Source organism: Actinopolymorpha alba DSM 45243 (genome assembly GCF_000373925.1).
GTDB classification, from domain to species: domain Bacteria; phylum Actinomycetota; class Actinomycetes; order Propionibacteriales; family Actinopolymorphaceae; genus Actinopolymorpha; species Actinopolymorpha alba.
Genome location: NZ_KB892745.1, coordinates 57,066 through 114,736, shown reverse-complemented (window position 1 = coordinate 114,736; position 57,671 = coordinate 57,066). Strand labels below are relative to the sequence as shown.

The 57,671-nt window shown below is 68.8% G+C and carries 50 protein-coding genes (2 of these 50 cut by a window edge); 16 read left to right on the top strand and 34 right to left on the bottom strand.

All coding sequences use genetic code 11. The features are described from left to right. Positions 1-6,061: the 5' portion of a golvesin C-terminal-like domain-containing protein gene (locus B141_RS40100; protein ID WP_157180947.1), read on the bottom strand. 2,648 nt of this gene lie to the left of the window's left edge; only the first 6,061 of its 8,709 coding nucleotides appear in the window; its start codon is at positions 6,059-6,061; the stop codon falls past the left edge of the window. On the opposite strand from B141_RS40100, the gene B141_RS49190 reads away from it, so the two are divergent. Beyond that, positions 6,039-6,545: a hypothetical protein gene (locus B141_RS49190; RefSeq protein ID WP_157180946.1), complete on the top strand. Its 507-nt coding sequence runs from the start codon at positions 6,039-6,041 to the stop codon at positions 6,543-6,545. The genes B141_RS40100 and B141_RS49190 overlap by 23 nt on opposite strands. 476 nt (positions 6,546-7,021) lie before the next feature. On the opposite strand, the gene B141_RS0111385 is transcribed toward B141_RS49190, so the two are convergent. Next, on the bottom strand, positions 7,022-7,426 hold the full coding sequence (locus B141_RS0111385; RefSeq protein ID WP_020575292.1) for a type II toxin-antitoxin system VapC family toxin: 405 nt from the start codon (positions 7,424-7,426) through the stop codon (positions 7,022-7,024). After that, positions 7,423-7,704 carry a type II toxin-antitoxin system Phd/YefM family antitoxin gene (locus B141_RS47325; RefSeq protein ID WP_026257126.1) on the bottom strand — a complete coding sequence of 94 codons (282 nt, stop codon included), beginning with the start codon at positions 7,702-7,704 and terminating at the stop codon, positions 7,423-7,425. The genes B141_RS0111385 and B141_RS47325 overlap by 4 nt, the downstream gene beginning before the upstream one ends. 81 nt (positions 7,705-7,785) lie before the next feature. Here B141_RS47325 and B141_RS40090 point away from each other — a divergent pair, with 81 nt between their 5' ends. Then, positions 7,786-8,718 carry an NUDIX hydrolase gene (locus B141_RS40090; protein ID WP_020575290.1) on the top strand — a complete coding sequence of 311 codons (933 nt, stop codon included), beginning with the start codon at positions 7,786-7,788 and terminating at the stop codon, positions 8,716-8,718. A 16-nt stretch (positions 8,719-8,734) separates the two neighbouring features. On the opposite strand, the gene B141_RS0111370 is transcribed toward B141_RS40090, so the two are convergent. The 6 genes from B141_RS0111370 to B141_RS0111345 all read right to left on the bottom strand — a co-directional run bounded on the left by B141_RS0111370 (position 8,735) and on the right by B141_RS0111345 (position 16,413). After that, positions 8,735-9,802 carry a DUF8094 domain-containing protein gene (locus B141_RS0111370; protein WP_157180945.1) on the bottom strand — a complete coding sequence of 356 codons (1,068 nt, stop codon included), beginning with the start codon at positions 9,800-9,802 and terminating at the stop codon, positions 8,735-8,737. Positions 9,803-9,860: 58 nt separating this feature from the next. Beyond that, complete coding sequence (locus B141_RS48615; RefSeq protein ID WP_157180944.1) at positions 9,861-11,498, bottom strand: hypothetical protein; 1,638 nt, start codon at positions 11,496-11,498, stop codon at positions 9,861-9,863. Between the two features lie 148 nt (positions 11,499-11,646). Continuing rightward, positions 11,647-12,567, bottom strand: coding sequence for a tetratricopeptide repeat protein (locus tag B141_RS0111360; protein ID WP_020575287.1), 921 nt, complete (start codon positions 12,565-12,567; stop codon positions 11,647-11,649). A gap of 53 nt (positions 12,568-12,620) precedes the next feature. Beyond that, positions 12,621-14,264: an NAD-binding protein gene (locus tag B141_RS40085; protein ID WP_020575286.1), complete on the bottom strand. Its 1,644-nt coding sequence runs from the start codon at positions 14,262-14,264 to the stop codon at positions 12,621-12,623. Between the two features lie 6 nt (positions 14,265-14,270). Beyond that, complete coding sequence (locus tag B141_RS0111350; RefSeq protein WP_020575285.1) at positions 14,271-14,792, bottom strand: DnaJ family domain-containing protein; 522 nt, start codon at positions 14,790-14,792, stop codon at positions 14,271-14,273. Positions 14,793-14,859: 67 nt separating this feature from the next. Next, complete coding sequence (locus B141_RS0111345; RefSeq protein ID WP_026257124.1) at positions 14,860-16,413, bottom strand: xylulokinase; 1,554 nt, start codon at positions 16,411-16,413, stop codon at positions 14,860-14,862. Between the two features lie 178 nt (positions 16,414-16,591). Here B141_RS0111345 and B141_RS0111340 point away from each other — a divergent pair, with 178 nt between their 5' ends. The 5 genes from B141_RS0111340 (at position 16,592) to B141_RS51390 (ending at position 20,100) form a co-directional block, all read left to right on the top strand. After that, on the top strand, positions 16,592-17,191 hold the full coding sequence (locus tag B141_RS0111340) for a PadR family transcriptional regulator (protein WP_020575283.1): 600 nt from the start codon (positions 16,592-16,594) through the stop codon (positions 17,189-17,191). Beyond that, positions 17,188-17,628 (top strand): nitroreductase/quinone reductase family protein, encoded by a 441-nt coding sequence (locus tag B141_RS0111335; RefSeq protein WP_020575282.1) that lies wholly within the window; start codon positions 17,188-17,190, stop codon positions 17,626-17,628. The genes B141_RS0111340 and B141_RS0111335 overlap by 4 nt, the downstream gene beginning before the upstream one ends. 225 nt (positions 17,629-17,853) lie before the next feature. Beyond that, positions 17,854-18,810, top strand: coding sequence for a hypothetical protein (locus B141_RS0111330; RefSeq protein WP_020575281.1), 957 nt, complete (start codon positions 17,854-17,856; stop codon positions 18,808-18,810). Positions 18,811-19,009: 199 nt separating this feature from the next. Next, entirely contained in the window at positions 19,010-19,489 is a 480-nt protein-coding gene (locus B141_RS52235; RefSeq protein ID WP_020575280.1) for a DUF222 domain-containing protein, read from the top strand. A 23-nt stretch (positions 19,490-19,512) separates the two neighbouring features. After that, positions 19,513-20,100 (top strand): DUF222 domain-containing protein, encoded by a 588-nt coding sequence (locus B141_RS51390; RefSeq protein ID WP_026257123.1) that lies wholly within the window; start codon positions 19,513-19,515, stop codon positions 20,098-20,100. Between the two features lie 352 nt (positions 20,101-20,452). Here the strand turns inward: B141_RS51390 and B141_RS0111315 are convergent, their stop codons facing one another. The 12 genes from B141_RS0111315 to B141_RS0111260 all read right to left on the bottom strand — a co-directional run bounded on the left by B141_RS0111315 (position 20,453) and on the right by B141_RS0111260 (position 33,544). After that, positions 20,453-22,159, bottom strand: a complete 1,707-nt coding sequence (locus B141_RS0111315; protein WP_020575279.1) for a glycerol-3-phosphate dehydrogenase/oxidase — start codon at positions 22,157-22,159, stop codon at positions 20,453-20,455. Beyond that, a complete protein-coding gene (locus B141_RS40080) occupies positions 22,156-22,827 on the bottom strand; it encodes a class II aldolase/adducin family protein (protein ID WP_020575278.1) in 672 nt (223 codons plus the stop codon). Before B141_RS40080 ends, B141_RS0111315 begins: the two co-directional genes overlap by 4 nt. Beyond that, positions 22,824-24,278 carry an FGGY-family carbohydrate kinase gene (locus tag B141_RS0111305; RefSeq protein ID WP_020575277.1) on the bottom strand — a complete coding sequence of 485 codons (1,455 nt, stop codon included), beginning with the start codon at positions 24,276-24,278 and terminating at the stop codon, positions 22,824-22,826. The genes B141_RS40080 and B141_RS0111305 overlap by 4 nt, the downstream gene beginning before the upstream one ends. A gap of 11 nt (positions 24,279-24,289) precedes the next feature. Then, the gene (locus tag B141_RS0111300) at positions 24,290-25,333 is read right to left on the bottom strand and encodes a 2-hydroxyacid dehydrogenase (RefSeq protein WP_020575276.1); all 1,044 of its coding nucleotides are present in this window, start codon (positions 25,331-25,333) and stop codon (positions 24,290-24,292) included. Beyond that, positions 25,330-26,430 carry an ABC transporter ATP-binding protein gene (locus B141_RS0111295; RefSeq protein WP_020575275.1) on the bottom strand — a complete coding sequence of 367 codons (1,101 nt, stop codon included), beginning with the start codon at positions 26,428-26,430 and terminating at the stop codon, positions 25,330-25,332. The genes B141_RS0111300 and B141_RS0111295 overlap by 4 nt, the downstream gene beginning before the upstream one ends. Further along, a complete protein-coding gene (locus B141_RS0111290; protein WP_020575274.1) occupies positions 26,427-27,200 on the bottom strand; it encodes a DeoR/GlpR family DNA-binding transcription regulator in 774 nt (257 codons plus the stop codon). The genes B141_RS0111295 and B141_RS0111290 overlap by 4 nt, the downstream gene beginning before the upstream one ends. After that, entirely contained in the window at positions 27,200-28,312 is a 1,113-nt protein-coding gene (locus B141_RS0111285) for an ABC transporter ATP-binding protein (RefSeq protein ID WP_020575273.1), read from the bottom strand. The genes B141_RS0111290 and B141_RS0111285 overlap by 1 nt, the downstream gene beginning before the upstream one ends. Beyond that, entirely contained in the window at positions 28,312-29,151 is an 840-nt protein-coding gene (locus tag B141_RS0111280; RefSeq protein ID WP_020575272.1) for a carbohydrate ABC transporter permease, read from the bottom strand. The genes B141_RS0111285 and B141_RS0111280 overlap by 1 nt, the downstream gene beginning before the upstream one ends. A 76-nt stretch (positions 29,152-29,227) precedes the next feature. After that, on the bottom strand, positions 29,228-30,118 hold the full coding sequence (locus B141_RS0111275) for a carbohydrate ABC transporter permease (protein WP_020575271.1): 891 nt from the start codon (positions 30,116-30,118) through the stop codon (positions 29,228-29,230). A 211-nt stretch (positions 30,119-30,329) separates the two neighbouring features. Beyond that, complete coding sequence (locus B141_RS0111270) at positions 30,330-30,980, bottom strand: histidine phosphatase family protein (RefSeq protein WP_026257122.1); 651 nt, start codon at positions 30,978-30,980, stop codon at positions 30,330-30,332. Between the two features lie 23 nt (positions 30,981-31,003). Further along, a complete protein-coding gene (locus tag B141_RS0111265) occupies positions 31,004-31,966 on the bottom strand; it encodes a type IV toxin-antitoxin system AbiEi family antitoxin domain-containing protein (protein ID WP_026257121.1) in 963 nt (320 codons plus the stop codon). A gap of 108 nt (positions 31,967-32,074) precedes the next feature. Further along, positions 32,075-33,544, bottom strand: a complete 1,470-nt coding sequence (locus B141_RS0111260) for an FGGY-family carbohydrate kinase (protein ID WP_040420989.1) — start codon at positions 33,542-33,544, stop codon at positions 32,075-32,077. A 38-nt stretch (positions 33,545-33,582) separates the two neighbouring features. Between B141_RS0111260 and B141_RS0111255 the strand changes: the two genes are divergently transcribed. After that, positions 33,583-34,542 (top strand): zinc-binding dehydrogenase, encoded by a 960-nt coding sequence (locus B141_RS0111255; protein WP_202805738.1) that lies wholly within the window; start codon positions 33,583-33,585, stop codon positions 34,540-34,542. Between the two features lie 4 nt (positions 34,543-34,546). Here the strand turns inward: B141_RS0111255 and B141_RS0111250 are convergent, their stop codons facing one another. The 7 genes from B141_RS0111250 to B141_RS0111220 form a co-directional block, all read right to left on the bottom strand. Then, a complete protein-coding gene (locus tag B141_RS0111250; protein ID WP_026257120.1) occupies positions 34,547-36,286 on the bottom strand; it encodes a coenzyme B12-dependent isobutyryl-CoA mutase large subunit in 1,740 nt (579 codons plus the stop codon). Positions 36,287-36,377: 91 nt separating this feature from the next. Then, positions 36,378-36,893 carry a MarR family winged helix-turn-helix transcriptional regulator gene (locus tag B141_RS0111245; protein ID WP_026257119.1) on the bottom strand — a complete coding sequence of 172 codons (516 nt, stop codon included), beginning with the start codon at positions 36,891-36,893 and terminating at the stop codon, positions 36,378-36,380. A gap of 62 nt (positions 36,894-36,955) precedes the next feature. After that, positions 36,956-37,921 (bottom strand): phosphatase PAP2 family protein, encoded by a 966-nt coding sequence (locus tag B141_RS45485; RefSeq protein WP_020575264.1) that lies wholly within the window; start codon positions 37,919-37,921, stop codon positions 36,956-36,958. Positions 37,922-38,317: 396 nt separating this feature from the next. Then, positions 38,318-38,980 (bottom strand): PH domain-containing protein, encoded by a 663-nt coding sequence (locus tag B141_RS40070; protein WP_020575263.1) that lies wholly within the window; start codon positions 38,978-38,980, stop codon positions 38,318-38,320. After that, on the bottom strand, positions 38,977-39,144 hold the full coding sequence (locus B141_RS50265) for a hypothetical protein (protein ID WP_169512920.1): 168 nt from the start codon (positions 39,142-39,144) through the stop codon (positions 38,977-38,979). The genes B141_RS40070 and B141_RS50265 overlap by 4 nt, the downstream gene beginning before the upstream one ends. A 147-nt stretch (positions 39,145-39,291) precedes the next feature. Then, the gene (gene meaB / locus B141_RS0111225; RefSeq protein ID WP_020575261.1) at positions 39,292-40,287 is read right to left on the bottom strand and encodes a methylmalonyl Co-A mutase-associated GTPase MeaB; all 996 of its coding nucleotides are present in this window, start codon (positions 40,285-40,287) and stop codon (positions 39,292-39,294) included. A gap of 149 nt (positions 40,288-40,436) precedes the next feature. Continuing rightward, on the bottom strand, positions 40,437-41,651 hold the full coding sequence (locus B141_RS0111220) for an acetyl-CoA C-acetyltransferase (RefSeq protein ID WP_020575260.1): 1,215 nt from the start codon (positions 41,649-41,651) through the stop codon (positions 40,437-40,439). An 80-nt stretch (positions 41,652-41,731) separates the two neighbouring features. Here B141_RS0111220 and mce point away from each other — a divergent pair, with 80 nt between their 5' ends. The 3 genes from mce to B141_RS0111205 all read left to right on the top strand — a co-directional run bounded on the left by mce (position 41,732) and on the right by B141_RS0111205 (position 44,987). Beyond that, positions 41,732-42,184 (top strand): methylmalonyl-CoA epimerase, encoded by a 453-nt coding sequence (mce, locus tag B141_RS0111215; RefSeq protein ID WP_040421012.1) that lies wholly within the window; start codon positions 41,732-41,734, stop codon positions 42,182-42,184. 218 nt (positions 42,185-42,402) lie between these two features. After that, a complete protein-coding gene (locus tag B141_RS0111210) occupies positions 42,403-43,620 on the top strand; it encodes a coiled-coil domain-containing protein (protein WP_020575258.1) in 1,218 nt (405 codons plus the stop codon). Positions 43,621-43,754: 134 nt separating this feature from the next. Continuing rightward, positions 43,755-44,987, top strand: coding sequence for an AI-2E family transporter (locus tag B141_RS0111205; protein ID WP_020575257.1), 1,233 nt, complete (start codon positions 43,755-43,757; stop codon positions 44,985-44,987). A 63-nt stretch (positions 44,988-45,050) separates the two neighbouring features. On the opposite strand, the gene B141_RS0111200 is transcribed toward B141_RS0111205, so the two are convergent. The 4 genes from B141_RS0111200 to B141_RS0111185 all read right to left on the bottom strand — a co-directional run bounded on the left by B141_RS0111200 (position 45,051) and on the right by B141_RS0111185 (position 48,299). Next, entirely contained in the window at positions 45,051-45,836 is a 786-nt protein-coding gene (locus tag B141_RS0111200) for a ThuA domain-containing protein (RefSeq protein WP_020575256.1), read from the bottom strand. A 41-nt stretch (positions 45,837-45,877) separates the two neighbouring features. Continuing rightward, on the bottom strand, positions 45,878-47,011 hold the full coding sequence (locus B141_RS0111195; RefSeq protein ID WP_020575255.1) for a Gfo/Idh/MocA family protein: 1,134 nt from the start codon (positions 47,009-47,011) through the stop codon (positions 45,878-45,880). Between the two features lie 115 nt (positions 47,012-47,126). After that, entirely contained in the window at positions 47,127-47,948 is an 822-nt protein-coding gene (locus B141_RS0111190; RefSeq protein WP_020575254.1) for an alpha/beta hydrolase, read from the bottom strand. A gap of 60 nt (positions 47,949-48,008) precedes the next feature. Continuing rightward, complete coding sequence (locus B141_RS0111185; RefSeq protein ID WP_040420986.1) at positions 48,009-48,299, bottom strand: hypothetical protein; 291 nt, start codon at positions 48,297-48,299, stop codon at positions 48,009-48,011. Between the two features lie 101 nt (positions 48,300-48,400). On the opposite strand from B141_RS0111185, the gene B141_RS0111180 reads away from it, so the two are divergent. Continuing rightward, the gene (locus B141_RS0111180) at positions 48,401-48,622 is read left to right on the top strand and encodes an FmdB family zinc ribbon protein (RefSeq protein WP_026257115.1); all 222 of its coding nucleotides are present in this window, start codon (positions 48,401-48,403) and stop codon (positions 48,620-48,622) included. Between the two features lie 4 nt (positions 48,623-48,626). Here B141_RS0111180 and B141_RS0111175 read toward each other — a convergent pair whose 3' ends face one another. Then, complete coding sequence (locus B141_RS0111175) at positions 48,627-52,022, bottom strand: S8 family peptidase (protein WP_157180942.1); 3,396 nt, start codon at positions 52,020-52,022, stop codon at positions 48,627-48,629. A gap of 123 nt (positions 52,023-52,145) precedes the next feature. After that, the gene (locus B141_RS45480) at positions 52,146-52,952 is read right to left on the bottom strand and encodes a DeoR/GlpR family DNA-binding transcription regulator (protein ID WP_020575250.1); all 807 of its coding nucleotides are present in this window, start codon (positions 52,950-52,952) and stop codon (positions 52,146-52,148) included. A gap of 123 nt (positions 52,953-53,075) precedes the next feature. Between B141_RS45480 and B141_RS0111165 the strand changes: the two genes are divergently transcribed. The 4 genes from B141_RS0111165 to B141_RS0111150 form a co-directional block, all read left to right on the top strand. Continuing rightward, positions 53,076-54,440 carry an ABC transporter substrate-binding protein gene (locus tag B141_RS0111165; protein WP_020575249.1) on the top strand — a complete coding sequence of 455 codons (1,365 nt, stop codon included), beginning with the start codon at positions 53,076-53,078 and terminating at the stop codon, positions 54,438-54,440. Then, a complete protein-coding gene (locus B141_RS0111160) occupies positions 54,440-55,399 on the top strand; it encodes a carbohydrate ABC transporter permease (RefSeq protein WP_020575248.1) in 960 nt (319 codons plus the stop codon). Before B141_RS0111165 ends, B141_RS0111160 begins: the two co-directional genes overlap by 1 nt. 3 nt (positions 55,400-55,402) lie before the next feature. Further along, the gene (locus B141_RS0111155) at positions 55,403-56,311 is read left to right on the top strand and encodes a carbohydrate ABC transporter permease (protein ID WP_020575247.1); all 909 of its coding nucleotides are present in this window, start codon (positions 55,403-55,405) and stop codon (positions 56,309-56,311) included. A 78-nt stretch (positions 56,312-56,389) separates the two neighbouring features. After that, a protein-coding gene (locus B141_RS0111150; protein WP_020575246.1) for an FGGY-family carbohydrate kinase crosses the window boundary here: on the top strand, positions 56,390-57,671 show its 5' portion. Its footprint extends 188 nt past the window's final position; only the first 1,282 of its 1,470 coding nucleotides appear in the window; its start codon is at positions 56,390-56,392; its stop codon lies off the right edge, out of view.

The window sequence follows — 57,671 nt, the reverse complement described above, 5'->3', positions numbered from 1 at the left end:
GTTTCCCGTCCGGGTAGTAGGTCCACGACATCGCCCGGTCCGCGGCGTCCGCGGCGGTGATACCGGCCCCGGTCAGGCTGCGGGACTTCTGCTGGCCCAGGTTGGTGTAGTCGTAGACGGTGGTGATGTCCCACGGATCCGTCGTCGTTTCCGTCCACCCGTTGTCGAAGTAGGAGAACCTGGTGGCGTTAGAGTCTTCTGGTTCGTCCACCGACGGCGGCGCTGTCACCTTGGCAAGCCGGCCCACATCGTCGTAGTCGTAGGTCGTCTTACTCGCACGCCGGTACGCCTCGTCACCGTTCGGGTCGTACGGCGTCCGCTGCTCCTTGACCCGGTTCAGCTCGTCGTAGACCGTCTCGGTCATGAAGTCGTCGACGACACTCGTCCCGACACCGCGGGGGCTGGTCACCTTGGTGGTGTTGCCGACCTGGTCGTACTCGTACTTGGTGATGTTGTGGACGATGGTGCCGGCATCGTTCTTGTGCGGCACCTTCACCTCGGACGGTTTACCGCGTTTGTCCAGCGTGATGAGTGTCTGGTTGTCCTCCTGGTCCTTCGTCGAGGAGACCAGACCGTCGCGGTCATAGCCGGTCTTGGTGGTCTTACCGGCCGCGTCAGTTGTCGACGCCACCTGATGGTTCAGGTTGTAGGTGTACTTCGTGGTGAAGTCGGTGGTGTCCGGGGTGGCGTTCTTCCGCGGATCAATGACCGTCTTCAGGTTGCCGACGTTGTCGTAGCTGTAGGTGATCTTGCCGTCGTCGGCGTTCGTTACCGTTGTCAGCTGGTAGATCTCGTCGTAGTCGTATCGGGTCACAAAGTCGTTCGCGTCATCGGCGGAGAGGGTGCCCTTCGGCTCCGTCTGCGACTTCAGGTTGCCGACCTTGTCGTAGGTGAAGACCGACTTGCGCTCCGGACCGGTCGGCGTGTCCTTCGGCTCCGTCGACTCGACCAGCTGGTCCGCCGCGTCATACTCCGCCGTGTAGACCGCATCGGTCGGCGTGGTCGCCTTGGTCACGTTGTCGTTCGCGTCGTACTCCGGCGCCGGCGTGACGATCAGCTCACCGGCGTCCTGGTCCTTCGGCTCGGTGTGCTTACCGGGACGGCCGAACAGGTCGTACTCCTGCAGCACGTCCTTCTGGTACGCGTCGGTGACCTTATAGACCTGGCCTCGCCTGCTGTAGTAGAACGTGGTCTCCTTGTTCTTCGCGTCGGTGATCTTCTTCGGGTACCCGGTCACGTCGTAGGCGCCGTACTTGGTGGCGTTACCGTTCGCATCTGTTGCGACTGTCAGCTGACCGGCATCGTCATAGCTGTAGCGGGTGGTGAAATCCCCTGCTGTGGGCGTGGCCGTGCCAGCCGGATCGGTGACCGTCGCCAGGGCCCCGGTGGGGGTGTAGGTGAACTCCCACTTCCGGCCCTGCGGCGACGTCTTGAACTGCAGGTCCCTTACGTACCCGTTCAGGGAGGGCGGGTCGTAGTACTCAAACTTTGTGCCGGCTGTGTTGTTCTTGTTCGCCTCGGCGTCCTTGATCTCCAGCGGGTACCCGGTCTTCGGGTCATAGCTCCAGGTGGTGACCGCGCCGCCCGCCTCTTCCAGCCGGGTCACGTTGTTGTCCGCGTCCCACCCGACCTTCGTCATTTCCTGCTTGGCATTCGTCGTCTCAATTGGGAGACCGAAGTTGTCCGTCAGGTAGGTCGACTTGTGCGACTCCGCGTCGCTCACCTCGGTCTTGATCTGCGAACCCTCCTGGCCATCCGGATCCGTGTAGGTGAACGTCGTCTCGCCGCCTAGCCGGTCGGTGATGGTCTTGGCCCGCCACTGGAACTTCGAATCATCCTCAGGCGGGCTGTAGTAGCCCAGCTTGGTGTCCTTACCGCGTGGGTCGGTGACCGTGACCAGCTTGATGTTCTTGTTGCCCTGCTTCGCGTCGTAGGCGAACTTGAACGTCTTCGCCTTCGCATCCCCCGCACCGTCAACCAGGCGGGCGAGCAGGCCCTTGTCGGTATAGGTGAAGGTGATCTTGCGACCCGAGATGTCGGTGAGCTGCTTCACATGGTCGATGATCTTGGGGTTGGTCAGGTTCGTGCCCTGCTTCTCCGCACCGGTGTCGTCGATCCAGGTGTAGGTCGCATCACCCTTGTTGTAGTAGTCGAGGATCAGGGTCGGCCGCCCGGTCGGGTCGTTGATCCGGCGCAGCAGCTTGACCGGCTCATTGTTGGACTTGCGTTCCTCGTAGGTGAACGCGGCCATTTGGCCGTTGTTGTCGACGATCGAGGTCAGATACCCGTCACAGTCGTAGAAGAACTGCGTGCGGTCCGGGCGGGTCATCAGCCACGCCCGGTCCTCCTTCACCTGTGGCCCGCAGTCGGTCTGCTGCTGCAGGTAGAAGTGCACACCCCGAGGGCTCTTCCATTCGTTGGCCGCGGAATCCCAGGAGAAGGTGTGCTGGGTGCCGTCCCCGTCGGTCAAGGTGACCTTGGTCGGGTTCGGGTTGGGGTGGAAGTCAAGCGGCGTTCCCAGCCGCTGCAGCGACGACGCCTGCAGCGACCACCCATACCCCGCGCCAGAGTCCACAGTGTCCTGGGAGTTGTACGCCAGCCGCGCGAACGTGCTCAACCCACGCGACGGGTTGGAGAAGATGTTGTAGGACCACACCGCATTCCCGGCGTGCGTGTTCGTCATCACCGACGAACCAGCACCGGTGTTCTTACCGACGTAGGAGTAGAACTTCTCCAACCCCAACTGGGTCGAGGTCGGGTCCTCCACCGCTACCGACTGGTCGAAGGACGGAATCTGCGTCGGAGGATCCGACAACCACTTACCGGTGGTCTTGTTGAACAGCTCCCACCGCAGCACGTATCCGGCGCGTTTGTTACCCGAATCGGACTGGATCGGCGGCTTCACCTTCGCCTTCACCGTCACGGTGTCCCCGGACGCCAGATTCTTCGGCAACACCGTCTGCTCCGGGCTCCCAGCGTTCGCCGGATCGGAGCCGTCCGGCAACGCCCACCGATACGACACCACCCAGTCCGCGGCCAGCCACGGCGACAGGGTGGTGTTCGACACGGTCACATCAACCGAGTAGGTGTCACCCGGCACCATCCGCGCCGGCGTGTAGGGCGCGTAATAGGTCGACTCGGTGGTCTTCTCCAGATAGGTGACCGCGAGCTTGGGGCGAAGTTCGGTCGACGCACCCGAAGCTTCGGTCGACATGAAGCGGGTGCCCTCCACCGGAGCGGTCTCGTCCGCGAGCTTGAGCACCACCCCCAGGTTCGACGCTGAATCAGCCTGCCAGGCACGCGCCGCGTCCGTGACCTTCCAGTTCCGCCAGGTCGGCGGAGCGACCGCCACCCCCGTCGTCGACCCGTCCGCCGCAGCGGCGAAGTCCCCACCCGGAGTCGTCCACGAGGTGGTGGCGTTCGCCTTGTTCCACGTCGCGGTGGACTGGGTGAACCCGCGGGTCAGCCGGTGCACCTCATACACCGCACCCCTCGACGTCGAGGCACCCACCGTCCACAGGCTCAGCTGCGCATCCGTGATCACCGCGGACGAGGGGATGCTCGAGGTGTCGAACTTCAGCAGCGCCCTGGACGCGCCGTACGTCGCCGACTCGTTACCCGCCATCAGCTGGGTCTGCGCGTCCAGCGTGTCATGCGCGGTGTCGGGCTGGTTCGCCGTGAGTGTGGTGTCGGTAACCGTGTCCGGCCCCTGCAACACCTTGATCAACCGGCCAGCCTTCGGCAACCCCACCTGGATCGCCGGGGACGGTGTGAGCTGGTCGTCAACGGTCTTCACCACGACCCGGTAGTAGTACGTCGCCCCGGTCGGGTTCGGGTCGTCCGCCGCGGTCGGCGTCGCCGTCGTATCGGTGAAATTCGTGGTGTTCTTGCCCACCGGCGCCACCAGCGTCGCCGGCGTCGGCGTGAAATCCTTGGTCGTGGCGCGGTGCACCTGATACTCGACGAGATCGTCGAAGGTCTCCGGACTGGCATCGGTGTACGCCGACCACGACAACTCCGCCCCGGTCGCATGGATCAACGTCGGCGTGTTCAGGGTCACCGGGGGAAGCTTGCTCGCCTGGTAGTAGCCCTGAACATCCACCGTCAACCCAGCCGCCGACGACGAGTAGATATTGATGAACCCGCCCGCACCGACCGGCAGAATCGCGGTCCCGGTCACATCCGTGTCCGCGACGTTATAGCTGACCAGCGTCGCCCCGGGCCTTTCCTCGCCAGCCGGCCAACCCACCAGGATCCCCTTGTTCACCGGGTGGGTTGCGGTCACCGACACCGCCACTGCCGTAGCGCCGGTCGCCGGCACCGCCACGTTCCCGCCGCTGTCCTTCGCGCCCGTGATCTTGATCGATCGGGTCTCAGCGCTGGCGAAGTCCGTGGCCGAGGTATAGATCCGTCGTGGGTTCACCGGCACGTAGAGATCCCGGCCAGTCTGGGTGTTGTCCAGGTAGTAGCCCTGCACATCCACCGTCAACCGCATCTGCCCGGTGCCCGTGGCAGCGACCGCGAGCTTGCCGCCCGTCCCCAGCTTCACCTGCGCGAACGCTGAGGTGTTCGCGCCCGCCGTGGCGTTCAACGTCGTCACCGCAGGCTTCGTCGTCCCCGACGGGAACGCCGTCAACTCCCCAGCAGCCGTCGGCTCCACCACCGTCAGGTTCACCGCGACCGCCGACACCCCAGACGCCGGGATACCGCCCACACCCGTGACCTGGATGTCCCTGGTCTCCCCACCCTGCAACGGGGTCTGGCCGGAGGAGTTGGTGTCATAGAGACGTTTCGGAGTCAGGGCGACGAACGTGCCCCCACCCGCCGACACGGTGGTATCGGTGAAGTAGCCCTGCACATCGGCTATCACGTTGACCGCGCCAGCGGCGTTGAACACCTCGATCTGGCCGCCCGCGCCGACCTTCGCGATCACCGTGTTCGACACCGTGATCCCCGCCGTCACCGACAACTGCGACACCGCCGGGCGTGACTCACCCGTCCCGAACACCGTCAACGCCGTATCCGACCCCTGCGCGGGCACGGTGACGCTCAACACCACCGCCGACACACCAGACGCCGGGACGCCGCCGACCCCGGTCACCTTGAACGACTTCGACCCACCAGCCCCGATCGTGCCGGTGTAACCACCCACACCCGAGCGGGTGTCCACAATCCGTGCCGGCTGCAGACCGCGGTACTCCCCGCCCTCGCTCAACTTCACCGCACCCGAACCGGTAAACCAGCCCTGGATATCAATCACCACATGCAGCGGATTCGGGCCGCGGTTCCCGATCGACACCTTCCCATCAGCCGACAACTTCGTCGCGATCAGAACCGAATGATTAACCCCACCGGGAAAGATCACATTATTGATTCCCGGCTCGGGCTCATCCGGATTCCACACATGAATACCGCCCGGGCTCGGCGGAGTCACCACGATCACATTCGCGAACACCGCGCCCGCGCCGCTGCTCGGCATACCAGCCACACCAGCGACCTGAACAGTGCGGACACTCCCCGCCGGAATCTGAGACTCCCCAGCAGAACGCGAGTCATACACCCTGGTCACCAGCGGATTGAACGCCGCCCCCGCCTGCGGATCCCCCACGAACCAGCCCTGCGCGTCCACCAACACATCAATGGCGACCGTGGACGAGAAATTGTGGATCGTCGCTAACCCGTTAGCATCCGGTGCCACATTGATGGTCTGCGCCGTCGTCGGACCTGAGAAGAACACCGGCCCCGCACCCGTCGGAGCCACACCCTTCTTGAAAATCCCCACCGCACCCGAACCGCCCGGCGTCACCACCGAAAGGTTCACAAACACCGACGTCGCATCCGTCGGGATTCCCTTCGTGCCAGCGATCTGGACGTCGACCTCACCGCCGGCCGGGATCTTCACACTCGTCCTGGTATCCAACAACCGGACCGGGCTCGACGCCACAAACCCGCCCGGACTCGAACCGCCGTCATCAACGAAATAGCCCTGCACATTCAAACCGAGGGTGGCGGTTCCCGAGTTGTTGAACACCTGCACCGTGCCAGTGCTCGACAACTTCACGACCGCGGAGTTCTGCTCCGTCGTCGCCGCCGGCACGTTCAAGTTCGTCGACGTCGGCCGGGACCCCTCAGTCCACACCGTCACATGCGTGTCCGCCGAACCATTCGACACCGTCACATCAAACAACACCGCACGCGCGTTAGCCGGAACACTCGCCCGCCCCGACACCGCAACAGTGCTCGTCTGCCCCGCCGTAAGAGTTAATGCCTCCAAGACCGTCAACCGACTCAACGGCACAAACTTCAACGGCGTATCAGCAGCCTCCGCCCGACTACCAGACGGGCCAGCCGCCACAACAGAACCCACCCCGCTGACAAGCGAAGCCACCAACAGCACCGAAAGGGCAACACAAACCGCCCTCAGCACAGATCGTGAACGAGTTTCCGTTACCGGCCACATAGCCCAGCGCCGCGAAGACACAACGAACCACCCCACCCAGAGAAAAGGAAGCCCCGCCCTAGCCGACCAAGATCATCGCGCCTAAAGGACCGTACTTGAGGCCAAACCACCCGTCCAGGCATGCAGCAATCAAGCCAGGGGCAATATGTCCGGAATTGCTACGGAAGATGCGCCGCCACACCGACCCTCAGGGCTGACCAAATCATGCCAACCAGCCCTCAAACAAACTGCCCCTTTATAGCTCGACATGACCGTTTTTGACAGCCCGCAAATGACGCTGGTGTTAACAGGGAGACATCTGGGCGACCTTGGAAAGGAAACGTCCACAGAGACGACATGAATTGACGGTTAACCAATACGGTCACCCTGCGACGCAGTCCTGTGGCGTCGAACATCTCAGCGGCACGGCACAAAGACCCGGCACGATCAGCCGCCGTCGACGGCAGTTACGGTCAGGGAGTTTTGCCCAGAAGCCCGAATGGGCAGAGAAGACTGGTCTTCAGGTTCCCTATGACGATCGAGGTCGACGCTGCACGGCATACGCGGTGCTGTCGTACCTAGCTAGGATGGCGCGCCGACAGGGAAGCCGAGCTCGCTGGACGCCGCCGCGAGCTCTTGGTCGTACGTAACAAACTCCGTCAACTCCACCCGAAATGGATCCGCACTGGCTAGGTGGATGGCATCGAGAGAGCCCAGTCTGGGAGTGCGATAGGCCATGGCGCGGGCCAGGACAGTGCTGCTGAGGTCCACTAGATAGATCCCCTTCAGCGCCTGTCCCGCGAAGTACGGGACTCGCTGGTGGTCGATGCCCGCGCGCAGCAGCGTCCGGGTGATCTCCAGTTGTGCGAGCTCACTCGTAATCAGCTCCGTGCCCGCGGGTAATGCCTGCCGCCACGCACGGAGGGCTTCGGTTTCTTTCTCCTGTTTGATGAACTTCAGGAGCACGCAGGAGTCAACGTAGATCAACGGTGGCGCTCCTTGTCCCGATCGGCGACAAGGAGATCAGACAGGCTATCGAGTTCGGGCGCGAGGTCCGGGATGAGATCCGGCAACCCCTGTTCCGCAGGTGGCCTGACCTCTCCGGCGGAGATCATTCGCTGAAGCGTGCTCGGATGCTCCACCTCGGGAACCATCCGGAGGACTGGTTTGCCCCGATCCGTGACGACAAGCGACGCTCCAGCCCGCACGCGCGCCACTGCCTTGGACGGGTTCTGGTTGAGCTCTCGCAATCCGATAGTTTCCACTCGACTAAGGTACCTATCTAATGTAGTTACATCAAGCGATGTGGCTACGCCGGGTCTGCGCGTAGGCGATAGCCTGCGGGCGTGGCCGAACCAGCCGAACCAACCTCCCCGCCCGCGATCATCTCCGACGGCGACGTCAGCCTGTGCGCCTCGACCCAGGACGAGGATCCGCTTCGGTTCACTGTCACCGCACAGGGGGCGGCGGTCGGGCTGGTCGAGGTGCGCGACGCGGGCGACGGCGTCGGGGAGCTCACCTGGCAGACGGAGGTGTCGTTCCGGCAGCAGGGGTTCGCGACCCGGGCAGTCCGCCTCGCGGTGACCTACGCGTTCACCGAGCTGGGCCACGCCCGGGTTCAGGCCCAAGTCGACGCCGGCAACCACGCCGCGCTGCGGATCGCGGCCCGGGCAGGGCTCCGCCGGGAGGGCATCCTCCGCGGCCGCCGGACGATTGACGGGGAACGCCAGGATCTGATCGTCCTGGCCCGGCTGGCCGGCGACCCCGAACCCCAAACCCCGGCCGGCTTCATCGGGCTGGTCAACGCCTCCTTGCCGCGGACCCGGCTGATCGCCCACATCGTCATCCGCGACCGCGCGGGCCGGGTGCTCCTCTGCGAGACGACGTACAAAACCGACTGGGAGCTGCCCGGCGGCGTGGTCGAGCCCGCCGAGTCGCCACGCGACGGCGCGACCCGCGAGGCGTGGGAGGAGCTTGGCGCTCACCTTCCGCTCGGCCGGCTGCTCTCCGTCGACTGGCTGCCGCCCTGGCGCGGGTGGGATGACGCCGTCGAGCTTCTCTTCGACGGAGGTGTGTACGACACCGAGGACCTCGCGCGCTTCACGCTCCGGGCCGCGGAAATCCGGCAGGTGGAGTTCTGCACGCTCGAGCAGGTGCGGGAACGCTGCCTGCCGGGGACCTACCGCCGGCTGGCCGCGGTCCTCGACGCTCCAGACGGGCAGGTCCTCTACCTCGAACGCGGCGCCCCACCCGGCAGCGACCTCACCGACCTCACCTGACTGGACGCCCGTCCGGTCACTTCATGTTGGCCTCGGCAAGGGACCGCGTGACGCCCAGAAGGCGGACCTTGCCGTCGCCCTGGCCAGTCGCGGGAACGACCGCCGCCACCTGCCAAACCCAGGTCGTCCGCAGGAACGCCGTTCCCTTGTCGAGCCCGGTGTAGGCGGCCACGGCGTCCTCCTTACGGAACTGCAGCGTGGCCGCGTCCCGCATCGCCAGCCGCTCGGTCTCCGCCATCGTGAACAGCACCAGCGCCCCACCGTCCTTCGTGGCGAGCGCGCGCATCGAGGTGACGTCGAAGGACTGGCTGTAGCTGAACGCCTTCGACCGCGCGTTCTGCTGCGCCGCCTGGTGGGCACGCTGGGTGTCTGGGGATGGCAGGAAAACCTTGGCCTGCGGGGCGGTCGGGCCGTCCTGGAGTAGTACGGCGTACGCGATCGCCACCTTGGCCGGCGGCCGGACGAGCGTGTCCCCGGGATTGGCCGACACATCGATCGCGGCTCCGTCACGCATGGCAAGCGCCGGCAGCTGTGCATCCTCGTCGAGTTCGACCGACTGTGCCTTCTTCCATGGCGAACCTGCACTTGAGCGCGCCACCAGGTCGACAGCCGTCCGGCCCTCCTGCGCGACCTGGGAGACCGCGACGAACCAGACCGGGTAGTTGTCGAACTTCGGCAGGTAGACCTGGGGGTCGTCATGGGTGAGCGGCTTCGCGGGCTTTTTGTTCTTGGGGTCGAGCCGTCGTGCGATGAGGAACGCCGCGCTGCTGGCACGCAACAGCGGCCCCGACTCCACGGCCCTGGCCAGATCCGGGTTGCGGGTGAGACGCGCCTTGTTGCTGATCTCGTCGTGGCGCTTGAGGAACGCCTTGGTCGCATCCTCGCTGGCCGGGCTCCAGGCCGGAGCGGCCTTTCCGGTCCTGGCTTCGGGCATGGACACGCATCCCGCAGTGGCCAGGGCGAGGCCCATCGCGCCGACGAGCACGCCTCTCGCCAGGAGTCGGGGAACGACGACCGAGCCTCTCAGCCGTCCTGACCTGGCCGTTCGTTCGTACCGCATCCCCGCCCCCGCCCGGTTGGTCATTGCGTCGCCGCTTCTCAGCTCGCTCGGTCGTGCCCTGCCGGCTCGTCCGTCACCCTCGCTAGGCACGGCGGTCCTCCCCGTCCTTCCCCTCCGTCGTCGCGGGGAGTACGGGTCCGACCGGCCCGGGAAGCCACGGCGGGGGCTCGGCGTACTCAGCCCCCAACGCCACACCCTGGCCGTTCCCGTTCACCTCGGTGGTCCAGGAGGCACCGTCGCCGACAGAGGTTTCGGCAGGTGCGGCGCGGTGCTCGCCGGTTGGCGTCGCTCCCGGCCGCGCCTCCGCCCCGGGGGAGAACTCCTCGAACGCCAGGTGATCAGCCGGACGGGCGATCCTGCGCCCACCCGATCCGGAGCCCTCGACCGCGGGTGGCTGCGCGGGTGGTTGTACGGGCGGCAGGGCGAGATCAGGGAGATCTGCCGGAAAGTCGAACGCGGGCAGCTCGCCTTCCTGGGGCCCCGGCTCGGATGGGTACCTGCCCGGATCGTGCGGCGGTCTGGGGCCGTCAGGTCGGGGAGCGTGGCTGGGTCGGCCGCCCGCCGGCCGCCATGGGAGTGCGCCCGGGGGGTCGAAGGATCGGGGCGCGTCGAAACGGGGTTGGTCGCCGCGCGGGGGCAGCTGCCCATTGCCGGCGGGCGGGTTGGCCCGGTCAACGGATGGAAGGCCCGGCGGCGGCTGTGGCGGCTGGTATGCGCCCACGCCGGCATGCGGGTGGGACGGATAGCCGGGCGGCGGAGCGTTGCCGGCCGGCGGACCCCACGGCGAAACCTGTGGTTGGCCAGCTCCAGGGACAAGCTGACCAGGCGCAGGTACAGGTTGACCCGGCGCGGGTCCCGGCTGACCAGGCCCGGGTCCCGGTGGCTGCCCCGGGCCGGGACCGGGCTGCGGAGCCGGGAAACCTCCCGGTGGGGGTCCCCACGCGCCAGGCTGCGGCCCACCCGCGTGCGGACCTGCCACTCCGGCGCCGTCGCCCGGCACGCGATGGGGAGCGGGAGCCCGATCCGGCTGCCCCGACTGGGACCAGAACTCGTTCTGATCCCAGAGGTCGCGGCCTTCCCACAGGACCTCGGCGTCGTTCCGGGAGGCACGCCGCCGCCCACGGATCAGCAGGATGCCACCCACGAGGAGGAGCGCACCGCCGGCGAAGACCAGCAGGGCGGTGCGGAACGCGCCCTTCAGCTCCAGACCGAAGGTGGCGGTGACATCCACGCCCGCACGCCCGTCCGCCGACATGATCACCAGGTCGTAAGGACCGTCGGCGAGCTGCCACGACAGCGTGTGCGCGCCACTCCCCGACGCCTTCGCGACCCACCAGTCGATGTCCGTGGGCCGGAGGACACGCGTCAGCTTCCCGTCGACCTCGCGGGTGGTGAGCGCCAGGGGGTAGGTGACCTTGGTGATCTCGGTGTGCGGAGCGTTGGTGAAGTAGCTCTTCACGTCGATGTCGTGCCCGACCCCGACGAAGACGTCCCGGCCCTTCTCGGCGGACTCGACCGTCACCACCAGCCGGTTGCCGTAGTAGTCGAGCAGGTCGGGCGGCGTCGTGACCGCGACGCCCTTGCTCTCGAGCTTTCGCGGGCTCGCGCTGACGACGTCGTCCGGCCCGACGATCCAGAACGCCGTCACGCCGCCGGCGACGAGTGCCACCAGGCCGACGAGCGCGACCAAGGCCCCGGCAACCACACGAAGGACGCGCATGCTCACAAGATGACCCCAGTCGGTAGTGCCTGCTGGTCCGCTAGCGTAGCCAAGCACGGACGAATGCGGCTTACACCACCGACCGACCAGTGGACAACCGCGTCAGAACCCCTCGAGGCTCACCATCAGAACGCCGCGGAGCCCGCCATCAGAACAACGCGGTGCTCAGCAGTCGTCGCGCCTTCATGACCCGCTCGTCCTCCGCGCCTACCGCGTCAAACAGCTCGAGCAGATGCATGCGGATGGCGTTGCGCTCGTCGCCGGCGGTGCGGCGTACGGCGTCGATCAGTCGGGCGAAGCCGTCCTCGAGGTGGCCACCGACGACCTCGAGGTCGGCCGCCGCGCACTGGGCCTGGGCGTCGTCGGGCTTGGCGGCCGCCTCGGCCTGGACCTGGGCGGGCTGGAAGTCGCGGACCCGGCTCAGCAGCCGCACCTGCGCCAGACCACGCTTGGCCTCGGCGTCGCCCGGCGCCTGCTGCAGAAGCTTCTCGAACGCACTGATCGCTCCGTCGATGTCACCGCGTTCCATCGCCGCGTCCGCGTCGGCGTAGCGCGGGTCACGGACGAGTTCGGCGTCCTCGGCCACGGATCCAGCGGGCTCGGCGGTGCCGGTCACCCCCTGGCTCACCGCGAGGCGGAGCAACTCGTCGATGAACTGCCGCACCTGCGCCTCGGGCAGCGCGCCCTGGAAGAGCGGCACCAGCTGGCCACGGACCACGGCCACGACGAGCGGGATGCTCTGGACACCGGCCGACTGGGCGATGCGGGGGTTCTGGTCGACGTCGATCTTGGCCAGCACGAACCGCCCGGCGTACTCCGCCGACAGCCGCTCCAGGATCGGGCTGAGCTGCTTGCAGGGCTCGCACCATTCGGCCCAGAAGTCGACCACGACCGGCACCGTGATGGACCGCTCGACGACTTCCTGCTGGAAGTTGGCTTCGGTGACGTCGACGACGTAGCTGCCTTGGGCGGCCCCGCGACTCTGGCCGCCAGCCGCTGGAGCGGCGGAAGTCCTGCCAAGGCCGGACAGGTCGAGGGCACCGGGACGCGTGAAGCTCTCCGAGGTCATAAGCCCGATTCTCTCTGAACGACCGTGGGGTTCCCAAACAGGGTTCCGGGGTGTCAGACCGGAGCCACCGGCCTGGTCGCGAGGAGGGCGCTCGCGAGGCCCGCCCGGGTCGTCACCAACGCGACCCGGTCACCACTGTGGAGCGGGGTGGTCAGGCTCGCGTCCCAGTCCCAACGCCCACCGAACGGGCGGTACGCGAGGACCCGGACCTCGCCCGGCTCGACGAGATCACCCAGCAGACCGCCGTCGGCGCCCGAACCGGCACCGACCGGGAGTTCCGTGACGAGGAGTACCCGCCGGCCGGCCGGGACCGTCGCCCCGACCCGGCGTTCGAGCATCTCCGCGGCGAACGCCGGGGCCGCCAGGATGGAGACGCTGCGGGTGGTGCCGAGTCCGAGCCGCTGCTGGACCCGGCCCGCGAGGTCGTGATCGAAGACCCGCAGGACGACCCGCGCGTCGGGATTGCGTTCGCGCGCGTAAAGCCCGGCCTGGAGGTTGGCCACGTCGTCGTTCGTCACCGCGACGAGAGCCCGGGCGCGATGGATCATCGCGTCGTACAGCACGGCGTCGTTGCTGACGTCCCCGACGATCACCGGAATCCGCAGCCGGCGCGCCAGCTGGATGCCGGCCCGGTCGGGATCGCGTTCGATCGCGACGACGTTGAAGCCACGCTGGTGGAGGCGTTCGGCGACCTGCGCGCCCACCGTGCCGAGCCCGCACACCACGATGTGCCCACGAGGCCGGCCGCGGACTCCTCCGAAGGACCTGGCGAGGGAGCTACCGACGAACGTGTCGACGATCGCCGCCGTGAGCAGCGACACCATGACCAGACCGAGGAGCTGGACGCCGACACCGACGAGCCGGACCCACGCGGCCGCGTCGGTGGTCCGCGGGTCGTCGAAACCGGTCAGGGTCACCGTCGACACCGCGATATAGAGAGCGTCCAGCCAGCTGAGTCCGTCGCCCGGGCGGTGCGGCCACTTCCAGAGGATGAGGGTCCCGACACTGATGAACACCAGCAGGCCAAGCCCCACGAACCGCAACCTGCGGTCGAACACCCGGCCGAGGTCGGTGAGAAGGTCGCTGAACCGCGGGTGGACCCGCCGCGACTTCTGGCGGATGGCGGCGCCCAGCACGAGGTCGGCGTCGTGGGTCGGGAGGAGTTTCGTCTGGCCGTTCCGTCCGACCCGGGCGAGCCCGGCGATCGGCGGGCAAGTGACGAGGTTCGCGGGGCCGGCCACCACCTCCCGCCCACCAACGCTGATCCACTGGACGCTCGACTCGTCGAGGGCGGCCGCGACGAACTGCGGCGCGGCCATCGCCGCGGCGGACAGCACCGTGCAGTTGGTGGCCAGGCGTTCGAGGTGATCGCCGAGGCGTGGGTTGACGATGTGGACCACGAGGCGGACCTGCGGGTTGAGCTCTTCCACGGTGAGGGCGGCGTGCACGTTGCCGACGTCGTCCGTCCTCACCAGGGCGACCGCACGGGCGGTGGCGACGCCGGCCTCCCGGAGCGCCGCCTCATGGGGGCGCGGGGCCACGACGAGGGTGGCGCCGAGGCGCTCCATGTCCTGGGCGTAGTCGCTGTCAGGATCGGGAACGACGACCGTCACGGCTTCGCGGACGGCGCGTAACTCCTCCACAAGTCGGACCGTCGTCGTGTCATCGCCACAGACGACGTAGTGACCGCTTTCCACCGCGGCTCAGACGGCTTCGCGGCGTCGGCGGAAGATCCGGCGCCACCACTGGGACCGCCGCTCCGACGCAGCCTGTCGCAGCTGCGCGGCGTCGGACTCGCGGGCCGCAGCCGCGGCCTGCTGGGCCGCCGCCCGGTCGGCGCGCCACTGGTCCACGATCCTGTCCGCGTCGACCGGAGCCAGCCGCACCGGCGGCCCGACGGGGATCCGTAGCCAGTCGTTGATCCGCTGGTTGAGCTCGTCGACGGCGGCCCGCACGGCCTGCTCCGAACGCAGGCGCCGCACGGTCTCAGGAAGCCGCTCGACTTCCTTGCGCAGCTTCAACGGCGTGGGCAGGATCTCCTCGCCGGACAGGCCCTCGCGGCGCAGGTGGTTCGTCACCCACACCTCGTCGTAGGGCTTGTCGAGGTCGGCGATGGGCTTGCCGGCACCGGGGAGGTTCTCGAACCCTCCCCGCTCGGTCGCTTCCCGGATCTGCTTGTCGACCCAGGTCTCGAAGCTGACGCCGGGTGGCTTGCGCTCCGTCATAGGGCGATTCTCCCGCAGGTACGGCGGTTTCGGCCACGACATCCCGCCTCATGGCTCCCCAGCGGCCTCATGGTGCCAGTTCCGCGCGGAGGGTTGCGAGTGCGTCGTATGTCCGGCGCAGCGCGGGATAGAGCTCCCGGTAGACGCTGTAGTAACGCTGGTACGCCGCATGCCGGTCGGCGTCGGGTAACACTCGGCGTACGACGCCCTGCCGCGTCCGCACGGTGGCCGCCAGGTCGTCGATGAGTCCCACACCGGCCGCCGCGACCAGCGCCGCTCCGACAGGTGCGCCGCGGGCGTCCTCGGGAGTCTCGACCGGCAGGCCGGTGACGTCCGCCTTGATCTGGTTCCACGTACGCCCCCTCGCTCCACCGCCGACCGATCGCAGGACACGTGGCGCGAGCCCGAGCCGGCCCAGCTCCTCGAGGTTGTGCGCGAGGCCGTACGCCGTACCCTCCAGAATCGCGCGTACGACGTCAGCCCGGCGGCTGGCCATCGACAGGCCGACCAGCGCGCCCCGGGCGGCCGGATCCCAGACCGGCGAGCGCTCGCCGAGGAAGTACGGCAGCAGGACGAGCCCGCGGCTCCCGAGCGGGGCGGTGCCGGCGAGCTCGTCCAGTGCGGCGAAGACGTCCCCGTCCAAGCCTGCGAGCTGGCGTTCCCGGTCGCCGAACTCGTCACGGAACCACCGCAGGATCCCGCCGGTCGAGACCATCGAGCCGTACACGAGATGGTGGCCCGGGACGGGGTACGGCAGCACGCTCATGGTCCCGAGCTCGTCGCGGCGCAACCGGCTCGCCTCGAACGCCGCATTGACGACCGTGGACTGCCCGGTCATCTCACAGACGTCGCCGTGCTGGACGAGGCCGGCTTCGAGACTGGCGGCGGCACCGTCGACCAAACCGGCGACGACCGGCGTACCCGAGAGCAGACCGGTGGCTCGGGCCGCCTCCGCCGTGACCCGCCCCACCACGGTCGTGGGCTGCTCGACCTGAGGAAGCCATCCGCGCGGGATACCCCACAGATCGACCAGCTGCTCTGACCAGGCGCCGGTGTCGAGGTCGGCCAGCAGCGTGAGCCCGGCATGCCCGGTGTCGCAGGAGCGGACGCCGGTCAGCCTGCTGACGACGTAGCCGTTGGCCATGAGAACGCCGGCACCGGTCTGCCCTACCGCGGGTTCGGCCGCGAGTAGCCAGGCCAGCTTGGGCGCGGCGAAGTAGGCGTCGAGCCGGTTGCCGGTCGTGGCGAGTACCCGCCCGGTGACGTCGGCTCTGTCCTCGCACGCGCGCCGGCCGCGGCGGTCCAGCCAGAGCAGCGCCGGGCGCACGGGGCTGCCGGCCCGGTCGACCACGACCACACTCGGCGCCTGGCTGCTGATGCCGACACCACACACGTCCGCGGGCCGTACCCGCGCTCGGGCGAGGACGGCGTTGACGCACCGCGCGGTGGCCGCCCACCAGTCCTCGGGGTCCTGCTCGGCGCCGTCTGGTTCGACGTACCGCGCCGGGTACTCCTCCGCGGCGTCGGCCACCACCCGACCGGCCTCGTCGAGCAACACCGCCTTGACGCCGGTCGTGCCGACGTCGACCCCGACGGCGGTCGTACCGGCAGGAGTGATCATGGGCGCCAGCATGCCCCGAACCTGGCCGCGGGAGCTCCGATGTGCCCGCCACTGGCCGGCCCGTTGTCGCGACCGGATTAGTTGTGGCGCCCGGATTGACAGAACCGCCCGCCAACCTTGATAGTCGAACTCGGTTACCCGAGTTCGACTATCCGAGTTCGACTTCAGGCTGGTGAGAATGCGCGCCCTCCGTACCCCGCTCACGATGGCGGTCCTGAGCCTCCTCCGCGAGCAGCCGCGACATCCGTACGAGATGCAGGCACTCGTCCGCGAGCGCCACATCGGCGAGGTGGTGAAGCTGCGCGGTGGTTCGCTGTACGACGCCATCCGCCGCCTCGAGCGCGCTGGACTCGTCCAGCCGGTGGAGACGACCCGCGCCGGCACCCGGCCGGAGCGGACGGTCTACGCGATCACCGACAGCGGGCGCGAGACCCTGCGATCCCTCGTGCGGGAGTACGTCGGCACCCCCGCCGAGGAGTACCCCACCTTCACGGCGGGCCTCGCCCACCTTCTCAACCTGGACCGCGACGAGGTCGCGCTGCTTCTCCAGAGCCGGATCGACGCGCTCCAGGCCGAACTCGACGACACCGACCGCCACCTCACTCCGCTCCAGCGGGCCGGCGTACCCCGCATCGTGCTCCTCGAAGTGGAGTACACCCAGACCCTTCGCCGGACCGAGATCGAGTGGCTTCGTCAGGTCGTGCGGGCCATCGAGGCCGGCGCGCTGCCGTGGCCGACGGAAGAGGCAGATTCCACCGCGACGAGGAGAGTCCCATGACAAAGCAGTTCCCGCCCCGCTACCTGAAGGTCGCCAACAAGGTCATCATCGCCCTGCAGCGAGCCGGGCTCGTGCTCGGCACGATGCGGGTCCTCACCGTGCCCGGACGTAAGACGGGCGAGCCCAGGAGCACCCCGGTTTCGCCTTACACCGTTGGGGGTGTGCGGTACGTGGTCGGCGGTGACGGCAGTGGCGACTGGGTGAAGAACGCCGAGGCCGCGGGCCAGGGAATCCTGTCGCGGGGCCGCCTGAGCGAACGCGTACGCCTCATCGCCCTGCCCGAGGAGGAGCGCGGCGCCATCCTCCGGGAGTTTCCAGCGAAGGTTCCGCACGGCGTGCCTATGTTCCTCAAATCCGGCACCGTGGCGGCGGCGACACCTGAGGCGTTCGAGGCGGCCGCTCCCCGGTGCGCGGTCTTCCGCATCGAGACGCTGTAAGCCGCGCCGGGCAGGCCGTGGTCGGTCGGCCGCTCCCGCCGACCGACCCCCGCCTGCCAGATGACCGAATCCGGTACCCGGACCCGCGAAAGTCGCGGGCGAGTCTCCCTTCAGGTCTTGACGGATCGTAATCAGTCACCCAAAGTAATGGACCTAGCGGGAGTTTCTCGCAATTCCGACGTACAGCGCCAATCGGTGCTGAACGCTCATGTCCGGGAGCCGCCCATGCGTCGTCGTTCTCGTGTCGCCAGCCTCGTCGCGGCCGCCAGCGCGACCCTGTCCGTGCTGCTCGCACCCGTCCCCGCCACGGCCGCCACCGGCGGGGCCTCGACCACGAAGCTGCTGGTCACGCGGCTTCCGGCCGAGGATTCCCCGCTGCTGACCGTGCTTCGGCTGCCGCCGCGCACCCTCTCCGCCGGCCAGACGATGTCGGTGTACGGCCGGATCGCCGCGACCACGAACGTCACCCGCGGGCCCATGATGGGCGCCCGGATCATCTGCCTCGGAGGCGGCGGCGGGTCGCCGTACACGGTACGTAATCACAGCGGCAAGGCCTATGGCGTACAGACGGTAGTCGTACGTTGGCTGTTCGTCGCACCGAAGGATGGGACGTTCACCTGCGAGCTCCGCGGCCAGGCCGCGACCATGCTCGACCCACCGGCGACCCGCCTTGATCTGGTGGCTGACAGCACCCTCCTGCGGATGGTGCCCGCCAGTTCGGGCTCCCAGCAGTGGCTCGACCGGGGCGACTCGTGCGTGGGCAGAGTCGGGATCCCGGACATCCAGCAGTGCGCGCGTCCGAAGGCCGCCACCACCGTGATGCACCGGGTCATCCCGACAGCGCGCGCGAAGAACGTCACCGCCGTCGCCGACGTCCAACTCAGTCGGGAGTACGGCGGCTACCCCGGCGGACCGAGCACCGTCAAGGTCACGCTCGAAGCGATGCCGGCCAACGCCGACAACATCTCCTGCGCACCCACCAAGAAGACCTCCGCGACGTACACCATCAGCGGCAACCTGCACCACTACAAGGCGAACCTCAGCCTCCCGCAGATCCCGGTGAACCAGAGCAGCGCCTGCGGCACGCGGGTACGCATCAGGACCAGGGTCGACCACCTCGACGGTAATCCCGTCACGGTCCACAACTACCGCTACTCCAACACCTACGCGCTGCTCTACTGACCTGGTAGGCAAGGGCCGCAGGATCGGCAAGGTTGTCTTGACGGTGGGATATCCCGCGAAGGATTCCGGGGTTGCTCAGCGCCTGATGACAGCTGTTCCTACGCCGCACCAGGACGGCAGCCTTCCACCCCCACTCTCCTTGTAAACAAGGACTTCCCGGCATCGGCGAAGTGATCATTTTCATGATAGAGTCGTATACATGTTCGATCGCGGGGATGTTGATGTGTCGGCGTTGGCTGAGGCCGCGCCCGGTCCTGAGCTTGCCGCCACGCTGGCGGCGATCGATTTGAACGCGGTTAACGGCTATGCGCGGGTCGTGGTGATGCGGGCCTGGCAGCGTCAGGTGTCGTGGGCATCGTGCCGCATGTATGAGGCGATGTCCTACGTGGCGCGGTCACCGGTGGGTGGCGAGGACGCGCCGCCGGAGTTGATGGATATCTGCAGGGAGTTCGCGTCGGTGGAGGTCGGGGCGGCGTTGACGTTGGCGCCGGGTTCGGCTGATCGTGAACTGGACTTAGCGCTTGACCTGACCGCCCGCCTCCCTGGTACCCGCGCGGCACTCGAGGCGGGCCGAATCGATGTGAACAAGGCGCGGGAGATCGCCTCCGAAACCAGCTGCCTGTCCGATGAGCTTGCCCGCCAGGCCGACGAGTGGATCCTGTCGAAAGCGCCGGGTTAACTCGTCAACAGATTGAGCGCCGGTTGAAAGCCAAGGTGATCAAACTCGATCCGGTAGGTGCCGAAGAACGCCGGAAGGCAGCCAAACGCGAACGCCGCATCAAGTTCAGCGCCGGCGTCAAAGGGGTCGCGAGCATCTTCGGCTACGACCTACCACTGGAGAGAGTCGCCCAAGCGAAGGCGTTCATCAAGCAGATGAGCGAGCACCTCAAGGCCGGTGGGGATGACCGCTGGCTCGACGAAATCGAAGTCGACGTCTTCCTCGACCTCCTCTGCGGCCGGCATCTGGACACGGGCGGTATGGCAGTCAAGGTCGAGCTTGTCGCTCCGCTCGACACCTGGCTGAGAGCCGCCGCTGGCAAGACAAGTGATGAAGCTGGCGAGGCCGGGTACGAGCCCGGTGACCTGAAGGACTTCGGACCCGTCTCACCCGAGGTGATCGCCGACATCATCAAAGCCGCCGAAGCAGGCTTCGAGTACTGCTGGACCGTCACCGAAGACGGTGTCGTCGTCTACCACAACCGCAGCGCCTACCGGCCAACCAAGAAACAGCGCGAATTCGTCCAGGCGAGAGACTCCGCACCTGCCGCCACCCCGGCTGCGAGCGCGTAGCCGAGAAATGCGAAGCAGACCACACCTTCGAACACCGCAACGGCGGAACCACCTGCCCCTGCAACCTCACCATGCTCTGCAAACGCCACCACCGCGCCAAACACCAAGGCGGCTGGTGGTGGACCCGCCAAGACCAGGAACCATGCGAGCACAAAGCCCACTCGGACACACCTACGACGTGGACCCCGACCCCCTGCCAGGCGGCACGATCCCACAACAAGCAAACCCCAACCAACAGGGACCCGGACGCCGCAGCGTCGCCGACCACCCCACCAACCGGACGGGCCAATGGAACGCAGGCCTCACGAGAGAAGAAGCCGGCACGCCCTTCTGACTGCTACGCGGGGCTCGCTCAGGACGCTCCCCTGGCGGCGAGCTGCCACGCCTCGGCGGCCTTCTCGTCGGTCGCCATCGCGGCGGCCTTCCGCTCGGCGTCGACCAGCCGGCGGTAGGCCGCGATCTCCTCGCTGCGCTGGGCGTCGCTCCAGCCCAGGATCTCCCCCATCAGGCGGGCCGTGTCAGGCGCGGCGTGGGTGCCACGGTCGGCGGTCTCCATGAAGATGCGGGTACGCCGGACCAGGACGTCGACCAGGTGCAGGGCGCCTTCGGACCGGGCGGCGTACACGATCTCGGCGGCAAGGTAGTGGGGCGCTCCGAGGATCGGCCGGGCGTACGACGGGTTGTCCGCGATCAGGTCGAGCAGCTCCGTGATGAGGGTGCCGTATCTTCCGAGCAGGTGGTCGATCCAGTCACCCGAGAGGCCCGACTCTCGCGCCAGGCGGTCCCGCTGATGCCGTATCGCCTCGAACCCCACCGCCCCGAGCAGCGGCAGCCGGTCGGTGGCCGACGGCGGGAGCGTACGCCGCAGCGGTCGCGTCGCCGCATCCACAGCGTCGCGGGCCATCAGGCGATAGGTGGTGTACTTGCCGCCCACCACCGTGATCATGCCGAGCGGGCCCTCGAGCACGGCGTGATCACGACGGAGCGCGGCCGTGGAGTCGGCGGCGCCGCCCGTGCTGGCGAGCAATGGCCGCAACCCCGCGTAGATGCCCACGACGTCATCGGGCTCGAGCCGGTGGCGCAACCACTGGTTGGCGTGGCCGAGCAGGTAGTCGATGTCCTGCTTCGACGCGAGGGGATGCTCGCGGTCGTACTCCCACGCGGTGTCGGTCGTGCCCAGCAACCAGAAGTCGAACCACCGCCGGATGATGAAAACGCTGTCCCGTGTCTTGGTGATGAGGCCGGTACGCGAGTTGATCCGGTCGCCGGGGACCACCAGGTGGACCCCCTTGGCCGGCTTGACCGCGATGCTCTGCTGGCCGCCGAGCGACTGCACCTCGTCAGCCCAGACACCCGCGGCGTTGACCACGACGCGGGCGGAGATGTCGACGTGCCCACCGGTTTCGAGGTCGTGGACGCGGACGCCGCGCACCCGGCCGGCCTCACGCAGGACGCCGACGACCCGGGCCCGGGTGATGATCGTGGCGCCGAGACTCGCGGCGGTCCGCGCCAGCGTCATGGTGTGGCGGGCGTCGTCGACGCGTACGTCGTAGTACTGCACCGCACCGGTGACCCGTTCGGGCGCAAGGTCAGGCATCTCGGCCAGGGTGGCGCGCCGGCTCAGGTGCCGGTGCCCCCGCACGCTGCGCGGGCCGGACATCCTGAACAGGTCGTACAACGCGACGCCGGTGCCGACGTACGGTCGCTGCCACCGCCGGGTGAACGGAAACAGGAACGGCTCCGGCTCCACGAGGTGCGGGCAGAGCCGCTCGACCATCAGGTCGCGTTCGAGGAGCGCCTCACGGACGAGGCCGAAGTTCAGCTGCTCGAGGTACCGCAGGCCGCCGTGGAAGATCTTCCCCGATCGGGACGACGTGCCGCTGGCCAGATCGTCGGCCTCGACGAGCACGACGGTGAGTCCACGCGACACCGCGTCGAGGGCCACGCCGGCGCCGGTGACGCCGCCACCGACCACCACCATGTCGAAGTCACGGGCACCCAGCGCGCGTATCTGCTCCTCGCGGCGCTGGCCGGAAAGGCTTGACCGGTCCACGCTCACCCACTGACCGGTCGAGCGGGCGCGACCTGGCCGTACGTCTCGAACTTCGCGATGACGCGCTGGAGCTCCTTGGCCGGGAGCTCACGCGGCAAGCGACCGACCGCCCCGGCCGCGGTGGAGGCGCGGAGCCAGACCTCGCAGAGCCATTCGAGGTAGAGGTTGAGTTGGTACGCCTGCGCCAGCGAGGACCCCACCGTCACCGTGCCGTGGTTGGACATCAGGCAGCCGGTGCGGCCCTCCAGGGCACCGGTCACCGAGGCGGCGAGTTCGGGCGTGCCGTACGTCGCGTAAGGGGCGACCCGCACCGGCCCACCGAACAACGCGACCAGGTAGTGGATCACGGGAAGCTCCGCGACCAGGGTCGAGACCGCCGTCGCCGCCGTCGCGTGCGTGTGGACGACAGCGGTGTGGTCGGTGGTGTTGTAGACGGACAGGTGCAGTGGCATCTCGGACGTGGGCTCGAGTCTGCCCTCGAGCAGCCTGCCGGAGAGGTCGGTGACACACACGAGGTCGGGAGTGAGCGTGTCATAGTCGAGCCCGCTCGGGGTCGCGAGGACGAGGTTGCCGACCCGCATGCTCAGGTTGCCGGAGGTGCCGACAACGAGGCCGTCAGGTCGTAGACGCTGTGCGAACCGAACGATCTCAGCCCGTTCCTGGGCCAACCTCATGCTTGACGCTCCTTCCACTCCATCCGGGCCCGGTCGACGGCGGCGCGGTAGTGCTCGTACCTCTCTGCGTACTCACTCATCAGGTCCGATCCCGGTTGCACACTAATGTCTGGTTCTGTCCAGGATCTGGCGCCAGCATCAGCGCTCACCGCGCCGATCCCCGCGAGCACCGCGCCATAGGCACCGACCTCCGGTCTGGTGGCGACCCGGACCTGCCGGCCCAGGACGTCGGCGAACATCCGCAGCCACTGCCTGCTGCGGACACCGCCACCGCAGCAGGCGATGTCGCCGCGTACTCCCGCCGCCTCCAGACAGTGCCGGGCCGCGAACGCGATCCCCTCGCAGACCGCCCGCACCAGATCCGCGCCGCTGGTCTGGACGGTGAGGCCGTCGAAGCGTGCCCGCGCTCCCGACTCGACGAACGGCGCCCGCTCTCCGGCAGGCGAGAAGTACGGCAGGCAGGTGACGCCGCCCGCACCGGGCTTCGTCCCCGCCAGTATTCCATCCACCTGATCATGCCGGAGGCCCACGAGGGTGAGCACCCAGTCGAGCGCCGCGGTCCCGACCATCGCCGGCATCGCACGAAGCCAGCGTTTCCGCGCGCCGTACGCGATCGTCAGGCCGGCCGGCTCACCCGCGAGGTCCAGCTTGTCAATGACGACTTGACAGGCAAGCGTGGTGCCGACGATCAGGTGGCCGTCGCCCGGCTCCTCGACCCCGCAGCCCAGTGCGCAGGCAGGCAGGTCGAAGGGTCCCGCGGTGACCGGCGTACCGGCCGCGACACCCAGCAGGTCGGCGGCCTCCCGGGTCAGGGCGCCCGTCGGGTACGGCTCCACAACGGGAGCCAGCAGGCCGGCCCGGTGGGCCAGTCCGCACCGCTCCAGCAGGTCGGTCGCGTACGTCCGCGAACCAGGGTCGAGGAACGGCAGCGACGCGTCTGAGGGGTCGGTCGCCCGGACACCGGTGAGCCGCTGCATCACCATGTCCTTGCAGTACGCCGCGGTGGTGGCCCGATCGAGGACGGCGGGCTCGTGGGAGTCCAGCCAGGCCAGCACCGGCGCGGGACATCCGGGGAACATCGCGCCGCCGTTGCGCCGGAACGCCGCCTCGACCACCCCCTCCGCCTGCCAGCGGTCCACGATGCCGGCGGCCCGCGCGTCCATCCACGACACGGCCGGCCGGACGCCACGGCCGTCCTTGTCGAGCAGCCAGACCCCGTCGCCCTGACCGGTCAACGCGATCAGCTCCGGCGCCCGGCCGCTCCCCGAAACCACCCGGCCGATCACCTGGGCAACCGCGGCGACGACCTCGTCCGGGTCCTGCTCGAACCATCCGTCGCGGGGACGGAGGACCTTGGCGGGCGCTGCTTCCAGCGCGACCTGGCGACCCGTCTCGTCGAACATCGCCGCCTTGATGACCGACGTTCCGACGTCCACTCCGACATAGGACATGGCGTGCCTTCTCAGGTCCGCAGGACGTCAGGGTTGGCGGGACTGGCCGGTGGTCGCCCCTCGGCCCAGCGGGCAACCTCGTCGGCGCAGATCCGCGCCGCCCGCTGGGCGACCTCCCGGCTGCACCCGGCGATGTGGGGCGCCATCACCAGACGCCGGGTGGAGAACAACCGGGAGCCGGGCGGCGGGGGTTCCTCGGGAAAGACGTCGATGCCGGCGCCGGCGAGCCGGCCCTCGTCGAGCGCGTCGCACAGGGCCTCGTAGTCGAGCAGGCCACCTCGCGCGGTGTTGATGAGCACCGAACCGCTGGGCATCTGGGCGATCTCGGCGGCTGCGATGAGATTCCGGGTCTCCGGCGTGAGCCGGGCGTGCAGGCTCACCACCCGGGACCGCGCGAGGAGTTCGCCGAGGTCGTCCACTTGCTCCGCCTCGGGGCCGAACGCCTCGGGCGCCGCTTTCGGGTCGTACGCCAGCACCCGCGCGCCGAAGGCCGCCAGCAGGCGGCCGACCAGCGCACCGATCGCGCCGTACCCGACCAGCCCGACCGTGGAGTCGCGCAGCTCGAATCCCGCGGACTCGTACCGGAAGTAGTGTCCGGGCCAGTGGCGGCCGGCGAGTTCGGTGTGGCCGGTGGCGATGTTGCGGCAGGTCGCGAGGATCAGACCGACCGCGAACTCCGCTGCGGCGTTGGCGTTGCGTCCGGGCGCGTAGCAGACGAGGACGCCGGCGTCCGTCGCCGCGCGCAGGTTGACGTTGACGGGACCACCGCGCGAGACCACGACCAGGCGGAGGTCCGGCGCGTGCGCGAAGACCCGGGCCGTGAACGGCGCGAGATGGGTGACGGCCGCCTGGACGCCGTCGAGAGCCGCGATCATCGTGTCCTCGTCGCCGGCCGCCTCCACCACCTCGGCGACCTCACTCCAGGGCGTGGTCGGCCAGGGAAGGTCGAGAGTACGGATCTCCGGACCGTCACCGAGCTGGTCGCGCAACGCCCGCTCCAGTAACTCAGAACTCACGAACTCGTCCCCCGCGGCGAGGACCCGCCCACTCGTCATCGCAGCCGCTCTCCTGTCTTTGCGTCGAACACGTACGTACGAAGCCGGTGGAACGCCACCGACACAGCCTGGCCGGGCACCGCGCGAAGCCCTGGACCAGTCTGGACGACGAGGCGGCGTTCGACACCTGGAAGCTCCACCGTGAGCAGGGTGCACTCCAGCAGATCCTCGACGACGAGCACGTGCGCCACCGCGTCCGCCACACCACCTGACCGGTCGGCGTCCGGGCCGACCAGGATGACGTCCTCCGGACGTACGCCGAGCACCACGTCACCCGCGGCGCCCCGGATGTCGGTCGGGACGGCGACGTGCGGCGAGAGCCAGACCGGTCCGCCGCCCTCGAGAACGCCGGGCAGCAGGTTCATCGCCGGCTCCCCGACGAAGCCCGCCACGAACACGTCGGCCGGATCGTCGTACACCTCATCCGGCGTACCCACCTGACGGACCCGGCCCTCGTCCATCACCACGACCCGGTCAGCCAGGCTCAGCGCCTCCTCCTGGTCGTGGGTGACGAGCACCGTGGTGTAGCCGAGTTCGCGTTGCAGGCGGCGGAGTTCCCGCCGGGTGAGGTCGCGCTGAGCGGCGTCGAGGCGCGAGAGGGGCTCATCGAGGAGCAGGACGTCGGGCGCCCGGATGATCGCCCGGCCGAGCGCGACCCGCTGCTTCTGGCCCGAGGACAGGCTCGCCGGCCGGGCGTCGAGCACGTCGAGCAGGCCGATCCGCCTTGCCACGTCGTGGATCCGGGCGCGCCGCTCGCGGGCCCGACCGAGCCGGCGGGCGTCGAGCCCGAAGGCGAGATTCGCGGCGACGGTGAGCGGTGGATAGAGCCCGTAGTTCTCGAACGCCACCCCGACGTTGCGCTCCTGCGGGCGTAGCCCCAGCACCGACCTGCCACCGATGAGGATGTCGCCGTCCGTCACGTCCTCCAGCCCCGCGATCATCCGCAGGGTCGTCGACTTGCCGCAGCCGGAGGGGCCCAGCAGGGCGACGAGTTCGCCACTTCGCACCTCCAGGTCCATCCGGCGGACCGCCTCGACAGGCGCGCCTCGCCTGCTCCGGAAGACTTTCCGGACGCCGTACAACACCAGGTTGCTCATAGCTCCGCCACCTCGTAGCGCACGTTGTCGCGGTCGAGTTCGGCGAGCGCCGCCTCGTCGGCCCCCGCGTCGACGATCACCAGGTCGAACGCACTGACCGGAACCAGCCGGTGCAGCGCCCGTCGACCGAGCTTGCTGTGGTCGAGCAGGAGGTAACGCCGGTCCGCGGCTTCGAGCATGGCCCGCTTCACTCCGACGATGCGTTCCTCCTGGTGGTAGGCGAAGCCACCGGCCAGCGCTGAGGTCGAGACGAACGCCGCGTCCACCCGCAGCAACTCCACCGCCTCGACACACATCACGCCGAGGAACGAGTCGTGTAACGGGTCGTACGTACCGCCGAGGCCGGTCAGGCCGACGTCGCGCAGCGTGGCGAGTTCACGCATCGCGGGCAGGAAGTTCGTGGCGACGTGCAGTGGGCGCAGCCGCTCCAGGTGGGCGATCAGGTGGTAGGTCGTGGTCGCGTCATCGAGGATCAGCGACATGCCGGGCTCGACGTGCCGGGCGGCGACCCGCACGATGGCCCGCTTCTCTGTCAACATCGCCTTGCGGCGGTACGCCACGTTGGACTCGAAGACCCCCGAGGGCTGCGCCGTCACCCCGCCACGGAACTTACGTACGACGCCCCGCGCGGCCAGCTCGTCCAGGTCGCGGTGGATCGTCATCAGGCTGACCCCGAACATCGGGGCCAGCTCCTGCGCGGTCGCCGTTCCCTTGCCGAGAACGAACTCCGCAAGGCGTTCCTGACGTTGCTCCGGCTTCATGCTCGCCATCACCGCACCACCCTCCGCCCACCGTCGTCGGGGAGAAAGACATGTGCGGCCGCCGGGTCGAACGTCACCACGACCTTGTCGTCCAACACGTGGCCGTCGGCGACCTCGCGCGGGACCACCAACGACAGCAAAGCCGCGCCGACCCGGACGGTCACCTCGGTCTGCCGGCCGAGATGTTCGAGGACATAGATCGCAGCGTCGAAGCACACCAAGCTGGACGGAAGGTCACCGGCACCACGGAGGAGACCGAGGTCGCGTGGGCGGATGCCCAGCTGGGCCCGCACGCCTGGGCTCGTCCGCAGACCCGGGACCGGTAGCCGCAGCGCTCCGTCCGTACTCACGAACGTCAGCACCCCGCCAGCCGCCGCGATGGCGCCGTCGACCAGGTTGATCGCCGGTTTGCCGAACGATCGGGCGACCACCGTGTCCGCTGGTTCGGACCACACCTCGCGTGGGGTGCCGATCTGCCGGATCCGGCCAGCGTCCAGGACCCCGATCCGGTCCGCGAGCGAGAGGGCCTCCACATAGTCGTGGGTGACGTAGAGAGTCGTCGTACCGTCCTCACCGCTGATCGCCTTGAGTTCGGCGCGCATGCTGGCGCGCAGCCTGGCGTCCAGGTGCGAGAGGGGTTCGTCGAGCAGGTATGCCGATGCGGGCCGGACCAGCACCCGGCCGAGCGCGACCCGCTGCCGCTGGCCGTTGGACAACTGCGTGACCGGCCGGTCGAGAAGGTGGTCGATGCCGAGCAGGGTGGTGATGTCAAGGATGCGTTGACGGGTTCGTTCCGCTGGCATCCGGCGGCGTGGCGAACGCAGCGGGAACGCGAGGTTGTCGAAGACGTTGTGCTGCGGATAGAGCGCATAGCTCTCGAAACACATCGCGAGATCGCGCCGGGTCGGCTCCACGTCCGTCACGTCCACCCCGTCAAGCCGGACGACACCGACCGAGGGTTCCGCCAGGCCGGCGGCGACCTTCAGTGTGGTGGTCTTGCCTGCGCCCGAAGGCCCGAGCAGGCAGAAGAACTCCCCGTCCCGGACATCGAAGGTGGCCTCGTCCAGGGCGACGGTGCGGCCGTACGTCTTACGGATTCCCGCCAGCTCCAGTGCGGCCATCAGCTCTTCACCGCCCCGAACGAAAGCCCACGGACGAGGTAGCGCTGGATGAACAACGCGAGCACCAACGGCGGTAGGACGGCCATCACCGCACCGGCCGCCACCAGATTGAACCTCACCTGGTTGCCACCAAGGAAGGCGAGCGAGCTCACGGTGACCGTCTGGGCTTCGCTCGACGTCAGCGTGAAGGGAAGGATGAAGTTGTTCCAGGCGAAGATGAACGCCAGCAGGCAAACCGCCGCGACACCGGGTCGCACCAGTGGCAGGACCGTCTTGACGAACGCCTGCCGGCGGGAGTAGCCGTCCAGGAGTGCGGCCTGTTCCAGGTCAGGTGGCAGGTCCTGGAAGAACGACCGCAGGATCCAGACCACGAGTGGCATCGTGACCAGCTGCAGCGCCCAGATCATGCCGACGTAAGTGTCGTAGAGACCCAGCTGCTGATAGAGCACGCCGAGCGGGATGATCACGACAAGCTCCGGCGCGAACCGAAACGACAGCAGGGTGAAGAGCAGACCCTCGCTGCCGCGGAAGCGGAAGCGCGCCGCCGCGTACGCCGCCGGGACCCCGATGACGAGGGACACCAGCACCGCGCCCACCGCGCAGATCAGGCTGGCCAGGAAGAACCTCAGGTACGCCGACTCGCCGGCCCCGATGCCCAGCACCGCACGGTAGTTGTCCAGCGTGGGTGTGAAGCGGAGGTAGGTGGAGGTCTGCTCGGCGTTGGACTTCAGGCTCAGGGCAACGATGAAGACCACTGGTGCCAGGGAGAGGAGGAAGTAGACCACGAGCACCAGGTCCGCCAGCACTCCTCGGCCGCGCAAGCCCGCCTTGCCACTCATGCGCGTCCTCGCTTCGCTGCGGACGCGCATGAGGCACTAATGGCGCTGTGTTGGATGATTCGCTCGCTGCGCTCACTCATACGGACCCCGCCGCCCGGCTCTGCACCCGGCCGAGATAACGCACCAGCACGAACGAGCTGGCGTACACCACCACCCACAGGATGAGCATGAACGTCATCCCCCGGCTGTAGCGCGCATAGGTGATCGCCTCGAGGTAGGCACTGATCTGCAGGGTTGTCGTCGCATCACCCGGACCCCCGGCGGTGAGACCGTAGATGATGTCGAACACCTTCAGGCAGTCCATGAACCTGAAGATCACCGCGACCAGGATGTAGGGCCACAGCATCGGAAGGATGAGCCGCCGGAACGTCAACCACCAGTTGGCACCGTCCACCGCGGCCGCCTCGAACGGCGAACGCGGCAAGGAACGCAACCCCACAAGCGCGAGGATCGCGACGAACGGCGTGTAGAGCCAGGCGTCGACGACGACCGACCAGAAGAATGCCGCGAGGGCGCTGTCGGTGCCGCGGTATCCCTCGACGCCTGCGGCGGAAAGGATCGGCCGGACCCAGCCGACTTCAGGCAGCAGGATGAGCTTCCACATGATCGCCGCGATGATCGGGGCGACCATGAGCGGCACGATGAGGAAACGTTCGAGGATCCGCGCGACAAGACTGCTGCGATGGAGCAGGAGCGCGATACCCACGCCCACAACGGTTTCCACGACCGTTGCCACCACGGCGAACGACACCGTCACCTGGGCCGAATGCCAGAAGGTGTCGCTGCTGAGGATGTCGACGAAGTTGCGCACACCCACGAAGCTCGGTGTGCGGTTCGCGTCGGAGAAGTTGAAGACCGTGTAGCCGACGCCCACGAAGAACGGATAGAGGATGCCCACGCACAACAGCACGGCCGGCATCGCCAACAGGTACGGGCGTAGCCGGCGCCGCCAGCGCGGTGTCCCCATCAGCCGGCCCGCTCCCGCGAACCCCGGACTGCGATGCCGTACATCCCGTGCCCCCAACACCGTGCCTCAACGTGCCCGCACACCGGGTCCGGCGTACGCGCGCTCCTAACACGCGGCGATGTGAAGATGTCGCCTCACGATGTGACGAGGCGGGCACGTCGTCAAGGGACCGCGACCGGCTTCGGCCAGCGCCCCGCGGGCCGGCTCGGGCCTACCAGGTGTCCGCGCCGGCGACCAGCGGTGGGTTCCAGGCCACCAGCCCCCAGTGGCCCGCGCGGTTATGGCGCAGCACCGCCCCGGTGGCGTTCCGGATCACCGGAAACGCCCTGCGGTAATGGCACGGCGGCACGCCGAGCAGGTCACACAGCACGATGCGGAGGAACGTGCCGTGCGCCACCACGAGGACGCGGTCACCGAAGCGCCCGCTGCTCAGGTCGTCGAACGCCGCCCGCCCGCGGGCGCAGGCGTCGGCCGGCGGCTCGCCACCTGGCAGCGGATTGGCGTACGGATCGGCCTCGAACGCCGCCCACTCCCGCGGAAACCGCTGCCGCATCTCCGCCGCGGTGAGCCCGTCGCCGGCACCGAAATCGAGCTCGACCAGCCGGTCGTCAACAACCATCTGCAACCCGGTCTTGCGCGCGGCCGGCTCCGCAGTGTCCCGGGCCCGCGTCAGCGTCGAACTCGCGATCGCCGTCAGCCCGGCGTTCACGGCCCACTCGCCGAGCGCGGCCGCCTGCGCGTGGCCGTGATCGTTGAGCGGCACGTCCGCCCGCCCGGCGTAGCGGTTCTCCGCATGCCGGGGCGTCTCGCCGTGGCGGACCAGGAACACGGTCATCGGCTGATCATGAACGAGGTCGGTCACCCGTCGACGATAAGCCTTCACGATCACGCCGCCTCCGCGAGGCCGCACCCCGGGCCACACGGTCGCAGCAGACCTGTCCAGCCCCTGCGTCGCAGGACCGAGGCGACCTCGGACGCGATCGCGCACTTGCGCTCCACGGTGTCGACCCAGCCGTACCGCAGGGTGTCGTGGCCGCGCACCGTTGAGGCGTTGTCACGTCGATGGTCCCGGAACGCACCGTCCTCGACATGGCCGATCCGCCCGTCGAGCTCGACGATCACGCCGTAGGGCATGTAGTCCACATCGGTCCACTGGCTCCGACTTCCCGACAGCCGGTGTCGTTGCCGCACGCCGACGGGAAGGCCATGGGCTCGCTCCACCTGCCGTACGTACGCGATCTCGAGTGCCGATTCGGCGCCCTCGGTCACGTCCGCGAGCATGCTCCTGATCACAACCCGCCATCTGGCCTTCTTGCGCGCTTGGAGTGCCTGGAGGAGGCGGGCCGGGGTGCTCCGGCGCCGCTGACACGCTCGGGTCACCCAAAGAACAACCTCCGACATGCTGTCCGCGACATCAGCGAGATCCAGCACTGTCTCCTCGACGCGGGTCACCGGCGGGGTCCGGACCGGATGCCTCGATCGCTCCAGCCAGCCAGCAAGGTGAATACGAAGACCCGGCTGGTCGACGACCCGGCGGTGGCGAGGGACGCTGACGTGGATCAGCGTGCTCGGCTGATCGGCAAACCCCCACATCTCGGCGGCGGTCTCGTGACTCAGGGTGGCACCGTCGCCGGCGTACAAAAGCGCGGCCCAGATCTGTGTGCTCCTCGAAAGCGGTCCACTGAACGTCGCGTAGACGCCTCGGCGGACCGGCCTCCAGCGTCCGGCTCGCACCTGCGTCCTGATGAAGGCATCTGTTACGCCGGCCGCGAGCGCCTGCCGTCGGCCGACGACACCCGCTTGAGCCTCGAGGAGGTCCCGCAATGCCGGAGGAAGTTCTCGTCCCACCCGCCCGACTATGGCGGGATTCCGCGCCTCGACGCTGCCGCGAGATGCCAGGCTGTGGACAGCGGGGAAGATGATGAAGGATATTCGTCAAATATCGACGAAAAGTCTTCACGATCCCGCCCCGAGCCAGCCCCGCGCGGTCAGCTCCGCGCGCCACCGGTCGTACGTCTCGTCGAAGCGGTCAGACACATCTGCCCGCGGCTCGAACCGCTCACGCGCCCGCACCAAGGCCGCCGCCGCGTCGCTGAGTGAGGGGTACGCCGTACTCGCCGCGACGACCGCCATCCCGAACGCGCCGTCGGTGACCTCCGGTACGACGATCTCCCGGCGGAGGATGTCGGCCTGGATCTGGGACCAGTACGCGCTGCGGGTCGCCCCGCCCGTGAGCGTCACCGCCCCGGTGACGGGCGCGCCCAACGCCCGCACGTGGTCCAGGGACAACCGCTCGACGAAGCCGACGCCCTGCAGCAGCGATGCGTACCTCTCGGCCGCCCCGTCCGCGGACCTTCCCACCGTGAATCCCACCGCGTCCGGGCTCCGGAAAGGGAACCGCTCGCCGGTCCCGACCAGCGGATAGCTGAGGCAGCCGGCCGGCTCGTACGCACCAGCAGCGCGGTCGAGAGCGGCGAGGTCGGCGTCGGGAAACTCCCGCGCGAGTACGCCGGCACCAGCACTTGACGCACCGCCCGGCCACCAGACGCCATCCGGGCTCCGGTGGGAGTAGACCGTTCCGGTGGGATCCTCGACCGGCAGCGCGGTCGTGCCCTTGAGCACGAGCGTCGTGCCGAGGACGAAGTTCCAGGCACCCGCGGCGAGCGCACCCGACGCCACCTGAGCCGCGCAACCATCAGTGAGCCCCGCGACGACCGGCGTTCCGGCCGGAATGCCGGTGATCTCGGCGGCCCGTCCGCTCACCGGACCCAGTAGTGCGCCCGGCGCGACGACACCTGGCAGCCGCGCCGGCGCAAGGCCCAACCTCGCCAACGTCTCGACCGGCCAGTCGCCCGCACCGAGGTCGACGCCGCTCTTCAGCGCGTGGCTCCAGTCGGTGGCCACCGGCTGGCCCACCAACCGCGACGTCACGAGGTCGGCCTGGTGCGCGAGGCGTGCGCCAGCGGGTACGTCGTGATGGTCGAGCAGCCACAGCGCCTTGGCCAGGCCCCAGGACGCCTGCGGGTGAGCACCCGCCGCGGCCCATCCCGGCGCGGGGTCGGCGGCGGCCCGCTCGGCGTAAGCTCCGGCCCGCCCGTCGTCGTACATCAGGGCCGGCGTCACCGGACGCGCCGGGTCACCGCCGGTCTCCTGGACGAACAGCACCGTGCCGGACGTACTACACACCGACAGTCCGCGCACCCGGCCCGCATCGAGGTCACGCGTCGCCTCCACCGCGGCCCGCAGGAACGCCGACCACCACTCCTCGGGATCCTGCTCGTGCTGGGGGCCGTCCCGCCGGCTGGTCAGCGGGACACCCGACCGGGCCACCACCCGCCCGGCTCCCGACACCGCGAGTACCCGCACGCCCTGGGTACCAAGGTCCACGCCCAACCAGATCGCGTCGCTGTCCGCCACCCGCCTCATCCCACCGGTGCGGCCAGGTCCCGTCAACCCGGTCCTGGGTGAGCCCATCTCTGACGGGTATCTCCTTGCACGTGAAGGCTCTGCTCACCACCGGACACGGCCCGACAGATCTGCGGCTCGCTGACATCGACGAGCCATCGCCCCGCGAGGACGAGGCGGTCGTGGAGGTGCGCGCGGTCTCGGTCAACCGCGGCGAGCTCGCGCACGCGGAGCGGCTCCCGCCGGGATCGCGCCTTGGCTGGGACGTCGCCGGCGTCGTCGTACGCGCCGCCGACGATGGTTCCGGGCCCGCCGCTGGTACCCGGGTGGTGGGGGTGGCGCCCAGCACCGGGTGGGCCGAACGCGTGGCCGTCCCGACCCGGGCGCTCGCGTCCCTTCCCGAAGAAGTACGCGACACCGAGGCCGCGGCCCTCCCAGTCGCGGGGCTCACGGCGTACCACTCGCTACGGAAGGCAGGCTGGCTGCTCGGCAGCACCCTTCTCGTGACTGGTGCCGGTGGCGGTGTGGGGAGGTTCCTGGTCCAGCTCGCCGCCCGCGGCGGGGCCCGGGTCATCGCGGTCGTGGGGTCCGCGGAGCGCGCCGTGGGGCTCGGCGAGCTTGGCGCGAGCGTCGTCACGACGTACGACGACGTCCCCGACGAACTCCCGGATCTGGTCGTCGACGGCGTGGGCGGCCAGATCCTCGCCGCCGCCATGGACCGGTTGAAGCCGGACGGAGTCGCGGTGGCGTACGGCAACGCGTCCGGTCAGCCGTTGACGCTGCCCGCCGACTGGGGACACCGCCATCCGGACACGGTGTTCCGGCGCTTCAGTCTGCTCCTCGAGGCGTCCCGGACGCCGATGGCGCCGACGCTCGCCTTCCTCATACAGCTCCTTGCCAGCGGGTTGCTCGACCCCCAGGTCGCGGCGACCGCGCCGTGGGGAGAGGCGAAGCCGCTGCTCGAGGACCTCCTCCACCGCCGGGTCAATGGCAAGGTCGTCTTGACAGTGGGCAGCTGACCGGTCAGAACCTCGCCGGCTCGCGGTACTCCCCCCACTCGGCCTTCAGCACGCCGCAGATCTCACCCAGCGTCGCCTCCGCCCGGGTCGCCTCCAGCATCGCGGGCAGCATGTTCTGGTCCGTGCGGGCCACCTCCGCCAGCTGCCGGAGGGCAGTGTCAACCACGTCTTGCGCGCGGGTACGACGCCGCTCCGCCAGCTCCCGTCGCTGTTCGCGTTCGACCTCGTGGCTCACCCGAAGGATCTCCACCTCGCCCGTCACGGTCTCGTTGTGGGAGTTGACGCCGACGATCTTCTTCTCGCCCTTCTCCAGTGCCCGTTGGTACTGGAACGCCGAGTCGGCGATCTCGCTCATGAACCAACCGTCCTCGATCCCGCGGAGCAGCCCGGCGGTGATCGTGCCGTCGCCACCCATCTCCTTGATTTGGGCGAACGTTTCTTCGGCCTGAGCCTCGAGTTTGTCGGTCAGCGCCTCGACGTACCACGAGCCACCGAGCGGGTCGGCGACGTTCGGAACGCCGGTCTCCTCCATGAGGACCTGCTGGGTCCGCAGCGCCACCTCCGCCGACTGTTCTGACGGGAGAGCGAGCGTTTCGTCGAGAGCGTTCGTGTGCAGGGAGTTCGTGCCACCCAACACCGCCGCCAGCGCCTCGACCGTCGTACGCACGACGTTGTTGTACGGCTGTTGCGCCGTGAGGGAGACGCCCGCGGTCTGGGTGTGGAATCGCAACCACTGCGCCCGCTCGGTCTTCGCGCCGTAGACGTCACGCATCCAGCGCGCCCAGATCCGGCGGGCCGCGCGGAACTTCGCGATCTCCTCGAAGAAGTCGATGTGGCTGTCGAAGAAGAACGACAGACCGGGGGCGAAGACGTCGACGTCCAGGCCACGGGACAGCCCGAGCTCGACGTACCCGAACCCGTCCGCAAGGGTGAACGCCAGCTCCTGCGCGGCCGTCGCACCAGCCTCACGGATGTGGTAACCCGACACCGACAACGGCTTGTACGCCGGGATCTCCTTGGCACAGAACTCCATCAGGTCGCCGATCAGGCGCAGGTGCGGCTGCGGCGCGAACAACCATTCCTTCTGGGCGATGTACTCCTTGAAGATGTCGGTCTGCAGGGTGCCGTTGAGTTTGCCGACGTCGACGCCCTGGCGCTCGGCGGCGACGAGATACATGCAGAAGATCGGGACGGCCGGGCCCGAGATCGTCATCGAGGTGGTCACCTCGTCCAGCGGGATGCCGGCGAAGAGCACGTCCATGTCGGCCGCCGAGTCGATCGCGACCCCGCAGTGCCCGACCTCACCCCGGGCCTGCGGCTCGTCGGAGTCGCGCCCCATCAACGTCGGCATGTCGAACGCCACGGAGAGCCCGCCCCCGCCGGCGGCGAGGATCATCTTGTAGCGCTCGTTGGTCTGCCGGGCGTTCCCGAAGCCCGCGAACTGCCGGATCGTCCAGGTCCGTCCGCGATATCCGGTCGGGTAGAGCCCGCGCGTGAACGGGTACTCCCCGGGCCAGCCGATCCGCTCGAACCTCGGGTCTTCGGTCGCCTCGGGTGGGCCGTAGACGGGCTCGACCTCCTCACCCGACAGCGTCGTCCACTGCCGGGACGGCTGCTGCTGCTGCTCGGCCGCCTCGCGCGGCGGACCGGCCGCCTCGCGTGGCTGTCCGGGACCACGTTCGGCCGCCGCGGCGTACCGCTGCTGCCAGCGGCGGCGACCAGCGGCGATGTCTTCAGCCCTCATGGGGACCTCCCGTACGCCCTGCGCGGGTTCCACCTCGTCCTCGATAGTAGGACGTCCAACTAAACGGTGGGCGGCAAACGTAACGGAGGACTCAGGTCAGAAAATCTCCGGCATCACGCCGGATCTCGGTGAGGAGGGCGTGGACCGTCGTGAGCGCCGCGTCGTCGAGCGCGCTGAACCCGAACCGGATCGCGACCAACTCCTTGGTCGTCGCCTCCACGACCGCCCGTCCCTCGTCGGTCACCTCCGCGAGCACGCCGCGACCGTCCTCGGGATGGGGGGTACGCCGGACCAGCCCGTCACGCTCCAGCCGGCGCACGATCGAGGTCACCGAGGTCGGATGCACCTGCAGGCGCTCACCCATCTTGCCCAGCGGGAGCGCACCGGAGCGGGTGAAGGTCAGCAGCACCAACGCCTCGTAACGGGCGAAGGTCAGGTCATACCGGCGCAGGATCTCGTCGAGTCGTCCCAGCACGATCTGCTGGACCCGCATGAGCGAAGTGACCGCCCGCATCGGCTCGACCGCGGCGTCTGCGCCAAAGTGGCTCTCCCACTGTCGCGCGGCTTCCTGCACTGGGTCGAACGGCAGCGGCCTCCTCTTCGCCATGACGAGGAAAGTAACAGGCGGCTACCGCACCCATGTGCGCTGGCCCGGCGTACGGACCAGGCTTACGGGCGCCGGGACGGTGGACCGGCCAGTGACTCCGGCGGGCGAACATCCTGATGAGCGCCTCGCGGCCGGGTGAGCCGGGCAGGTGCGGACGGCTTGGGTGCCCGTGGCCCGGAGGTGGGCCGGCCCGGGCCTGACAGCCGGGACGATGGACCTGAGACCGACTCCATCTCGGCATCGGACCGGCGCGGCGGACGGCCCGCCGGGGCCGGTGGCACGATGCGCGGGCGGATCCGCCGGACCACCCACTCGACGACCACCCAGGTCGGTCCGGCGAGCCGGCGGAGCCAGCCGACCAGCCGATGCCACTCGCGGTCGGCAGTGAGCGACAGCTCGAGCATGGCGCCGCCGATCATGGCGCCCGCCACCAGGTCACTCAGCCAGTGGGTGTGGCGGTAGACGGAGACGACGGTCATGACCACGCCGACCAGCCCGACTGCCGCCATGAGGAGGCGTCGCTGATGCGCCCGGATCTGGCCGTACCGCACGAGCAGCGCCACGATCAGGCCGTACACGAAGATCACGTTGGCTGTGTGACCCGAGGGAAAGAGCACGTTGTCGCCGACGAAAAGAGCCGGTCCGCCGGTGCGCGGGCTCTCCCGGCCACTCGCGAGCTTCAGGAGTCCGACCACGAGGTTGAGGGCGAACGTCGCCCCCACCGCGATGACAAGGGGTCGGATGCTACGGATCCGCCGGCTCAGCAGGTAGGCGACAAGGAAAAGCAGCGGCAGACAGATGAGCCGCTGGCCAATTCGGTCAACACCGTCGGCGAATGGATAGTCGTAAGGACCTTGGAACTGCCAGATGCCCGCCACCTCGGCGTCGAGACGAAGCAAGGGCCCGCCGCGCGCCAGATCCCCAAAGATCGCAAGGACTCCGACGAAAAGGGCAACCGACAGAACGGGGAATCTCGAACGCGCACCGCTGGACCCGTCTCGTCGAGTTCCCGAGACCCGACTGTCCATGGCGAGCCGGCTCCTTTCGATCGACAGCGGTGGGGGTGGGCCCGGACGGGCGAAGCCCGAGCGGGGCCGGAACCACACACTGTGCGGACGCCGCAAGCGACATCCTGGTCGACGTACCCGACGATAGACGGTGTACGACTTGGTCCGGTTCCTACTCCTTCGTCATATTCGGAGCGTTATTGAACCGTTCACCTCGGGCTAACCAGCCGGGATGACGGGCCCACCACTGGGCGGGTGACGCCTCCGGCCAGCCCGAAGCCTACCCAGCCAGGGTGAGAATCCACGGCGGCCAGGTAACGATCCGTACCCCACAACCTGGCTGCCCCCGGATACGAATCGCCGCCGCCCGGTAGCGGACGGCGGCGAAAACTCTGGGACTGGCGCGTGCGAACGGCTCTAACGCGGAAGGCGGCGAGCGGTGGGTGGCCGGGGCTGGCGGGGGTGGTTGGCGCGCCCGGCGCGTCTGCGCGCCATGGCCGCCGTCGTCGCCGCCGAGGGACCCTCGTCCTCCTCCTCGTCGTCCTGCTCCTTGGCCGTCGCGCGGAGACCCGAACGTTGCAACAGACGCTGGATCGTGAGGTCACGCTGGTCGGGACGTCCGACGTACTTGATCTCACGAAGGCCCTGGTCCTGCGCCGCCGACTCGAAGATGAAGTGCCCGTAGCCGAGGATCCGACCGATGAACGGCTTGTCGACGGTGATGTCGAGAATCCTCATGATCGGCGTGGTGGCGATCTTCTTGGTCAGAACGCCTTTGACCCGGAACACCCGCATGTTGGTGATGACGAAGCGGTCCATGTGCTCGTTGAGCGCACGCCAACCGGCGTGCGCCAACAAGACCAGTGCGGCGGCGAACGGCACCCAGGCGGCGTTGACAGGGAGGTTGATCATCACCCCGAACAACAGCAGGGCACCGAGGCACTCCAGGATCGGGAGGAGATAGACCACCCAGTGGTGGCGTACCTCGTCGACCACCACCTCGCCCTCGTCGGAGAGGAGGTGCCGCACGATTCTTGGATCAGCCAGGGCTCGGCGGACCCAGCGGAGGGGTCCGGTCACGCGAAGACTGAGGTCAGGAACCGGATGACGGACTCGAATCCAGTACTAAGAAAGCTGCCAGCGCCACGGACGGCACCGGCGGCGTTGTCCGGATTGGTGATCAAGTAGAACGCAACAAAGGCGATGACCAACCAGGTCACGACCTTCTTCGTACCTGCTGTCACGTTCGGCACTCCTCCCTGGGACCCCTGTGCGGCCTGCTTGCGTGTTGTAGCCCACCACGAACTCTAAGTGGTATCGGCCACGCCGCAAAGAGTAAACGGCGTACATGTCCACAGCGTGGTCCCAGAAGCCTAAGTGATCCAGAGACCTCACGAAGGGGACGGCGCGCCGAGCACCTCCGCGACCAGCTCGTCGGCGGCCTGATAGGGGTCCAGCTCGCCAGCCACCACGCGCTCGGCGAGCGCGTCAAGGCGGCGGTCGTGCGGTAGCAGGTCCAGGCGTTTGCGCAGGTCGACCAGGGTCAGCTCGGCGATTTCGTCATGCGCGCGGCGGGTCCGCCGGCGGGCCAACTCCCCCGACTCACGCAGATACGCCCGGTGCTGGGTCACCGCGTCGACCACCGCGTCGATCCCGTCGCCGGTCGTGGCCACAGTGCGGACGATCCGAGGGATCCAGGAACCCTCCCGGTGCTCGCCCAGGGCGAGCATGTGGCGAAGATCTCGTCCGACCCGGTCGGCTCCGTCGCGGTCCGCCTTGTTGACGACGTACACATCTCCGACCTCGAGGAGACCGGCCTTCGCCACCTGGACCGCGTCCCCCATGCCGGGAGCGAGCAGCACAAGGGTGGTGTCGGCGAGCCCCGCCACCTCGACCTCGGACTGTCCGACGCCGACCGTCTCGACCAGGATCACCTCGCAGCCGGCGGCGTCCAGGACCCGAAGCGCCTGAGGTGTCGCCCAGGCAAGGCCGCCGAGGTGGCCGCGGGTGGCCATCGACCTGATGAAGACGTCAGGGTCGGTGGCGTGCTCCTGCATCCGGACCCGGTCGCCGAGGAGGGCGCCTCCGGAGAACGGCGAGGTGGGATCGACGGCGAGGACGCCGACCCGGCGACCCGCCCGGCGATACGCCGTGACCAACGCGGAGGTGCAGGTCGACTTGCCCACCCCGGGTGCCCCGGTGATGCCGATGACCTCCGCCTGACCGGCGTACGGAATGAGGGCGGCGGCGACCTCCCGGAGGCGTGGTGAGGCGTCCTCGACCAGAGAGATCAGCCGGGCGACCGCGCGCGGATCACCGGACCGGGCGGACTCGACGAGGGAGGGTACGTCGCGCCGTTGTCCAGCCCGCGCCCGCTCCACCCTCATCGCCGCTCCACCCTCATCGCCGCTCGGAACTCATGCTCGCGCCGCGTTCGGGCGGGCGCTCGGACCTGAATGATCACGTATACGTGGTCATTACCGGCCTCGCATGGTGTCGACGCCGTGTGAGGCATGCAATGACCACGTATACGTGATCATTCGTTCGCTCCGCGGACGGCTCGCCCTTCACCGGACGGCACTCGCAGGATCAACGCGTCGCCCTGGCCACCGCCGCCGCACAGCGCCGCAGATCCCACGCCACCACCGCGACGGGCGAGCTCGAGGGCGAGGTGGAGCACGAGCCGGGCACCCGACATACCGAGCGGATGTCCGAGCGCGATCGCACCGCCGTGCGGGTTGACCTTGTCTTCTGATAGACCCAGCTCGCGCATCGACTGGACGGCGACGGCCGCGAACGCCTCGTTGATCTCCACCACGTCGAGGTCGTCCGGGCTGATCCCCTCCTTGGCGCAGGCCGCCCGGATGGCGTTGGCCGGCTGTGACTGCAACGACGAATCGGGACCGGCCACCACGCCATGGGCACCGATCTCCGCGATCCAGGAAAGACCGAGCGCCTCGGCCGTCTCCCGGCGGGCGACGACCACCGCGCAGGCGCCGTCGGAGATCTGCGAGGACGATCCGGCGGTGATCGTGCCGGCAGGACCGAACGCCGGCCGCAACCCGGCGAGCCGCTCAGCGGTCGTGTCGGGGCGGATTCCCTCGTCGGCCGTCACCGCGAGGGGTTCACCTCGGCGCTGCGGAACCTGGATGGCGGCGATCTCCTGGTCGAAGACACCGTCCTTCTGGGCCGCCGCGGCGAGCTGGTGGGAGCGCGCGGCGTACGCGTCCTGGTCTTCGCGGGAGATGCCGAGCCTGGCGTTGGAGTGGTCGGTCAGCTCGCCCATCGACGCCTCGGTGAAGACGTCCCAGAGCCCGTCACGAATCATCGAGTCGACCAGCGTCGCGTCGCCGTAGCGCGCGCCGGTCCGCGACTCCGGGAGCAGGTGCGGTGCGTTGGACATCGACTCCATGCCACCGGCCACCACGAGGTCGAACTCCCCCGCCCGGATCAACTGGTCGGCGAGGGCGATCGCGTCCAGGCCCGACAGGCACACCTTGTTGACCGTGAGCGCGGGCACTGTCATCGGGATGCCCGCCTTGACCGCGGCCTGCCGGGCAGTGATCTGGCCGGTCCCCGCCTGGAGGACGTGACCCATCAGGACGTACTGCACCTGCTCGGGAGCGACCCCGGAGCGGTCCAGCGCGGCCTTGATCGCGATGCCGCCCAACTCGACGGCGGAGAAGTCCTTGAGCGCGCCGAGCAACCGACCCATCGGCGTACGCGCGCCGGCGACGATGACCGATCCCACGCAGTCACCCTACGCTCACCTGCCCGAGTGTCCGGCCAGGTCAAGCCCGGATGCCGGCCGCGATGGCGCAGGATGGAGCCATGCTCGAGGAATTCCCTGACTCGCCACCGCCGGTCGTCCGCGCCATCGACCATGTCGGCATCGCCGTGCCCGACCTTGACGCCGCCATCGCGTGGTACGCGCAGACCTTCGGGATGCGGGTCGTCCACAGCGAGGTCAACGAGGACCAGGGGGTACGCGAGGCGATGCTCGCGGTCGGCGACGAAGCGGGCCCGATGATTCAGCTGCTCGCACCACTGAACGACCAGTCGCCGATCGCGAAGTTTCTCGCCTCCCGCGGTGAGGGAGTTCACCAGGTCGCCTACACCGTCGACGATGTGGAGGCGGCCTCAGATACATTGCGCGCCCGCGGTCTCGAACTCCTCTATGACAAACCCCGACGGGGCACGGCCGACTCCCGGGTGAATTTCGTCCACCCGAAGAGCGCTGGCGGTGTGCTCGTCGAACTCGTCCAACCGGCCCGCCGGAACTAGCCATCATCGCGAAGAAAGCCGAAAATCCTGGCGGTGTAGGCCCACGACGCTCCTTCCTCGTGTCAAGGTTGAGGTGGGCTTGCTCCCTGGGCCGCGGCCAGGCCTCCGTTCCAAGCCCTGTGGGCGCCACGAGCGTGCCGACGTGCCATACCCAAGGTTGGGCAGGGACAATCGGGGCAGGCACCATGGGACACTGATCGACGCCGTGAGGAGCACAGATGTCTGAACCCGACGAGGGCCTCGGCCTGCTGGAGAAGGGCAGCGCTGTCGGCGCGTTCACCACCGTTCTTCTTGGTTATGACCGCCATGAGGTCGATTCAGTAGTCGGGCGGCTCGAGTCCAACCTGGCTGACTGTGACCGTCGGATCAGTGCACTCCAAAGAGACCTCGATGCGAATCGGCGGGCGCTCGAAGACGCCGGCGAACCCACCTGGGCAAAGCTCGGCCGGCGTGCCCAGGAAATTCTGCGGCTCTCCGAAGAGCAGGCGCTCGACGTCGAGAGCCGCTCCGAGGAAACGGCTTCTGAAGTCCGCGCGGACGCGCACGCGGAGGCTCGACGGGTCACCGACGACGCCGAACGCCTGGCCTCGGAGGTTCGGCGACGCGCCACCGACGAAGGTGAGAAGGTCCGCAACGCCGCCGAGGAAGAAGCCGAGCGCATCGTGAAGGCGGCCCAGAAACGCCGCGAAGACATCCTGACCCAGGTCAACGAGAAGGCCGAACGCCAGCTCAAGGACCTCGACCAGCAGCTCAAGGCCCGCCGGCAGTCGGCCGAGCACGAGATCTCCACGATGCTCGCGGCCGCCGAGCACGAGGTCGCCGAACGCCGCAGCGCCGTCGCCGGCATCCTCGAGAAGGCCCAGCGGGAGGCCGCCGCCGTTCACGCCAACGCCACCGCCGAGGCCGAACGCGTCACCACCCACGCCGAGCAGCTCATGCAGGATGCCGACAAGCGTTCCCAGGAAACCGACCAGCACACCGAGGGGCGCCTGCGCAGCGCCAACGACCGGGTGGCCCAGGTGCTCGCCCGCTCCCGCCGCGACGCCGAGCAGATCCGCAAGGAGGCGCGGGCCGAGGGCGAACGCATCGTCCGGGACTCCCAGACCAAGGCGCGCGAGGAAAGCGCCGCTGCCGAACGCCAGATCGCCAGCCTGCGCCGCCAGCGCGACGACCTGATCGAGAGCCTCACCAGGCTGCGCGACAACGTCAGCGTCATCGCCGGCGTACCCGACCAGCCCCGGCCGACCGCCCTCAGCGGCGCCAACCGCACCCCCGCGTCCGGCGGAGCCAGTGCCGGCGGGAGCAGCGCGCCCTCAGGCACGGCCACGGCGACGACGACAGCTCCACCGAGTTCGAGTCCGGCCAAACCCCCCGCGACGTCGACCGGAAGCGAACGCCAGCAGTCCAGCGGGTCCCAGCCGCAGCGAGGCAAGTAGTCACGCTCCGCATTCACGGGATCGCCCGTTCCGGCCACCGCCTGCCACCCCACCCGACGTGCGGTCGCGCTCGCGCCGTGAGAGCCTTCACGTCTGAGTGGCCAGGATGACCTGAAGGCTGGAACGGCGGAGTGATGAGCGGAGACGAGGCGGTGGCGTCGCCCACCAACGAGGCAGGGAACGGAAAGGCTCACCAGCCGACAGCGGCTGACGAACCCACCGGAGACCAGTCCGCGTCCGACGGACCGCGGGACTCCGGCGCCGCCGAGCCGGCGGCGGCGGTCGCGGCCGAGCGCCTGAGCCCGGAGCCCATGCGCTTCGGTCCGCCCGGCGCACGGTTGAGCCGGCACTCGCCGTTCTATCTCGGTTTCTTCGGGGCGATGGGTGCCCTGCTCGCCTGGCAACTCGCCAACATGCTCGCCTCCGCCCGCAGCGTGCTGGTCCTGCTGGTCATCTCGCTGTACCTCGCGGTCGGCCTCAACCCCGTGGTCGAGTGGTTCGTGCGGCGCCGAGTACGCCGGGGTCTTGCCGTGGCCGCGGTCTTCGTGGGCCTCGCCGTGATCCTCAGCCTGCTCGGCCTCGCGATCATCCCCGTCGTCACCGATCAGGTGACCACGCTGGTCAATTTGCTGCCGGAGTGGCTCGACCGGCTGCGCACCGACCGGAATCTCATGCAGCTGGACGATCAGTACGAGATCACCAAGAAGGTCCAGGAGTACATCACCAGCGGTGGTCTGGCCGAGCGGTTGTTCGGCGGCGTTCTCGGAGCCGGCCGGGTCGTCTTCAGCACGCTCTTCAGCGTGTTCACTGTTCTGGTCCTGACGCTGTACTTCCTCGGGTCTCTCCCGGCCACCAAGAGTGCGCTCTACAAGTTCGTCCCGCGCTCGCGGCGGGTGCGGGTGACCCGGCTGGGCGACGAGATCCTGGATCGGGTCGGCAGCTACGTCGGCGGCCAGATCGCGGTCGCGGCCATCGCGGCCACGGCGGCGTTCATCTTCTTCATGATCGCGGGGCTCCATGAGTTCGCCCTCGCGCTGGCCATCACAGTGGCCGTCCTCGGGCTGATCCCGCTGATCGGCGGCGCGGTCTCGGCGGTGGTAGGGACCTCCGTCGGGCTGCTCACCGACGTCAAGATCGGGATCGCCTGCCTCATCTACTTCATCATCTACCAGCAGATCGAGAACTACCTGATCTACCCCAGAGTCATGCAGCGGTCCGTCAACGTCCCGGGATCCGTGATCGTGGTCGCGGCGTTGGTCGGGGGTTCACTGCTCGGCATCCTGGGCGCCCTGCTCGCCGTACCCACCGCCGCGGCCATCCTGTTGCTCATCCGCGAAGTGATCCATCCGAGGCTCGAAGACGCCTGACCGCCGCACGTACGCATACGGCGGCGGTCAGGCGTCAGGACTACCTCAGGACTACGCGGAGTCTCAGGACTGCGCGAGCCGCGGGTCGGTCGCCGAGACGGTCTCACCGGACTCGTACCACCCGGTCGGCCGGCGCGAGACGAACGGCGTCACTCGCTCGGCGCCGGTGGGCGCGGCCCAGCCCACGGCGTTCGCGATCACTCGCAGGACGTCGGGGTGGTGGTAGACGGGGTACTCCTGGTCACCCGGGCTGAAGTAGAACAACCGGCCCCGGCCCCGGCGGTAGGCGCAGCCACTCCGGAACACCTCGCCACCGCTGAACGAGCTGATGAACACCAGCTCGTCCGGCTGCGGGATGTCGAAGTACTCGCCGTACATCTCCTGCGCCGGGATGATGATCGGGTTGGGTACGCCCACCGCGATCGGGTGGTCGGGCGCCACCGTCCAGACCAGCTCGCGGTCGTTGTCACTCCGCCAGTCCAGCGAGCAGGTCGTGCCCATGAGCCGGCGGAAGATCTTGGAGAAGTGGCCGGAGTGCAGCACGATCAGACCCATGCCGCCGAGGACGGCTTCCTGCACCCGGTCGACAACCTCGTCGGACACCTCGCCGTGGGCCGCGTGACCCCACCACGTCAGGACGTCGGTCTCGGCCAGCACCTCCTCGGTGAGGCCGTGCTCGGGCTCCTGCAGGGTGGCGGTACGGACGACCACGTTGTCGCCGAGGTTGGCGGAGATGCCGTTGGCGATCGCCCCGTGCATACCGTCGGGGTAGATCTCCTTGACGGAGGCGTCACGGCTCTCGTGGACGTTCTCGCCCCACACGGTCACCCGGATCGGGGACGCGCTCATTGTGTTGCTCCCTCTGTCACTCGTGTGCGAAGTCTCGGGGGTTACGCCCCGGCGGATACCAGCACCTCGCGCCCCTCGAGGGCGGAGAGGTAGCAGGCGTCGATGATCTGCGCCCGGGCGAGCCCGTCACGCCCCACGTGGGCGGACCAGTCACCGCCACGGATGAGGTTGACGAACTCACGGACGACCGCCCGGTGACCTTCACCAGGCAGCACCCGCGGCCGCACCTCGGCCGGGGCACCGGCCACGTCGGTGTAGATCCGCAGCGTGTCCTCGCGCGCGTAGTTCTCGACGCTGATCTGGGCGCCGCCGTCCGTGCCGTACAACGCCACACCGAAGTCGTCACCGGGCTTGCGGAACGTCGCCCAGCTGGTCTCCAGCTGCAGGGCACCGCCGCCCTCCAACCGCAGGAAGGCGGTCGCGAGGTCCTCGACCTCGTATGCCGACCCGACGGCCAGCTTGGCGGAGTACTCCGACCCGCCGAGCCCTCGGGGGCCCAGCTCGGAGAACGTCGACGCGCTCACGGAGATCACCCGGGGCTCCCCGAGCAGGTAGAGCGCCATGTCGAGCATGTGGACACCGAGGTCGATGAGCGGGCCGCCGCCAGCCATCTCGCGGTTGGTGAACCAGCTGCCGAGGCCGGGAATGCCGTTGCGCCGCATCCAGTGCGCCTTGGCGTAGTAGACCCGTCCGAGTTGACCAGCGTCGAGATGCCGCTTGAGGACCGCGACGTCACCGCGCTCGCGGTGGTTGAAGCACACCTTGAGGACGCGGTTCGCCTTCACCGCCGCGTCGACGATCGCCTGGGCTTCCTCGCCGGAACGGGCGAGGGGCTTCTCGCACAGGACGTGTTTGCCGCTTTCGAGCGCCGCGATCGAGATCGGCGCGTGCAGGTGCGTCGGCGTGGCGACGCTCACCGCGTCGAGGTCGTCACGCTCGAGCAGGTCCTGCCAGCGTTCGTAGAGATGGGGAATCGCATGCTCCTTGCCGAGTTCGGCAAGGCGGTCAGCCTCCAAGCCAGCCAGGGCGATGACGTCGACATCGGGGAGGGCGAGATAGCCCTTGAGGGCCGCCTGTCCGGCGAAACCCAGGCCGATGACGCCAACGCGAAGAGGAAGGGACTGTTCAGACTGAGCGGCCGCAGAAGTGGCGGCCGCAGGTACGTTCGTGCTCATCGCCGACCAGTGTAGGTATGGCCCAGCGCCTTTCCGCTACTCCAAAAGAGCGGGCCGGTTTGGCCAACCCCGGCCAGTTGGCGAAACCTGCGGGTGGACCGGACCAGTTGTGTGGTTACTCGCCTGGTCCGGGGACCGGCCGGTCGGCGAACGCTGCCACGGTCTGGTCACGGTACGCACTGGCGTCGGCATACTGCATCGGGCCGTCCCAGGTACGTGGGAGCGTTCCCACGTCGGGCGCCACCCGCGCCACGATCTCGTCGAGGACCCGGTCCGCGTCACCGACCCAGAGGTGCTTGGCGCCCGCCATCGCGACCACCTCCGCCCGCGGGATCGCGGCGAACCGCTCCACCGCCTCGGCCGGGCGCAGGTTGTCGTCGAACTCGGGGACGAGAGCTGTCACCGGCTTGCCCGACGCGGCCCACGTCGCGAGGTGCTCGGGCCGGGCGAACTTCAGCGGCGGCGACAGCAGGATCGCGCCCTCGATCGCGGGGTCGCAGCCGTACATCAGGACAAGGTCGGTGCCGAAGGACCAGCCCACGAGCCAGATCCGGGGGAGGTCGGCGAACTCGGCGTACTCGATCGCAGCGGCCACGTCGTAGCGCTCACCGACCGCGCGGTCGAACTCCCCCTTGCTCCGGCCCTGCACGCTCTCGGTGCCGCGGGTGTTGAAGCGGAGCACGGCGATCCGGGCCAGTGCCGGCAGGCGGTAGGCCGCCTTGCGGTAGACGTGGCTGTCCATCATCCCGCCGTGGGTCGGCAGGGGGTGGACGCAGATGAGGGTCGCGACCGGCGGTCCGTCGAGTGGCTCGGCCAGCTCGCCGACGAGCCTGAGCCCGTCAGCGGTCTCCAGCGTGAGCGGGGTACGCCGGGCCGGGAGGACGCTGTTGGCCCGGATCGGCTGGGGGCCGGGCACGTCGGGTGCGGGACTGCTCACCCCCCGATTGTCGCCTGCCAGGTCCGTCCGGGTTCGCCGGCCTCGCCTCCGCCCGCCGGCTCACCTGCGCCGACGACGGTCGCGGGCCTGCCAGCACGCGGTGTGCCAGTGCCGGCGTTCGTCCAGACCGGTCCCCGCGAACGACCGCGGGTCGACCGGCCAGGCCACCACGTGCGGTGTCCCGGGCTGGATCAGCTGGTCGCAGCCGGGGCAGCGGTACGGCTTGGTGCTGGTCGCCCCCGTGATCTGGCGGACCACCCAGTCGCCGTCAGACCACTCCTCCACCCGCTGGTGCCCACCGAACAGCGGGCGCTGCGGCGGGTCTGGGCGGCGCCTGGAACGTCGGGGCACCACCCAATTCTTCCGGGCCAGTCCGGCGGTGGGCTCCTCGGGCGGCACATCCCGCGCCCGCGTGGCGCACGCGCCCGGCTCCGGCGCCGTACTCTTGTCCCGTGCCCCGTTATGAGTACCGCTGCCGCGCCTGCGGCGAGACGTTCGAGCACTCCCGCCCGATGAGTGAGGCGGGTGCGCCCGCGACCTGCCCGAAGGGGCACGACGACACCGTCAAGCTGCTGTCGACCGTCGCCGTCTCCGGCCGGGCTGCCGCCGCAGGTCCCGCCGCCGCAGGTCCCACCGGCGGTGGTTGCTGCGGCGGCGCCTGCGGCTGCGGCTGAGCGGCTACTCCCCGCGAAGGCCGTACGCCCGGATCGAGGTCACGTCGACCTGGTTGCCCTTGTCATCGATCGCGCCCATCCGTAGCGACACGAAGCCGCCCGGCTTGTTCGGGTGGGTCAGAGTCGCGCTCCACCGACCGGTGGGGTTCTGGCTGACCGGGACCGCTGACCAGGTCTTCCCGTCGTCGTACGACACCGACAGCTGAACCCGGCGCACGACCCCGGTTTCGGGACCTCCCAACATCGGAAGGTCGAGGCGGAACGGCTTACCCGCGGGCGCCCGCCCGTGGGCGTCGAACGCACCGGTGGCGAGGATGTTCAGCATCGACACCAACCCCACTTCGTCGGCAGGTGTGGCGGAGGAGAACACCCAGCGGCCGGTGACCGTGGTGGCGTAGGTCGACCATGGCACCTTCCGCTTCGCCGAGACATCGAGGGTGTACGTGCTCCGGGGGCTCGGCTGGACGCCCGCGTCGAGCAGGAACGGATCGGTCGACTCCGCGACGACCTTGCCAGCCCTGCGCAAGGTGACCTTGCCCGCGATGCCGGTGGCATCCCAGACCGCCTGGCTACCGCTGGTGAGCGAGGAGCTGAACGGCGCGAACCAGAAGTTCATGCTCCCGTCGACACTGCGGTTGCCCTGGCCGTGCGGGCGGAACGCCGCAGGGTTCCAGGTGCGGCTGACCCGCTGGCCAGGATGATAGGTGGCCGGGTCATGGAACTCGGTGAACCACGTCCGCGAGATGTTCGACCTGACGTCGAGAGTGTCCGACCAGATCAGCGGCTCCCCTGGGCCGGTCCCCGAGCCGAACTCCGCACTGAACAGCCGCGTCCGCCGGCTGGGGAGCGGCGTGGTGTAGAACCACCCGAGCCCGGTCGTCACACCGCGAGGGAGTTCGGCCTGGCGGAACCACACGCCCTCGACGTCCAGCCCGACGCCGCCCGCGTCGAACCTCGAGTCCAGCCGCACGAGGTCGGCGTCGCGGACTGAGTACGCCGGGTTGGCGGGCACCCGACCCTGCTGCCCGAGGACCAGGTCATAGGTGCCGCGGCCGGAGTCCAGCGCCTTGTAGAGGGCGAACATGTAGGTCCGGTCCGTCACGGCGGCGGTCGGCAGCGCGTACGTCGGGTACCGCTGGGTGCCCGGGAGGTTCACCAGGGTGGTCCACGGAAACCCGCCGACGAGTTCGACGGTGCCAAACGTCGTGACGACCGTCGAAGCGTCGGGTGCCTCCACCCGGGCCTGGACCAACTTCGCCGCCCGGGCGTCGAGCGTCAAGGTGAGGTTGCCGGTCAGGGTGAAGTTCGGCCTGGAAAGGTGGGTGAAGCTGGGTGGCTTGATCCCGTGTTCCGTCACGATGATCTCGCCGAACGTGTAGTGCCCGCGCGGCAACCGGACTCCGAGCCCACCCTTGACCGGCCGGAGCCAGAAAACCTCCCCCGAGGTGGGGTCGGCGACGACCGGCTGGGCGAGGAACGCCTGGTCGAGCCGGTCGATCAGTTGGCCGTCGCGATCGGTGGCCTTGATCGTGAGGTCGTACGCCTCTTCCTCGACGTACGCCGTCCACGGGGTTTGTACGGCGACCGCTCCACCGCTCGCGGTGATCCGGCCGTGGTAGACCGTGCCGGCCATGCCCATCCGGGGGTTGACAGTGAGGGTCACCGGCGCGGTGCTCCGGGCCGGAATGGTGAGCGTCTTCTTGTCGAGGGTGACGACCCCGGCGGGGGCGGGATCGCCGCTGCCATCCGCCGCGCTGACGCGGAGGGTGAGGGTGACGGCGGCGGCGGTGGTGTTGCGGTAGGTCACCACCCGGCTGGTCTTGGCGGTGTGCGGCCACTTCAGATAGAGCGAGACGCTGCTCCGGTCGGCGCTCACCCGCTGGGTCAGCGCCCTGGCGGCGTCGAGTTGGCCCGCGCCCTGGTCGAAGACACCTTCACCCGCCTTGGGTTTCGCCGAGCCGACCAGCATCGCCTTGAGCTCGGCGGCCTTCCAGGTCGGCCGTAGCTGGGCGAGCAGTGCCGCACCTCCGGCGACGTGCGGGGTGGCCATCGAGGTTCCCGACATCCTCGCGTAGGAGGCGCCCACCGGCTCCTCGGGGAACGATCCGCCCGCCCGAGCGGCCACGATGCCCACACCGGGCGCCGCCAGGTCCGGCTTGAGGGCGAAGTCGGTCACTCTCGGGCCCCGGCTCGAGAACTCCGCGGTCGTACCCGTCGAGCCCACCGCCCCGACAGTGAGTGCGGCGTCGGCCGAGCCGGGAGAGGTGATGCTCTCCTCGTAGGGCCCGTTGTTGCCGGCGGCGACGACGAACAGCGTGCCCTTCTGCGCGGTGATGCGATTCAGCGCGAGCGACACGGGGTCAGTACCGTCGGTCGCGAAGGACGAGCCGATGCTCATGTTGGCGATCCGGGCGCCCTGGTCGGCGGCCCATTCCATGCCGGCGATGACGGACGACTCGGTGCCACTGCCCTCGTCGTTGAGGACCTTGCCGTTGAGCAGCGTGGCGTCAGGAGCCATTCCCTTGTAGCGACCGTTCGAGGCGGCCCCGCTCCCGGTGATGGTGGACGCCACATGCGTACCGTGGCCGAATCGGTCGTCGGCACCGGACGGACTTCCAATGAAGTCCCGCTCAGCCACCACCGCTCCCTTGAGGTCGGGGTGGTCACGGTCGACACCGCTGTCGAGGACAGCCACCTGCACCCCCTTACCGGTGTAGCCGAGCTGCCATGCCTTCGGCGCGCCCGTCTGCGGGACACTCCGGTCAAGGGTGGCCCGCACCGGGCCGTCCAGCCAGACCTTCTCGACGTCGCCGGCCAGGGCGCCGCCCCGGATCGACGGACCGGTCCCGGGCGCGGCCGCCGCCTGGCCGACGAGCCAACGCCAGAAGCTCACCGCCTCGCCCTTGGGCTCTGACACCGCGGCTGACCGCACGCTGGGCAGCGGCCGCCCGATGGTGGTACCACGCGGAACGGCGGCGAACCCACTCCGGCCGGGCGCGTACTGAAGGATGAGCGGAATCCGCTTCGTCCTGGCGTCGTCGTATCCCGCGGCGGCCAGGCGGGCAACCTCGAAGAGCCGCCGGTCGAGCCGCCCGGTCAGGAGCAACGGTGCCGCGTCCGAGGGCACCACCTCCACGTCGCGGCCGCGCTGGCGGATGCTGAAGACGACCTTGCTGCGGCCCGGACCGGGAATCGGCACGACGCTTCTGACGCCCCCGGCCCGAGTGGTCAGGCGTACCCGGTCACCGCTGATCAACGTGACCGTCGAGATCTCGTCCCGATCGGGTACGGCGGGCTTGCCTGCCGTCGAGGTCGCGGCCGTTGCCCCGGAACTCCAGATTCCAGCTACCGCCATCGCGCCCACCGTCAAGGCGAGCAGAGTCCTCCGAAGACCGCGCATGCATTTCCCCCAAGCAGACGCACTGCAGACGTGACGAAGCAATACCCGTCGCCGGCAGGACGCCCGCGATGGGCAACAAGGTTGCATGGCCCGGCGCAGGCCCGCGCCCAAACGCCGGAATCGTCAGGCGTCTTCGGACGCCGGCTGCTGCTCGGGGTCGACGAGCAGGATCTCCTGCCCGGCCTTACGCAGTGCCTTCGTGAGCTGGTCGGGGATGCCCCGGTCGGTGACGCTCACGTGGACGTCTGACAGCTGGGCGAACGGTATGAACGCGAAGTGGCTCGACTTCGAGGAGTCGAAGAGCGCGACCAACTGGTCGCAGGCCTCGACCATCCAGCGCTTGAAGTCGGCCTCTCCGGCGTGGACGTCGAGGTAGCCGAGTTCGGCCGACACCGCCCACGGCCCGAAGAAGCCCTTGCTCAACCGGCCCGCCCCGCTCAGGGTCTCGGGCACCCCTCCGACCAGCGCCTGCGCCGTCGCGTGGACAGTGCCACCCGGCATGATCACGGTGATCGTGGGGTTCTCGGAGAGGACCTGCGCGATCCGTAGTCCGTTCGTGACGACGATGAGGTTGCGCCGCGCGTGCGTCAGCCGGCGCGCCAGGTGGTAGGTCGTCGTACTGCAGTCGAGCACGAGCGCGTCGCCGTCTGACACCAGCTCCGCCGCCCGCTCGGCGATCGACCGCTTCTCGTCCTGCTGCTGGCGGAGGCGGAAGTCGAACGCCGCACCGTCAGCGCCGTTACTCACCCGGACGGCACCACCGCGGACGCGCCGGAGCTTGCCGTCAGCCTCGAGAGTCGTGAGGTCCTGCCGGACGGTGACGGGTGACGTCCCGAACAACCGCGCCAGCTCATCGACGCTGACCCGTCCGCGCTCCAGCAGGAGTCGCTCGATCGTCCGCGCCCGCTCATCCATCGACGGGATCGCCATCCCCACCTCCGCGCGTAAACCTAGCCCACCCCCTTGCGCCGAAGCCAGCCGTAATGCAAAGCTGACCGCCATCGTTTCGAAAGTGTTTCGTAAGCAAACGAAACCTCTAAGAAAGCTGACTACATGTCGGAGCACGGTAACGGGGTCAACGGGATCTCTCGGCGAACCGTCCTGTCCGGCGCGGCGGTCGCCGCCGTGGGCTCCCTGCTCGCCGGATGCGTGGGGACGAGCAACAAGCCGTCAAGCACCACGACGAGCAGCGGGGACAAGGGAGACAGCCAGACGGTCACCGTCTGGTCGTGGTTCGTGAAGAGCACGATGGACAAGGCCATCAAGGCGTATGAGAAGGCCAATCCAGGTGTCACCATCAACTACAGCTACTACAACTACGACCCGGAGTACCTCACGGCGCTGAAGACGGCGGCCCGCAGCGGCACGCTGCCCGACGTCATCGGGCTCCAGCCGGGGTCTCTCACGCAGCAGTACCGCTCCCAGCTCGCTCCGCTCCAGGACCTCGCGGCCAAGAGCTTCGGCTCTGACTGGGAGAAGCAGCTCGCCCCCGTCAACCTGCAGCAGATGCGCCTCGGCAACCCCGAGGGCGACAAGAACTACTACATGGTCGCCCACGAGTCGCAGGTCCTGTGTGTCTGGTACAACCGCGAGGCCTTCGCCAAGCTGAAGCTCAGCGTTCCGACCACCTTCGACGAGCTGGTCGCGGTGTCGAAGAAGCTCCGCGCCAACAGCTACCTGCCGATGTACCAGGGCGCCGCCGGTGCGTGGCAGAACGAGAACGTCTTCCTCATCCTGGCCAACCAGTTGCGCCGCGGGATCACCGACGACGCCCAGGCCGGGAAGGTCCAGTGGACCGCGCCCGAGCTCGTCGAGGCGATGACCGCCTGGCGCCGGCTCTTCACCGATGGCGTCTTCCAGGACGGTGCGCTCGGTGCACAGGCCTACCCCACCGGCGCCCAGCTGTTCGGTGCCGGCAAGGTCGGCATGATGACGCTCGGCTCCTGGTGGCTGCAGCAGGCCCAGCTCGACCCGCCGATCCCGCCGCTCACCCAGGACCTCAAGGGATTCGACTACTTCGACTTCCCGGCCATCCACGCCGGCGGCAAGCCGGGCGCGGTCGTCGGTGGTATCGACGTCGGCTACGGCCTCACCAAGAACGGCGAGAAGAAGGCCCACGCGTGGAAGTTCCTTGCCAGCCTGGTGAACGGTGACGCCGGCAAGGCTGCCCTGGTCGACGTCAACGACCTGCCGGCGTTCAACGGCGTACAGCTTCCGGGCTCGGTGAGCCCGCACGTCACCGAGTTGTATGACCGTTTGGTCAAGCAGCTTCCGGACGCGGTGAACCAACGCTTCGCCTCACCGTCGGTCCAGACCGCGCTCGACAACGCGCTCGCCGCCGTCGCCGCCGGGCAGCAACAGCCGAAGGCCGCTCTTGCGAAGGTGCAAGCAGCTCAGGCGAAGGCGCTGGGCGGCTGATGGCCCAGGCGCTGAGTACTCGTCCGGCCGCCCTCTCCCGGCGAGGGCGGCCGCGGCGAAACGGAGAAGCCGACTTCGCCACGCTGCTCGGCAGCCGGCGGGCCGGCTATCTGTTCCTAGCACCAGCGATCCTGTTCTTCGTCGTCTTCATCGGCTATCCCATCGTCTCGGTGCTGACGGCGAGCCTCTCGGTGCGGGACGACGCGAGCGCGGGTACTGGCCCGCTGGCCAACTTCCAGGCGGTCGTCACCGACCCCGTCTTCTGGACCGCCGGCCGCAACATGCTGGCCTGGGCAATCCTCACCATCGGTATCCAGACGGTGGTCGGCGGCACGCTCGCGTACTTCATCGAGAAGCACGCCAAGCGGAGCAAGAGCTTCCTGCGGACCGCCTTCCTCGTCCCGCTGGTCACCAGCGCCTCGGTGATCGCGATCGTGTGGTCGCAGATGTACGCGCCGGGCTACGGCCCCCTGCAAGGTCTCCTTGACAGCGTGGGTATCCACCTCAGCACCAACCTGCTCGCGGACCCCCGCACCGCGATCTACGCGATCATCGTCGTGAACATCTGGGAGTTCACCGGCTTCTCGATGCTGCTCTACATCGTGGGGATCAACCGCATCCCGCGCGAGACGATGGAGGCCGCCGAGATCGACGGTGCGCGCGGTTGGCAGTTGGCCCGCCACATCGTCATCCCGATGATTTCGCCGGTGACCAAGAGCCTGGTGATGCTCGGCATCATCGGCACGCTCCAGACATTCCCGCTGGTCTATCTGATGACGTCCGGCGGGCCCAACCACGCCAGCGAGATCTTTGGTACGCAGATCTTCCGTACCAGCTTCCTGCTCGACCAAAACGGCTACGCGTCGGCGCTGTCGGTCACGACCCTGCTGATCGCGTTCGTGCTGACCGCCACCCAGATGAAGCTGCTCGGAACCCGGATGAGTGTCGGGGGACAGTGACAGATGGCCACGCAGACCGCTCCTTCGCATCTGTCAACCGACGGTGGCACCGATCCCGGCGCCTCGATGGCCGCCGCCAACGTCGGCTCCGTCCGCCCGCGGTGGCGTTCCCGGGTCGCCGTCACGCTGCTGTCCGCGGTGGCAGTGATCTGGCTGCTGCCGGTCGTCTACCTCGTCAGCGTCTCGCTCCGGCCGCCCGAGAACGCCTTCGATTCTTCGATCCTGAGCACCCACGTCACGTTCGACAACTTCCTCGTGGTCTTCAAGGACAACCCGATCCCGCGTTACCTGCTCAACTCCGTCCTCGTTTCCGCCGTGTCCACAGCGATCGTCGCGGCCGCCGGCGCGTTCTTCGCGTACGGAACGACGGTCCTGAAGCTGCGGTACAGCCAGGCGATGTACGCCGCCATCCTCATCACGCTGATGGTGCCGCTCGGTGCGCTGGTGGTGCCGCTCGGCGCACTGCTGCAGATGTTCGGCGGGATCAACAACTACTGGGGCCTGATCGGGCCGTACGCCGCCCTGGGCATTCCGTTCGCGGTCGTCGTGCTCGTGGGTTTCATGCACAGCCTGCCGAAGGAGGTGTTCGAGGCCGCGGTCATCGATGGGGTCAGTGCCCGGAAGCTGCTCACCCAGGTCGTCCTTCCGATGTTGCGACCCTCGATGATCTTCGTCGCGGTCTGGCAGTTCATCACCAGCTGGAACGAGTTCTTCCTCGCGCTCACTGTGATGACGAAGGACACGATGAAGACCCTGCCGCTGATCCCCCAGCAGTACAGCGGTGTCTACGTCGGAAATCCGGGCGCGTTGTTCGCGATCCTCGTGCTGGTGGCCGCGCCGCTGGTGCTGCTCTATCTCATCGTCCAACGGTGGTTCGTCGCCGGCCTGATCGAGGGATCGGTGAAGGGATGAGCGCGCGATGAGCGAGCGAATCATCCAACGCAGCGCAATAAGTGCCTCATGCGCGCCCGGAGCGAAGCGAGGACGCGCATGAGCGTTGTGGGGATCGATCTTGGCACCAGCGGTTGCCGGATCGCGGCGTACGACAGATCCGCGACCGAACTCGCCTCGGCCACCCGCAGGTATCCCCTCACCCGCGGGGCGCCGGGCCATGTCGAGGTCGACGCCACCCTGGTCTGGGAGGCGGTCCGCGGCTGCCTGCTCGATGTCAACACCAGGTTGGCGGCGGATCCGGTCACCGCGGTGTGCGTCACCGCCCAGGGCGAGGCGATCGTGCCCGTGGACGCTGACGGCGAAGCCCTCGACAACGCGCCGGTCAGCGTCGATCTGCGCGCCGTCGAGGAGACGGAAGCTCTGGTGAGTGCCGTCGGCGCGAGCCGGCTGGCCGAACTCACCGGACAGCCGCCGCATCCGATGTTCAGTGTCGGCAAGATCGCGTGGTGGCGTCGAGTGCCGCGGGTCTGGGACGCCGCGACGACGTTCACCAGCCTGTCGGGATTCGTCAACCTGTGCCTCGGTGTCGGGCCCGCCATCGACTACACCCTCGCGGCCCGCACGATGGCGTTCGACGTACATGCTCGTGAGTGGTCGGCGCTCATCCTCGAGCACGCCGGCATTCCGCTTGACCGGCTCCCCGCGGCGGTACCCGTCGGCACGGTGCTGGGTCGGATGCCCGAGGCCACTGCCCGCGGACTCGGGTTCACCGCACCCGTCGACGTGGTCGCTGGTGCCCACGACCAGGCCTGCGCGATGTGGGGCATGGGCGTGAGCGAGCCGTCGTGTGCGGCCTGGTCGCTCGGCACCAGCGAGTGCCTCACCACGGTGACCGAGGGGTGGCCCGGACAGGCCGTCTCTGAAGGCTTCGCGTGCTACCCGGCCGACGACACCGACCGGTACCTCCTGCTGGCCGGGATTCCCTCGGGCGGCTCGACGATCGACTGGCTGGTCGACCGGTTCGGCGGCGAGTACGGCCGGCTTTCTGACCGCCCTTCCCAGCTGCTCGTCCTCCCCCACTTCGCCGGCAGCGGCACGGTCGACAACGATCCCCTGTCGCGCGGCGCCTTCCTCGGCCTGACGCTGGAAACCACGCGGGACGAGATGGTGCGGGCCCTGGTCGAGGCGTCCGGCTACGAGGTCGCCCGCACCCACGACCTGCTGGCGAAGTCGGGCGTGCCCATCAACGACATCCGTGCCGGTGGCGGCGGCGCCTCCCCCGCCGCCGTGGCCGTCCGTGCGAGTGCCGCCAACCACGCGTTGACACTCGTGGACGGGCACGCCACCGCCCGCGGCGCGGCCTTCGTCGCCGGCGCGG

Excerpts from the sequence above, each read along its gene's own strand:
- B141_RS0111350 (WP_020575285.1), bottom strand. The coding sequence starts at position 14,792 with ATGACGGAGCGCAAGCCACCCGGCGTCAGCTTCGAGACCTGGGTCGAC.
- B141_RS0111300 (WP_020575276.1), bottom strand. The coding sequence starts at position 25,333 with ATGACGAGTGGGCGGGTCCTCGCCGCGGGGGACGAGTTCGTGAGTTCT.
- B141_RS0111290 (WP_020575274.1), bottom strand. The coding sequence starts at position 27,200 with ATGGCGAGCATGAAGCCGGAGCAACGTCAGGAACGCCTTGCGGAGTTC.
- B141_RS0111260 (WP_040420989.1), bottom strand. The coding sequence starts at position 33,544 with ATGAGGCGGGTGGCGGACAGCGACGCGATCTGGTTGGGCGTGGACCTT.
- B141_RS0111245 (WP_026257119.1), bottom strand. The coding sequence starts at position 36,893 with ATGGCGAAGAGGAGGCCGCTGCCGTTCGACCCAGTGCAGGAAGCCGCG.
- B141_RS40080 (WP_020575278.1), bottom strand. The coding sequence starts at position 22,827 with ATGAGGTTGGCCCAGGAACGGGCTGAGATCGTTCGGTTCGCACAGCGT.
- B141_RS0111305 (WP_020575277.1), bottom strand. The coding sequence starts at position 24,278 with ATGTCCTATGTCGGAGTGGACGTCGGAACGTCGGTCATCAAGGCGGCG.
- B141_RS0111295 (WP_020575275.1), bottom strand. The coding sequence starts at position 26,430 with ATGAGCAACCTGGTGTTGTACGGCGTCCGGAAAGTCTTCCGGAGCAGG.
- B141_RS0111155 (WP_020575247.1), top strand. The coding sequence starts at position 55,403 with ATGGCCACGCAGACCGCTCCTTCGCATCTGTCAACCGACGGTGGCACC.
- B141_RS0111250 (WP_026257120.1), bottom strand. The coding sequence starts at position 36,286 with ATGAGGGCTGAAGACATCGCCGCTGGTCGCCGCCGCTGGCAGCAGCGG.
- B141_RS0111175 (WP_157180942.1), bottom strand. The coding sequence starts at position 52,022 with ATGCGCGGTCTTCGGAGGACTCTGCTCGCCTTGACGGTGGGCGCGATG.
- mce (WP_040421012.1), top strand. The coding sequence starts at position 41,732 with ATGCTCGAGGAATTCCCTGACTCGCCACCGCCGGTCGTCCGCGCCATC.
- B141_RS0111275 (WP_020575271.1), bottom strand. The coding sequence starts at position 30,118 with ATGGGGACACCGCGCTGGCGGCGCCGGCTACGCCCGTACCTGTTGGCG.
- B141_RS0111165 (WP_020575249.1), top strand. The coding sequence starts at position 53,076 with ATGTCGGAGCACGGTAACGGGGTCAACGGGATCTCTCGGCGAACCGTC.
- B141_RS45480 (WP_020575250.1), bottom strand. The coding sequence starts at position 52,952 with ATGGCGATCCCGTCGATGGATGAGCGGGCGCGGACGATCGAGCGACTC.
- B141_RS0111330 (WP_020575281.1), top strand. The coding sequence starts at position 17,854 with ATGCGTCGTCGTTCTCGTGTCGCCAGCCTCGTCGCGGCCGCCAGCGCG.
- B141_RS52235 (WP_020575280.1), top strand. The coding sequence starts at position 19,010 with ATGTTCGATCGCGGGGATGTTGATGTGTCGGCGTTGGCTGAGGCCGCG.
- B141_RS0111335 (WP_020575282.1), top strand. The coding sequence starts at position 17,188 with ATGACAAAGCAGTTCCCGCCCCGCTACCTGAAGGTCGCCAACAAGGTC.
- B141_RS0111280 (WP_020575272.1), bottom strand. The coding sequence starts at position 29,151 with ATGAGTGGCAAGGCGGGCTTGCGCGGCCGAGGAGTGCTGGCGGACCTG.
- meaB (WP_020575261.1), bottom strand. The coding sequence starts at position 40,287 with ATGAGGGTGGAGCGGGCGCGGGCTGGACAACGGCGCGACGTACCCTCC.
- B141_RS0111195 (WP_020575255.1), bottom strand. The coding sequence starts at position 47,011 with ATGAGCACGAACGTACCTGCGGCCGCCACTTCTGCGGCCGCTCAGTCT.
- B141_RS45485 (WP_020575264.1), bottom strand. The coding sequence starts at position 37,921 with ATGGACAGTCGGGTCTCGGGAACTCGACGAGACGGGTCCAGCGGTGCG.
- B141_RS0111370 (WP_157180945.1), bottom strand. The coding sequence starts at position 9,802 with ATGACCAACCGGGCGGGGGCGGGGATGCGGTACGAACGAACGGCCAGG.
- B141_RS0111345 (WP_026257124.1), bottom strand. The coding sequence starts at position 16,413 with ATGATCACTCCTGCCGGTACGACCGCCGTCGGGGTCGACGTCGGCACG.
- B141_RS0111200 (WP_020575256.1), bottom strand. The coding sequence starts at position 45,836 with ATGAGCGCGTCCCCGATCCGGGTGACCGTGTGGGGCGAGAACGTCCAC.
- B141_RS0111360 (WP_020575287.1), bottom strand. The coding sequence starts at position 12,567 with ATGACCTCGGAGAGCTTCACGCGTCCCGGTGCCCTCGACCTGTCCGGC.
- B141_RS0111285 (WP_020575273.1), bottom strand. The coding sequence starts at position 28,312 with ATGGCCGCACTGGAGCTGGCGGGAATCCGTAAGACGTACGGCCGCACC.
- B141_RS0111205 (WP_020575257.1), top strand. The coding sequence starts at position 43,755 with ATGAGCGGAGACGAGGCGGTGGCGTCGCCCACCAACGAGGCAGGGAAC.
- B141_RS0111160 (WP_020575248.1), top strand. The coding sequence starts at position 54,440 with ATGGCCCAGGCGCTGAGTACTCGTCCGGCCGCCCTCTCCCGGCGAGGG.
- B141_RS0111340 (WP_020575283.1), top strand. The coding sequence starts at position 16,592 with ATGCGCGCCCTCCGTACCCCGCTCACGATGGCGGTCCTGAGCCTCCTC.
- B141_RS0111210 (WP_020575258.1), top strand. The coding sequence starts at position 42,403 with ATGTCTGAACCCGACGAGGGCCTCGGCCTGCTGGAGAAGGGCAGCGCT.
- B141_RS48615 (WP_157180944.1), bottom strand. The coding sequence starts at position 11,498 with ATGCGCGTCCTTCGTGTGGTTGCCGGGGCCTTGGTCGCGCTCGTCGGC.